Raw genomic sequence first — 57,364 nt, 5'->3', positions numbered from 1 at the left:
GTGCATCGCTTCGCGCCGCCACCCGGCGCGCGCGGCACGGGTGCGTTCGCGCAGGCGGTCGAAGAGCGCGCGCTCGTCGCCGAGCATCCGCTCGTGCGCGTGCATCCCGAGACGGGCGAGCGCGCGCTGTACGTAAGCCCCGGCTTCCTGAAACACATCGCGGACGTGACGCCGCGCGAAAGTCAGGTGCTGCTCGAATTGCTGTGGGAGCACGTGACGCGGCCGGAATTCACCGTCCGGTTCAAATGGGAGGCGGGCAGCGTCGCGTTCTGGGACAACCGTTCCACCGCGCATCTTGCACCAACCGATATCTTCGATCTCGACTTCGATCGCCAGCTCTATCGCACGACGCTCGTGGGCGACGTGCCCGTCGGGCCGGATGGACGCCCTTCGGTTGCGATCGAAGGATCGCCGGTTGGGGCTGCTGCGGCGATCGCGCTGAACTGAACAGAACAGAACTGAACAGAACTGAACTGAACTGCGCCGGCGAGCATCAACGCTTCTCGACTTCGAGCGCCTTCGCGTAGCCGGTGAGTTCGAGATAGCCGCGTCCGCTCTTGTCGGTGGCATCGGCTGCGCCTGAAAGGGTGACCGCGCCTTCCCAATAGAGCGCGCCGGTCGAGTCGCGCGAGTCGAGTTCCTGATCGTCGATGAGCGGCGTGAGACGCCAATGCAACGCGCCGACGCGTACGTTCATCGCGACCGGATACGTCGTGTCCGTGCGCGGCGAGCGCCACTGGCGCTCGGGCGTGAAGTCCACTTCGCCAGGGCCGTATTGCGTCGTGCGTCCGTCGCGATCTCGCAGCGCGGCGTGCGCCCACACCGCGCGGCCATCGCGGGCGCGCACCTTGAAGGCCATCAGCGCGGAGCCGTCGTCGAGATTCGCGCCGAGCCAGTCCCAGCCAGCGGCATCGGCGGAAAGCAGCGTGCTCGACCATTCGTGATCGAGCCACGCGCTCCCCGTGACCGGGACGCTTTTGCCTGAAGGCCGCGTGACGCTGCCGCTTACTTTCAGTTGCGGCTCGCTGTAGTAGTAGCTCGCCTGCTGCGGCAGCGGTCCTTTGCGTGAGTAGCCGAGTTCGCCTTGCAGCATCGGCGTTTGCGTTGGCGTGAAGGTCAGGTGCAGCGCGAAGCCGGCGGCATCGGCGGTCACTTCGTAGCGGCCGTCCGCGTTGCGCACCATTCGCCACGCGTCGAGCCTGACGTCGGTGTTGCCGGCCTTCGAGTAAGCAAGCCCGAAACCCTGCCGCGCGATACGCTGATCGTGGACGAGCCGTCCATACGCCGGATCGCTCAACGCCGCATGCGCGATGATCAGTTGCGCGGGCGTGAACTCGCTGGGGTTCGCGCCGCCTTTGCCCGTATTCGATCGAAAGAACGTGATCTGAAAACCGAGCGGCTTCTTGTCCGGCGTCTCCAGCCAGCCGGTTGCGTACCACCACTCGGTGCGATAGTCCGGATGCGCGCCGGTGTCTTGTGGCAGGACCACCGCGCGATTCGGCACGACCTCGGCAAAATCGGCGGCAAGCGTTGTCATCGAGAAAAACGCGATCGACAGCACTAAAAAAGCCCGCATCACCAGTCCTCCCTCACGGCGCGCACGGCATCGACCGATACGGCGCGCCGCCCCGCCATCACGGCCGTCGCGCACGATGAAGCCAGCATTACGCAGCCGATCACCGCGATCAGCCTCCACGGCACATGCAGCGACATGCTCCAGTGAAACGACTGCGGATTGACGACGAACACGAGGATCAGGCTGATCGCGAAGCCGAGCACGCAGCCCATCGCGATGCCGACCACCGTTAGCAAGCCGCCCTCGGCAGCGAGCAGCGCCAGGACCTGCCGCCGCGTCACGCCGACATGCCGCAGCATCCCGAACTCGCGCGATCGCGCAAGTGTCTGCACGGAAAACGTCGCGGCGACGCCGAACAGGCCGATGACGATCGCGACCGCTTCCAGCAGGTACGTCACGGCGAAACTGCGATCGAAGATGGTCAGCGTGCGCGCGCGGATGTCGCCGGGCTGCGCGAATTCGAGGGCATCGCCGAAGGGGAGTTTTTTCATCGCGTCGATGACCTGCGATGCGGACGCACCCGCGTTGAGCGTCACGCCCGCATCGGTCGCGCTCGTGTCGTGTGTGAGACGACGGTAGTCGACAAGGCGAATCTGCAGCGCGCCCGTCTGCCGCACGTAGTCGCGCCAGATGCCGGCGACGACGAAGCGCTCGCCCGCGCCGCCGATCGGCAACGAAAGCCGCTGTCCGGCGCGATACCCGTACAGATCGACCATCGCCTCCGATGCCCACACCGGCGTCTCGCCCGCCTGCCACGCCGACGGCGGCAACACCGCGCCGGTGAGTTGCAGATGCGCGCCGGGATCGGCGGCATCGATTTCGCGCGCGAGCAGCGCGACGGGGGGCTTGGACGCATCGAGCGTCAGTTGCGACGTGCGCGCGAACGCTGCGTGCGCGACGCCGCCTGCGGATGCAAGCAGCGTCTGCTGGTCGGGACGCAGCCCGCCTGTGTCGCCGCTCGATGCCATGCGCACGTACAGGTCGGCGGAGAGCAGATGCGCTAGCCAGTCCTCGACCGAGACGCGAAAGCTCGCCACCATGATCGCCATCGCGACGATCAGCGTAAAGCTCGAGAGCACGCCGCCCATCGCGATCGATGCTTGTCCGGGCGCGTTCGCGAGCCGCGCGAGCGCGAGCGTGACGACCGCGCTAGTACGCCGCCTCGCATACCACAAGCTCAACGTTCGAAACACGATCGCGGTCAGGCGCGGCATCAGCGCGATCCCACCGACGAGCAGTAGCGCAACGGCCAGATAGCCGCCGATAGGCGCGTCGAAGACCGGCGGCGCCTGCGTCAGCGCCGCGCCGAGCGCGAGACATGCCAAAGCGGGCCACGGTGCCGAGAGCGGCGCGAGCGCGGCCTCCTCGCTGCCCGCTTTCAGCGCGGGCGCGGGCCGGGCGCGCGCCGCTTCGAGCGCGGGAACGAGCGTCCCGAGCAACGCCACGCCGATGCCAAGCGCAAGAAACACAGCGCTCGCCACCGGTTCGAAACCGACGCGCGGCTGCACGCCAGGGAAATAGCCGCCGCCCAGATCGCTGCCGAAATAGCGCAGCGCGAGCGCCGCCACCGCGTACCCGAGCGCGATGCCAAGCACGGCCCCCGCGACGCCGAGCAGCGCGCCTTCGAACATGATCTGCCGCACGAGCAGCGCGCGCGTCATGCCGAGCACGCGCAACATCGCGAACTGCGCGCGGCGCCGCACGACGCCCGACGCCTGCGTCGAAAACACGAGGAACGCGCCGGTGAAGAGCGCCACGAGCGCGAGCACGTTCATGTTGATCCGGTAAGCGCGAGAGAGCCGGTCGGTGCGGCTTTCGACATCGCGCGTCTCGGTCACGACGAAGCGGCCGCCGAGTTCCTGCTGCAACGCGCGGCGGAACGCTTCGCGATCGACGCCGCGTGCGAGTTGCAGATCGACGCGCGAGAGCTTGCCTGTCATACCGAAGCGCCATTGCAGGGCGGCGATGTCCATCACCGCGATGCGCTGCCCCGGCAATGCGCGCACGATGCCGCCCGCCACGCGCAGCCGCACGGGCGACGTGCCGCTCAGCAGCGTAACGTTCCCGCCGATGCCTGCGCCGAGCCATTGCTGCGCGGCGGGCGAAAGGAAGAGGGCGTCGTCGGCGAGGGCATCGAAGGGCGCTTGCGGCGACGGCACGCCGGTCAGGTCGGGCGCGATTTGCTTCGCGCGGAACACGTCGACGCCGAGCACTTTCAGCGGCGCATTGTGCTTCGGCACGGAGGCATCGACTTCGAGCACGGGGCTCGCGAGCGCGACGCCCGCGCGCGTCGCGAGGCGGGGATAAACGATTTCGTCGATGAAGGGCTGCGCGCCGCGCACCTGCAAGTCCGCTTGTCCCGAGAGGCTCCGCGCCGCCGCGGAAAACTCGTTGAACGCAGCGCTGTTGATGAGTTGCACCGCATAGCCGAGCCCGACGCCGAGCGCGATCGTCGCGATGGCGACGAGCGCGCGTCCCCGATGACTGCGCCATTGCGCGCGCAACAGCCAGCGGGTGAGCGTGCGATGCGCGGCGGCGAGTGGCGTCATCGGTCGCGCGACGCGTTGAACGACGCGAGCGATTCCGCCGCGTGCAGCGCGCCGTCGCTCAGGATCAGCACGCGGTCCGCGAACGCCGCCGCCGCTTCGGAATGCGTGACCATCATCGTTGCGGCGCCTGTTGCCTTCGTTTCTTCTCTGAGGAGCGCAAGGACTTCGTGGGCGGTATGCGGGTCGAGGTTGCCGGTGGGTTCATCGGCCAGCAAAAGGCGCGGACGGTGCACGAGCGCCCGCGCAATCGCCACGCGCTGCAACTCGCCGCCGGAAAGCTGGCGCGGCAGGTCGTCGCCGCGCCCGTCCAAGCCGACTGCGGCGAGCATCGCGAGCGCGGAGGCGGGCGGCATGCCGTTCAAGAGCAGCGGTACCGCTACGTTCTGTGCGAGCGTCAGATGTGGAAGGACGTGGAACGCCTGGAACACGAAGCCGAGTTTTTGACGGCGCAGGCGTGTAGCGGCGTCGTCGTTCAGGCGCGAGATCGGTGCGCCGTCGATCAGCACTTCGCCGCTGTCGGCGCTTTCGAGGCCGGCGATCAGGTTCAGCAGCGTTGATTTGCCAACGCCCGAGTCGCCCATGATCGCGACGAATTCGCCCGCACCGAGTGCGAAGTCGAGGCCGTCAAGCACGACGCGTCCGCTGCCGTAGGCCTTGCTCAGGCGGCGGCATTCGAGGGCGGGGAAGGCGTCGGTATCGGCAGGGCGCATGGGTTTTTAAGCCTGGACAGTGGCAAGGAAGGGCGCAAGCATTGTGCCCAATATCATGCGCGCGCCGCCCGCTCGACCAGATGCTCGACCATCCGCTGCGCGGCCGGCTGCAATGCGTCGAAGTTCTTGAAGCACACGATAAAACGGCGCAACGCCCACGCATCGTCGAGCGGAATCACGCGGATGCCGAGCACCGGCCGATACGTCTCGGCCACTTCCACCGGCACGACGCTGATCCCCAAGCCCGCCGCGACCACGCGAAACGCCGCGTCGAAGCTCGACACGATCACGCGATACGACACCGTCCGCCCCGCGCTCGCGGCGGCGCGCTGGAGCATCGTGTGCACGGCGGTCGCGGGCGGCAAACCGACGTGCTCGTGCTCGAGCGTCTGGTCGAAACGCAGCGACGCCTCGCCCGCGAGCGGATGATCGCGATGCACCGCGAGCGCGAGCCGGTCCTGCCGGTACGGGCGGTGCTGCAACCCTTGCAGATCGACGTTGTCCCAGCACACGCCGACCGTCGCCGCGCCTTCGCGCAGCTGCCGCACGAGTTCGTGCGACAAACGCTCCTCCACTTCGACGCGAATGTTCTGGTACGCGGGTTCGCGCATGAACGAAGCGATGTCGTCGAGCAGCGCCTCCGCAATCGCCGATGCCGACGCGCACACGCTAACGCGCCCCTTCAGCCCGGCGCCGAACGCGGCGACGTCGCTTGCGATGCGCTCCATCGTGAAGAGCACGTTGCGCGCGTGTTCGAGCAGCGCGATGCCAGCGGCGGTGGGCTCGACGCCGCGACGCGAGCGCGACAGGATCGGCAGGCCCAAATCGCTTTCGAGTTGCGCGATGCGCTTGCTGATCGCGGAAGGCTCGATGTGCGCTTCCTCCGCCGCCCGCGCGATGTTGCGGTGATCGCACACGGCGACGAGCAGCCGCAGCGTTTTCAGGTCGATGTCGCGCATGGCCGTCTCCGGGGCTCTGACATTCCGAACGGGAACGTTAGCGCTTCCAAAATACCGCTTTAAGGTTTGGCTGGAATGTCTAAAGTTAGCACAACGCCGGCACATTGACGACCGGAGAAGATGAATCAATTTATGGGGCCCGGGTACGGCGTGGGGCCGGAGTAAGCGCTAAAGCGCTAACTCCGGCCGACAGCGCCAACTCTGGTCCGACAGGAGACAAGACACATGCCCTCGTTCCCCGCGAACGTCGCCATCCGCGAAGTCGGTTTGCGCGACGGCCTGCAAAGCATCCCGAGCATTCTTCCGACCGAACGCAAGATCGAATGGATCGGCGACGCTTACGCCGCCGGTCAGCGCGAATTCGAAGTCGGCTCGTACGTTCCCGCGCGCCTTCTGCCGCAAATGGCCGACACCGCCGAACTCGTCGCCTACGCGACGACGCTGCCGGGCCTCGTCGTCTCGGTGCTCGTGCCGAACCTGAAAGGCGCCGAGCGCGCCATCGAAACACGCGCCGACCTGCTGCTCGTGCCGCTCTCCGCGAGCCACGAACATAGCCTCGCGAACTTGCGCAAGACGCCCGATGAAGTCGTCGCCGAAGTGGCGCGCATCCGTGCCGCGCGCGATGCGTCCGGCTCGAAGACGCTGATCGAAGGCGGCATCGGCACGGCGTTCGGCTGCACGATCCAGGGCCGCGTCGAACAGAGCGAAGTGCTGCGCTGCATGCAGGCGCTGCTCGATGCGGGCGCGGATCGCGTCAGCATCGCCGATACGGTCGGCTACGCCGGCCCCGCCACCGTGCGCGAACTGTTCGAGAAGGCGCGCAAGATCGCCGGCGAGCGCTTCTGGTGCGGCCACTTCCATGACACGCGCGGCCTCGCGCTCGCCAACGTCTACGCCGCGCTCGAAACCGGCGTCGCGCGCTTCGACGCGACGCTCGCCGGCATCGGCGGCTGTCCGCATGCGCCGGGCGCGAGCGGCAACGCGTCGAGCGAGGACCTGGCGTTCATGCTCGCCGACATGGGCATCGAAACCGGTATCGACATTCCCGCCTTGCTGGCCCTGCGCGCGAAAGTCGCGGGCTGGCTCGAAGGCGAATCGCTGCACGGCGCGCTGTGGCTCGCGGGTCTCCCCAAAACCTTCGCTGCTCCGGCCGCGCTCAACGCTTGAGGTCATCATCATGAGCACCCCCGCAAGACTTCCCCTCGACGGCGTGCGCGTCATCGAATTCACCCACATGGTCATGGGGCCGACGTGCGGCATGATCCTCGCCGACCTTGGCGCCGAAGTCATCAAGATCGAGCCGCCCGGCGGCGACAAGACCCGCAAGCTGCCGGGCCTCGGCATCGGCTTCTTTCGCTCATTCAATCGCAACAAGAAGAGCGTCGTGCTCGACATCAACACGCCCGAGGGCAAGGAAGCCGCGATCGAATTGATCGGCACCTGCGACGCGATGCTCGAAAACTTCCGCCCGGGACTGATGACGAAGCTCGGCCTCGATTACGACACGCTCTCGAAGCGCTATCCCGGTTTGATTTACGTGTCGCACAAGGGCTTCCTGCCGGGGCCGTACGAAAAGCGCCTCGCACTCGATGAAGTCGTGCAGATGATGGGCGGCCTCTCGTACATGACGGGTCCGGTCGGCCGGCCGCTGCGCGCGGGAACGTCGGTCAACGACATCATGGGCGGCATGTTCGGCGCGATCGGCGTGCTGGCCGCGCTGCGCGAACGCGAGCACACCGGGCGTGGCCAGGAAGTGCAGAGCGCGCTGTTTGAAAACTGCGTGTTCCTCTCCGGCCAGCACATGCAGCAATACGCGATGACGCGCGAAGCGCCGCCGCCGATGCCCTCGCGCGTCTCGGCGTGGAGCGTCTACGACGTCTTCACGCTCGCCGACGGCGAACAGCTTTTCATCGGCGCGGTCAGCGACAAGCAGTTCATCACGCTGTGCGACGTGCTGAATCGTCCGGACCTGCCGGCCGAGCCGCGCTTCGAGACGAACGCGCTGCGCGTCGCGATCCGCCCCGAGCTGCTTGAAGTGCTCGGCGCGATCCTGAAGGAGCATCGCATCGAAGAGCTTTCGCCGAAGCTCGAAGCGGCCGGCATTCCGTATGCGCCGATCGTGCGTCCCGAGCAATTGCTCGACGACCCGCATCTGAAGGCGAGCGGCGGCCTCGTGCCGATGGAAACCGACGACGGCAGCATGACCGAAGTCGTGCTCCTGCCGCTGACGATGGGCGGACGGCGTCCCGGTGTGAGGCAGGCACTGGCGCGAGTCGGCGAACATACGCAGGAAGTGCTCGCGCGCCTGAAGAGCCGGGTGGTCGCATGAGTCTTTCCGCTGAAAGCGCATCGAATCACGGAGCAAATCAAATGGCAGATCTCTTCGATAACCCGATGGGCCTGATGGGATTCGAATTCGTCGAATTCGCGTCGCCGACGCCCGATACGCTGGAGCCCGTCTTCGAGAAGCTCGGCTTCACGCTTGTCGCGCATCATCGATCGAAGGACGTCGTGCTGTACCGGCAGGGTGGGATCAATTTCGTCGTGAATCGCGAGCCGAAAAGCCCGGCCGCTTACTTCGCTGTGGAGCACGGCCCGTCGGCGTGCGGTCTCGCGTTTCGCGTGAAGGACGCACACGCGGCGTACGCACGCGCGCTTGAACTCGGCGCGCAGCCGCTCGAGATGCCCACCGGCCCGATGGAACTGCGCCTGCCCGCGATCAAGGGCATCGGCGGCGCGCCGCTGTATCTGATCGACCGCTTCGAAGATGGCGAGTCTATCTATGACATCGACTTCAGGTTCGTCGAAGGCGTGGACCGGCGTCCGGAGGGTTATGGACTGAAGCTCGTCGATCACCTGACGCACAACGTCTATCGCGGACGCATGGCGTTCTGGGCCGGCTACTACGAGAAGCTCTTCAACTTCCGCGAGATCCGCTACTTCGATATTTCCGGCGAATACACTGGCCTGACCTCGAAAGCGATGACCGCGCCCGACGGCAAGATCCGCATTCCGCTTAACGAGGAATCGTCGAAGGGCGCGGGGCAGATCGAAGAGTTTCTGATGAAGTTCAACGGCGAGGGCATCCAGCACGTGGCCTTGCTCTCCGACGACCTGCCCGCCACCATCGACAAGCTCGCGATGGCCGGCGTCCCGCTGATGACCGCGCCGAGCGAGACGTACTACGAGATGCTCGAAGAGCGTCTACCGGGTCATGGACAGCCGGTCTCCGAGTTGCGCACGCGCGGGATTCTGCTCGATGGCAACACGAGCGGTGGTAACCCGCGGCTGTTGTTGCAGATCTTCTCCGATACGCTGCTCGGCCCTGTCTTCTTCGAGTTCATTCAACGCAAGGGCGACGACGGCTTCGGTGAAGGGAATTTCAAGGCGCTGTTCCAGTCGATCGAGCGCGATCAGATTCGGCGAGGTGTCGTCGGACAGCAATAGGTTCGAAAAGCCGATCATCACTTCCATACCGGCAGGCGCGCAACGATAAGCACGCCGCCGGTACAAAGAAACAGCAACCTTGCATGGACCAGAGTAAGGCGCATGGGATCAGAGTAAGCGCTGAAGCGCTAACTCTGACCGACTGTGCCAACTCTGTTCAACAGGAGACAAAGACATGCAGCAAACCGTTACCGCGGGCAGCCCCCCGCTCGTCGCGCCGAACGTTCACGTCGGCATCAATCCGGGCGCGGAAATCTCCGCGCGCATGGACCGCTTGCCGATCACGCGGCATCTCTGGATGCTCGTGTTCCTCATCTCGCTCGGCGGCTTCTTCGAGGTCTACGACCTGATCTTCACCGGCTACATCGCGCCGGGCATGGCCAAAAGCGGCCTCCTGCAGACCACCACGCATTCGTTCTTCGGCTTCAACGGCATCGCGGGCTTCATCGCGGCGACGTTCGCCGGCCTCTTCGTTGGCACGTTCGGCTTCGGCTGGATGCCGGACCGCTACGGACGCCGCACGGTCTTCACGTTCTCGCTGCTGTGGTACTCGGTCGGCTCGGCGATCATGGCCTTCCAGACGACGCCCGAAGGCGTGATCCTGTGGCGCTTCATCACGGGCATCGGCGTGGGCATCGAGATCATCACGATCGACAGCTACGTCACCGAGCTCGTACCGCAGCACATGCGCGGCCGTGCGATGGCGTTCAACCAGATGGTGATGTTCGCCGCTGCCCCGGTCGCTGCGATCCTTTCGTACTGGCTCGTGCCGACGACGCTATTCGGTATCGATGGATGGCGCATCGTGGTGCTCGCGGGATCGGTGGGCGCGGTGTTCGTGTGGTTCATCCGCCGCGCGGTACCGGAAAGCCCGCGCTGGCTCGCGACGCACGGCCACGTGGAGAAGGGCGAGCGGGTCGTCGCGAAGATCGAGGCGATCGTCACGCGCCAGACCGGCAAGCCGCTGCCGCCGCCGCTGCCGGTGATCGAGCAGCCGGCGCATCGCCGCGCATCGTTTGCGGAACTGCTGCAGCCGCCGTACCGCTCGCGCCTCATCATGCTGATCATCTTCAACTTCTGCCAGGCGATCGGCTACTACGGCTTCGCCAACTGGGTGCCGACGCTCCTGATCGGGCAGGGCATCACCGTGACGAAGAGCCTGCTGTATTCGTTCATCATCGCGTTCGCGCTGCCGGTCGGACCGATGCTCGCGATGTTCTACGCCGACAGGATCCAGCGCAAATGGCTGATCGTCGCCGGGGCGCTTGCGGTGATCGTGTGCGGCATCGCGTTCGGGCAGGTGAGGTCGGTCGCGCCGCTGATCGTGCTCGGCGTGCTGATCAGCCTTGCCGGACAGACCATCTCCGTGTGCTATCACGCGTACCAGGCCGAGCTCTTTCCGACGGCCGTGCGTTGCCGCGCGAACGGCATCGTGTATTCGGCGAGCCGCGTCGGCGCGATGATGTCAGGGTTCTTCATCGCGTTCCTCCTGCGCGACTTCGGCGTGGCGGGCGTGTTCACGGGGATCACTGCGTGCATGCTGGTCGTGGTCGTATCGATCGGCGTGTTCGGGCCGAAGACCAACGGCAAGCGGCTCGAAGAGCTGTGTCATTGATGCGGGGTTGACGGCGTCTCGACAAAAGGTTGCAATGCATGAGCGGCGCCCCGGGTTCTTCTGGGCGCCGCTCGTTGCATCGACCCGTCACTTCGAGGCCCGACCATGCTGCGTGCGCTCGCTACGCTCCTGCTGTTTCAGTGCTTCGGCGAAGGCCTCTCCTACGTATTCCGGCTGCCCGTGCCGGGGCCGGTCGTCGGCATGCTGCTGCTCTTCGCGCTTCTCGCGTGGCGTCCGCAAGTGGCCGATGCCATCGAGCCGACCGCGCTCGAACTCCTGCGTCACCTCTCGCTGCTGTTCGTACCCGCGGGCGTCGGCATCATGGTGTCCGCGACTGCGCTGCGGGGCAATACGCTCGCGGTAATCGTGGCGGTCGCGGTCAGCACGACGCTCGCGATCGCCGTGACCGCGCTCGTGACGCGCGCGCTCCTGCGCATGCAGACCGTCAACGCGATCGATCCCGAGGACGAACCATGACCGCGCTTCCGAAGATCGGCGAGATCTGGGTCTATCTCGCTGCCTCGCCGCTGCTCGGACTTACGATCACGCTGATCGCCTATCTCGTCGCGCAATCGATCTACGCCCGCGCGCGCTTCAATCCGCTCGCGAATCCGGTGCTGATTTCGGTGGCGCTGCTGGTCGTCGTGCTGCGCGTGTCGGGTACGCCGTACTCGACGTATTTCGAAGGCGCGCAGTTCGTCCACTTCCTGCTCGGACCGGCGACTGTCGCGCTCGCGATTCCGCTCTATCGACAGTGGCCGAAACTGCGGCGCGCGGCGCTGCCGCTCATCGGCGGGCTGGTGTGCGGGTCGCTGACGGCGATCGTGTCGGCCGTGGGCGTGGCGTCACTCCTGGGCGCGCCGCATCAGACGGTGGCATCGCTCGCGCCAAAGTCGGCGACGACGCCGATCGCGATGGCCGTCGCCGAGAAGATCGGCGGGATTCCGTCGCTGACCGCGGTGCTCGTCATCTCGACGGGCGTGTTCGGCGCGGTCTTCGCGCGCTCGATCCTGAACGTGCTGCGCGTCGAAGAAGCGGCGGTGCGCGGCTTCGCGCTCGGCGTGGCGTCGCATGGCATCGGCACGGCGCGCGCGCTTCAGGTCAGCGAGGAAATGGGCGCGTTCGCCGCGCTCGGCATGGGGCTCAACGGCGTGTTGACCGCGTTCCTCGTTCCTTTGGGCGGAGCGCTCTTCGGGCATCTTTAGGACGCGGACGCGAGCCCGCAACCGGTGCAATGAACCGGCAACGTGGCGAGCACCTTGCGCGATATCGCGAAGCGTCAATCTTACGTCTGCGTAATCGCATTGCCCGCGACTCATTAGCGTTTATCCCTATCTCGTGCGGGTTGACTGTCGTCGATGCACGCACCAAACTTCGCTTCAGCATCTGTGATCACAGGTCACAAGAACCGCAAGGAGAAGTGAAGTGGCATCACGTTCAGCTTCCAACGACCTGCCCGCGCTCGAACTCGTGGCGCGCGAAACGATGGCCGGCCGCGTCTATGCGCAGTTGCGCGAGGCGATCATGACCGGCCGCTTCGCTCCAGGCCAGTTGCTGAGCCTGCGCGGCGTCGCGGAGGCGGTGGGTTCGTCGACGATGCCGGTGCGCGCCGCCCTCACGCGCCTGCAAGCCGAAGGCGCTTTGATCGACGGCCCAGGCCGCGCGCTGATGGTCCCGCCGATGACGCTCGACCTCCTCGAAGAATTGCGCGACGTGCGCATCGCGCTCGAAGGCTGTGTGGCGAAGCGCGCTGCATCGCGCATGAGGAAGGACCATCTCGACGCGCTGCAATCGATTTTCGACACGATGGACGTGCACGTCGAAGCCGGCAACGTCGCCGCGTACCTGCGCAGCAACTTCGAGTTCCACATCGCGATCTACACACACGGCGCAAGCGACCTCACGCTCGCGACGATCCAGAACCTGTGGATGCGCATCGGTCCGTTCCTCAACCTCGTCGCACCCGACATCCCGCACATGCGCCGTTCGATGGCGGCGCACCGCAATATCGTCGATGCGCTCTGGCGCGGCGACGGCGAAGGCGCGCGCGCGGGCATCGAGCAGGACATCGGCGATGCCGCCGCCGATCTGCAGGAGCGCCTGCAAGGCAGGGAAGCGGCAAGCGCCTGACACAGCACCGTTTCAAGAACAAAAAACGGAGACGAGCATGACGGTTCTACAGATGTTGAAACCGCACGCGGGTTTGCGCGTGCTCGTAACGGGCGGCGCATCGGGCATCGGGCTCGTGATCGCGCGCGCTTTCGTCGATGCCGGGTCGCGCGTGCATGTCTGCGATGCGAGCCAGCAAGCCGTCGACGCCCTCATCGAAGCCGAGAGCCAGACGGAGTGCAACGCGATCACCGCGACGCTCGCGGACGTCTCGGACCGCGAGGCGGTGGACCGCGTCTTCGCCGATGTCGATGCGCAACTCGGCGGCCTTGACGTGCTGATCAACAACGCGGGCATCGCGGGGCCGACAGGCGGTATCGACGAACTCGATGTGAGCGAGTGGGAACAGACCGTCGACGTGAATCTCAACGCGCAGTTCTACTTCGCGCGCCGCGCAGTGCCGCTGCTTCGCCACGCGAAGGACGGCGGCGCGATCATCGCGTTGTCGTCGGTGGCGGGGCGGCTCGGCTATGCGTTCCGCACGCCGTATTCCGCGACCAAGTGGGCCGTTGTGGGACTCACAAAGAGCCTTGCCATCGAGCTCGGGCCGTCGGGCATCCGTGTGAATGCGATCCAGCCGGGCATCGTGAAAGGTCCGCGCATCGAGCGTGTGATCGCGGCGCGCGCGCAGCAGCTCGGCCTCTCCTACGAGGAGATGGAGAAGGACTATCTGGAGAAGATTTCGCTGCGGCGCATGACGACGCCCGAAGAAGTCGCAGCCACCGCGCTCTTTCTGTGCTCACCTGGCGGCAGCGGCATCTCGGGGCAGGCGATCTCGGTCTGCGGCAACGTCGAAGTGCTCTAACGTCATCGTCACGAGGACTCTCATGGCAACGAAACGCAAGGTCATCATCACCTGCGCGCCGACCGGCGCGATCCATACACCATCGATGTCGCCGCATCTGCCGGTCACGCCCGACCAGATCGCGGACGCCGCGCTCGCCGCCGCCAAGGAAGGCGCCGCAATTCTGCACCTGCACGCACGCGATCCCGAGGACGGCCGCCCGACGCAGGACCCCGCCGTGTTCCAGCAGTTTTTGCCGCGCATCAAGGCGCAGACCGATGCGGTGATCAATATCACGAGCGGCGGCAGTCCGCACATGACGGTCGCCGAGCGGCTGAAGCCCGCGCATCATTTCAAGCCGGAAGTGGCGTCGCTGAACATGGGGTCGATGAACTTCGGCCTTTATCCGATGCTCGACCGCTTCAAGGAGTTCAAGCACGACTGGGAGCGCAAGCACCTCGAAAACAGCCGCGATCTCGTCTTCAAGAACACCTTCGCCGACATCGAATACATCCTGACGTCGTGCGGCGCGAACGGCACGCGCTTCGAATACGAGTGCTACGACATCTCGCATCTGTACAACCTCGCGCATTTCGTCGACCGCGGGCTCGCCAAGCCGCCGTTCTTCGTGCAGAGCGTGTTCGGCTTGCTCGGCGGTATCGGCGCGCATCCCGAAGACCTTGCGCACATGAAGCGCACCGCCGATCGCCTGTTCGGCAGCGACTACGTCTGGTCGATCCTCGGAGCCGGACGCAACCAGATTCCGCTCGGCACGATGGGTGTCGCGCAAGGGTCGAACGTGCGCGTCGGGCTCGAAGACTCGCTGTGGATCGCGCCGGGCCAGCTCGCCGAATCGAGCGCCGCGCAGGTCGTGAAGATCCGTCAGGTGATCGAGGGGCTGTCGCTCGACATCGCGACGCCGGCCGAAGCGCGCGCGATGCTCGGATTGAAGGGCGCGAGCGAGACGAACTTCTGACACGGAGGCCGCCTTGAACAAGCTGAAAGTTGTCGCGATGCCGACCGGCTGGCTCACCGTCGATCGATCATCGCAGGTCTATGGCCGCTACTTCGGCCAGCCGTGGAAGGTGCCGGTGTGGTCCACGGCGATCGTCGGCGGCGACAAGAAAATCGTCGTCGATACCGGCATCCACGATCCCGCGTGGGTGTCGAGCTTCGTGTGTCCGTGCGAGCAGGCACCCGAAGAGCGGCTCGAACGGGCGCTGAAGGAATACGTGGGCTGGAGCGCGGACGAGGTCGATATCGTCATCAACACGCACCTGCATTACGACCACTCCGGCGGCAACACGCTCTTTCGCAACGCGCGCTTCGTGATCCAGGCCGCGGAATGGGAATACGCGGGACGTCCGCTGCCGACGCAGGCCACGTACTACCAGGAGTTCCTGATCGGCCGCGAACCGCTCAAGTATTTCCGCTGGCGGTTCGTGAACGGCGTCGCGGACATCGCGCCCGGCGTGCGCGTCGTGCCGACGCCGGGTCATACGCCGGGGCATCAGTCGGTCGCGGTCGATACGGACGAAGGCGTCGTAGTGATCGCCGGCGACTGCGCGAACTGCATGGAGAACATCGTCGATCTCGTGCCGGTCGGCATCGTTCACGAGACGGCTGCCGAGCTGGCATCGCTCAGGCGTATCCGGCAGATCGCCGACTTCGTGATTCCCGGACACGACCCGAACGTCGTGGCCGGATCGTCGGGCATCGCCTTGCCCGCGAGCGCACGTTTGCAACACGTCGAAAGCTAGAACACAAACAATCGAAGCATCGGAGGATGACATGAAAGCATTGACGCACACGATTCGTCAGGCGGGCCGGCTCGCGCTCGGCGCCGCATTGCTGGCGGGGCTCGCCGTATCCGGGCCCGCGGCGGCCGCGGAGAAGTACAAGATTTTCCTGTCGATGAGCTACGTCGGCAACGACTGGCAGACCGAGGCCGCGAACATGGTCAAGGCGATGGCCGGCACGCCCGCGCTGAAGGACAAGGTCGATCTCGAAGTGCAGGTGGCAGGCACCGATGCGCAGAAGCAGATCCAGCAGATCAACTCGATGGTGCAGGCGGGCGCGAAGGCCATCGTCATCTATCCGATCTCGCCGACCGCGCTCAACCGCGCGATCAAGAACGCGTGCTCGAAGGGCGTCGTGGTCGCGGCGTACGACGGCGAAGTGACCGAGCCGTGCGCGCACAACGTGACGATCGACCAGAAGCAGGCGGGCACGGTGACGGCGGAATGGCTCGCGAAAACGCTCAACGGCAAGGGCAATATCGTGATGATCAACGGCGTGCCGGGCACGTCGGTGGATCGCGCGCGCACCGAGGCCGCGAAGGAAGTGTTCGCGAAGCATCCGGGCATCAAGATCGTCGCGGAGGGCACAGGCATGTGGAGCCAGGCCACCGCGAAGACCGAGCTTTCGAAGATTCTCGCGACCAACTCGTGGGACAAGATCGACGGCCTGTGGATGCAGGTTGGCTGCTTCACGGCGGCGTCGATGCAGCTCGAAGCCGGTGTACCAGACGACAAGGTAAAGCCGTGCGCGGGCGAATCGTCGAACGGGCATCGCGTGCAGATGCTACCGCCGGGCACGGTGAAAGGCGAAGGCTCGTATCGCTCGATCGGCTATCGCTCGATCTCGTACGGCGCGCCGCCGTACTCGGGCGCGATGGCGCTCAAGCTGGCCGTGCAGAAGCTCGAAGGCAAGGAGTTTCCGCAACGCGTGACGCTCAAGCTGCCGCTTGTCCTGACGAATGAGTCGAAGCTCTGCAAGACCGGTTCGATCGACGAACTCAAGGCAGGCTGCACCGCGTTCATGCCGGACAAGGTGCCCCCGGGCTGGTTCGCGGACATCTATTCCGACGACACACGCGAGGTCGGCTTCAACGCGGCGCTCACGGGCACGCAGGACTGAACCGCCGCTGGCGCTATAGGAGAGACGAGATGACGAGCGCATGGGCCATCGATCTGTCGAACGTCACGAAGCGCTTCGGCGCGACCGTCGCGCTCGACGGCGCATCGTTTCGCGTCAGGCAGGGCGCCGTTCACGCGCTGCTCGGCGAGAACGGTGCGGGCAAGTCGACCACAGTCAAGCTGCTGTCGGGACTCATGCAGCCCGACGCGGGCAGCATTGCCGTGATGGGCCGCGACGTGACGATGCGCGGTCCGAAGGACGCGCACCGTGCGGGTGTGCAGACCGCGTTCCAGGAGATGACGCTCGTGCGCGATCTCACGGTCGCGCAGAACCTCTTGATGTCGTATGAACCGACGGGCTGGTTTGGCCGCATCAAGCGGCGCGAAGCGCAGCGCGTGGCGGCCGAGTGGCTCGACCGGCTCGAGCTTACCGACGTGCGGCCCGGCGCATACATCCGCGATCTTGCGCTGCCGGTGCGGCAAAAGATCGAGATCGCGAAGGCGATCGTGCGCGCGCCGCAAGTGCTGCTGCTCGACGAGCCGACCTCCGCGCTCTCGGGCCGCGACGTCGCGTGGCTGTCACGCCGTATCGACGAGATGAAGGCGCGTGGCGTCACGTTCGTGTTCATCTCGCACCGCATGCAGGAAGTGCGCGAGTTCTGCGACAGCCTGACCGTGTATCGCAACGGCCGCGACGTAGGCGCATTCGAGACCGCCGACATCTCCGACGACGACGTGATCCGCCTCGTGATCGGCCGCTCGATGGAGGCCAAGTATCCGCCGAAGGTGCCGGCGCCCGCCGAAGCGCGCAGCGAAACGCCCGCGATGGAAGCGCGCGGCATTCGCGTGGACGGCGTGGTGACTGACTTCAATCTGACGCTCAAGCCCGGCGAAGTACATGGCATCGCTGCGTTGCAGGGCATGGGTCAGCGCGAGCTTTTCGAGGCGCTCTTCGGCGCGGAGTTCATCGACGAAGGCCAGATCCTGATCGACGGCAAGCCGGTCACGTTGACCTCGACCGCCGATTCGCTGAAGGCCGGCGTCTCGACGAGCTTCCTGCCCGAGGACCGCAAGACCGAAGGGCTTTTTCTGCGGCTTCCGGGTGGCGAGAACGTATCGCTGCCGGTCATCAAGCGCTTTTCGCGCTTCGGCCTGATCGATCGCAAGCGCGAGCAGGCCGCGATCAAGCGCGCGCTCGCGCAGATGGAAGTCAATCCGCGCGCGGTCTACAAGCCGTGTCTGTCGTTCTCGGGCGGAAACCAGCAGAAGATCGCGATGGCGAAGTGGCTGCTCACGCAAAGCCGCGTCTGGCTGATGTTCGATCCGACGCGCGGCATCGATGTCGGCACCAAGCATCAGATCTTCGTGCTGATGCGCGCGTTCGCGGCGGCGGGCGGCTCGGTGCTGTTCTACTCGACCGATGTGCCGGAGCTCGTCAACGTCTGCGACCGGGTGTCGGTGGTGTATCGCGGGCGCAATGTCGCGGAACTCGAAGGCGACGCGCTCAACGAAGAAAACGTCATGCGCAAGATGCTGTCCAGCTAGGACCGCAAACAGGCAATGAGAGGCTCTCATGAACAACGCAATTGCGTCGCCCGACAGCGAGATCGTGCGGCCTGGGGCGCGCGTCGGCTTCGGCGCGCGCGTCGATCACTATCGCGGACTGATCATCGCCATCGGCGCACTGCTCGCGATGCTGGTCGCGTGGGTATCGCTGTCGGCCACACCGGTCGGCATGTACGACATCGGCTCGGTGATATCGAGCAGCACGACGCTCGCGCTCGCCGGCATCGGGCAGACCATCGTCGTGCTCTCGGGCGGCTTCGATCTCTCCGCGTCGGCGGTGGTGTCGCTGTCGAACGTGCTGGCCGTGCGCTTCGTGCAGGGCACGCCGCTCGAACAGTGGGGCGGTGTCGCGCTGATCCTCGCGATCGGCGGCGGCATCGGGCTCGTCAACGGCGCGGTGATCGCGTGGTTCCGCTTGCAATCGATCGTCGTCACGCTCGCGACGATGTTCATGGTGCAGGGCCTCACGCTCCTGATCCAGAACAAGCCGGGCGGCAGCATCGGCGAACAGTTCGGCGCGTTCGTCACCTCGGACCTGATCCCCGACAAGATGCCGATGTCGGCGGCCGTGCTGGTGGTGGCGTTGCTGGTGTGGTCGTTCGTGAAGCGTACGCGCTTCGGCGTGGGCCTGTACGCGCTCGGCAGCGACCCGGACGGTGCGTATGCGAACGGCATGCCGGTCACGCGCTATCGCATCGCGACTTACGCGCTCGCCGGGATGTTCTACGCGGCAGCGGGCCTGTATGTGTCGGCGCAGACGGGTTCCGCCGATCCGCTCGTCGGCCGGCCGCTGTTGCTGTCGATGTTCACGGCGGTCGTGCTTGGCGGAACGTGGCTCGGCGGCGGGCGCGGCGGCTGTGTCGGCACGGTGTTCGCCGCGATGACGCTGATGATCACCGTCAACATCTTGCTCGTGCTGAACGTGTCGGCGTTTTTCACGACGATCGCCGAGGCGGTGATCCTGATTCTCGCGGTGCTCGGCTCGTCGATCGGCAAGCAATCGGCTGCGCATCACTGCGCGCGCTATGCGTCGCAATGGATGAAGGCGGTGCGCACCGGAACGCGCGCGAAGGACGACCCGCGTGCGCGGCGCGTGTCGTTCGAAGTGGAGAATTTCCGTCCGCTGGAGAACACCGAGCTGAAAGGGCGGTTTCTCAGCGACTGGATCGAGCGCAATCGCGAGTGGGTGAAGTATGTGGTGCCGGCGTATCTGCTGTTCTTCGCGGTGGTCGTGATCACCGGGATCGTCTACGGCCCGGGCGTGCTTGTAAGCGCCAATTTCTACAGCAGTCTGCTCACGCTGACGCTCTTCCTCGCGATCCTCGGGCTCGGTCAGGGCGCGGTGATCCTGACAGGCGGCCTCGACTTGTCGATGCCGTGGCTCATCACCTTGTCCGGCGTGCTGCTCACGGGCCTCACGCACGGCGTGAACGGCGCGGCCGCGTGGGCGGTGCCGCTCGTGCTTGGCGCCGGGTTGCTGGTCGGCGTGTTCAACGGCATCGGCGTAGTGATGCTCGGCCTGCCGCCGATCGTCGTCACGCTCGCGGCGAATGGCCTGCTGCAAGGTCTCACGCTGATCTATTGCAACGGCTCGCCGCAAGGCTGGGCGCCATCGACGATCAGCGAATTCACCAACGGCCGCTTCGGTCCGCTGTCGCTCGCGGCGTGGAGCGTGCCGTTCTTTCTCGCGATCGCGCTGGTGCTGCTGCATCGCACGCCGTTCGGACGGCGCGTCTACGCCGTCGGCAATTCGCAGATCGCGGCGAAGCTCTCGGGTGTGCGCGTCGGCGCTACGCTGATCGCCGTGTACTGTCTCTCGGGGCTGTGCTCCACGATCGTCGGATTGCTGCTCGCGGGCTTCAGCAGCCAGGCGTTCCTCGGCATGGGCGACCCGTACCTGCTGCCGTCGATTGCGGTCGTCGTCGTGGGCGGCGCGCTGATCACGGGCGGGCGCGGCCATTACCTCGGCGTGTTCGGCGGCGCGTTGCTGCTAACCGCGCTAGGCACGCTGCTCGCGGGCACGACGGTGCCGCCGGCCGTGCGCGACATCATCAACGGGCTCGTCGTGCTGGCTGCGGTCATCACGTTGCGTGACAAGAAGGCTTAATAAGCGCAACTTCGTTGCATGGGACGGGAGTAAGCGCTAAAGCGCTAGCTCCCATCGATATGGAATAAAAAATGACGAATCGACGTGTGGCTGTGATCGGATCGGGACGGATCGGCAGGGCGTGGGCGATCGTGTTCGCACGCGCGGGCTTCGACGTGATCCTGCACGACGCAGACCTCAAGATGCTGGACGGCGCACTCCCCGCGATCGAAGAAAGCGTGCGGGACCTCGACGACTTCGGCCTGATCGACGAACCCGCCGCACAGATCGTCGCGCGCATCACGCCGTGCGCGAGTCTCGCCGATGCCGTGCGCGACGTCGAACTGGTGCAGGAGAACATCGCGGAGATCGTCGAGGCGAAGCGCGCGCTCTTCACCGAACTTGATCGGCTGACGAAGCCCGACACACTGCTCGCCAGTTCGACGTCGGGCCTGCCCGCGTCGACGTTCACCGAGGGCCTGCACGGCCGCGCGCGGTGTCTCGTCGGGCATCCGGTGAATCCGCCGTCGCTCGTGCCGCTGGTCGAGTTGTGCGGCGCGCCGTGGACATCACCCGAGACGCTCGAGCGCGCGCGTGCCATCTACGACGAAGCGGGGCAGAAGGCGGTGACGGTGAATCGCGAGATCGCGGGCTTCCTCCTGAACCGTTTGCAAGGCGCCGTGCTCGACGAAGCACTGAGCCTCTACGCACAAGGCTACGCGAGCGCTGCCGACCTCGACACCGTGATGCGCGACGGCCTCGCGATGCGCTGGTCGTTCATGGGTCCGTTCGAGACGATCGATTTGAACGCGCCCGGCGGCGTCGCGGATTACGCGGATCGCTACGGCGGCACGTACCGGTCGATTGCGACGGAGCGCGTGCCGTTCGACTGGTCGCCGGAAACGATTGCGAAGCTCGACGCCGAACGGCGCGCAGTGCTGGATCGCGACGATATCGAGAAGCGCAGCCGCTGGCGCGATCGCCGGCTGATGGCGCTGCTTGCGCACCGGCGCGCGCTCGCGAAGAAAGAGGAAAGCTGAACCGCCGACATAACGAACCCGGAGACAACGATGATCGAAACGCGCTTGCTGGTCGATGCGAACAATCACCTCGGCGAAGGGCCGCTGTGGGACGTGAAGGAAGAGCGGCTCTACTGGATCGACAGTACCGCGGCCGAGATCTACCGTTGCCGTGCGGACGGGAGCGACGTCGAGCGGTTTTTCGTGCCGCGCCACATCGGGTCGATGGCGTTGCGCGAGAAGGGCGGCGCCGTGGTCGCGCTCGCGAACGGCCTGCATTTCTACGACTTCGCGAAGCAGACGGTGCAACTGATCGCAGACCCCGAAGCCGACGATCCCGAGACGCGTTTCAACGACGGCAAGGTGGACCGCAAGGGCCGCTTCATCGCGGGCACGATGGCCTACGACTTCGATCGCTACGACGCCGACCGCGGCCAGCGCTCGTCGCGCAGCGGCGGCCTCTACCGGCTCGATACGAACGGCACGGTCACGCGGCTGGACGGCGGCATCAGTTGCTCGAACGGGCCGTGCTGGAGCCCGGACAACCGCACGCTCTATTTCACCGATACGTACGACAAGCAGATGTACGCGTACGACTACGACATCGAGACGGGCGCGGCATCGAACCGGCGCGTGTTCGCGTCGGCGCGCGACATGGCGGGAACGTTCGATGGCGCGACCGTCGATGCGGAGGGTTACATCTGGTCGGCGCTGGTGTTCGGCGGGCGCATCCTGCGCTATGCGCCGGACGGCACGCTGGATCGTATCGTGCCGTTTCCAGTGCGCAACCTGACGAGCGTGATGTTCGGCGGCCCGAACCTCGATACCCTCTACGTCACGTCGATGGGCCGCCCGATGTGGGGCATCCCGCAGAAGGAGCGCGACAAGGGCGGGCTCTTTGCCGTGACCGGTCTCGGCGTGAGAGGGTTGCCCGAGCCGCGCTTTGCCGGTTAGCAGCGCTCAGGGGCCATGCAAATGAGCCGCGGCCTCAAACCCCATTCGCGTCGCGCCGGCATGCCGCGACGGCCAAAACATTTGCAGAAGCCCTCTACTCAAGTTTCGGCCATCAAGGCCGAAAACTGGGGCATGGAACAACAAGACGAAGACCTCCCGCTCGGTCGCATGCATCCTCTGCGCGGAGAAGCGTTCGCGCTCGCATTGAGTATCGAAACCATCCGCAGGGCGCGCGGCCGGGGCAATCCGCGCGACTTTCCGCTCGACTCGAAGGAATGGGAAGCGGCGAGCATCGACTTCGCCCGCGATCTGCGCTGGGCGCTCGGCATGGCCGACGACGAAGACGAAGACTGAAGTTGTAACAACTATCAGCCAAAAATACTGATTCAGCGTGATGATCGGCAAGATGTATTCGCAATATTTACCCGGAAACATTTGCGTTGCCGAAAAAATGCCGCGAAAACCCATTGCTAATCGTTTGCGGCGACCTTAGACTCCAATCCAGCCTGTTACGAAATGTAACGAATTTTACCGGGCCGGTTGCAAAGACCGCCGGCAAGTGAGAACGGAGTAATCGCCATGCAAACCGCCGAAACTTCAGACGCGATTCGCGAGATCAACCTGTCCTACATCATGCTTGCCCAGCGTCTGCTGCGCGAGGATCGGGCGGTTGGGATGTTCCGCCTGGGCTTGTCGCGCGAAATCGCCGACATCCTCGCGAATCTGACGCTCGCCCAGGTCGTGAAGCTGGCCGCTTCCGACCAACTCCTGTGCTTCTTCCGCTTCAACGATCACGCGATGCTCGGCGCGCTCACGCAGCCGGCGAAGAATTCGAACATCGCCCCGACGCACGCCGCGATCATCATGGCAGGCCTTCCCGCCGCGCAGTTTGCATAAGGCTTACGCCAACCCGCAGTCCCGCAAGTCAATGGAACACGACGAGAAGCTCCCTTTCGGTGTCGACGCTTCTCTCTTTGACGCGGCGAGTTCGCTCGCCGCGCGCGTGACGGCGGCGCGCAAGGCGCAGGGCAAGGCCATTCCGAGCGATTTCGCGGAAGGCTCGCCCGAAGCCGATGCCGTCGCACTCGACTTCGTGCGCGACATCGAATCGGCGCTCCACGGCGGCCCGAAGGCGCTGACCGAAGGCCACTGACGCTACTTCGCCTTTCCCCACAACGTGCGTCCGAAGAACGTCAACGTCCGGTCCCACGCCATGCGCGACCACACCGGATCGAACTGAGTCCTCGGGATGCGTCCCGGCCCCACGGCGGTTTCGTTAGCGAACGCGTGGTGCGCCAGATAGCGGTGAAACTCCACGTCGACATTGGCCTCGGTCAGCTTGGCCTCCAGCTTGTCGACGATATCGGCGGTAAAGAATTCGTCCTGCGTCGCCCAGTGGCCCTGCACCGGAACCTTGATCTTGCTGGCATCGACGTAATCGAGCGGCGGAAATCCGTACCACGTCACCCCCGCCGACACCTCCGGAATATTGCACAGCGCGAGCAGCGTCAGCGCGCCGCCCATGCAGTAGCCCGTCACGCCGACGCGCGCGGCCTGCTCCTTCAGACACAGCACGGCGCCGCGCACGTCCTCTGCGGTGGCATCGGCGAAATCGAGGCCGCCCAGCAGATGGCTCGCTTCTTCCTCCTCGAGCGTCGTCTTGCCGCGGAACAGGTCCGGCACGAGCGCGAGATAGCCGGCTTGCGCAAAACGGTCGGCGACGCCCTTGATCTGGTCGTTCACGCCCCACCATTCCTGAATCACGACGATCGCGGGCGCGCCTTCCAGTTTCTCCGGCTTGGCCAGGTAACCCTGAACGTCCTGCCCGTCGGGGCGGCGGTAAGTAATCATGGAACCTGCTTCCTGTTTCATGAGACGGTCTCCTTGATCGTATGTAACGAGGACATGCGGTAAAAAAACAACAGCGGGAGCTTCGATTACTGCGCGGCTTGCGTCGACTTCCTCAGCTTGGCGACATCCGCCGCCGTTACCGCCGGCGCACCGTTGTTCCACCCCGCGCGGATGAACGTGAGCACGTCGGCGATCTGTTTGTCGTTCAGCACCGGCGAGTACTTCGGCATCGGATACGGGGCCGGCACGCCCTGGATCACGAGATCCTGCGTGCCGTTCAGCGTGACGTTGATGAGCGACGACGCGTCCTTTTCCATCACGTTCGGATTGCCCGCGAGCGGCGCCAGGATCGGCGCGAAGCCCGCGCCGTCGGCGCCGTGGCAATGCATGCAGTATGCCGTGTAGACCTTCGCGCCGGCATCGCCAGCGGGGCGCGTCAGCGACACCTTCGTCGTCTTCGGATCGTACGCGTAACGCGGCGCGTTCGTGCCGCCCCCCGCCGGCAGCGACTTCAGATAGCGCGACATTGCCGTGATGTCGTCGTCGTTCAGCGCCTGCGTGCTGTGGTTGATCACGTCCGTCATCGCGCCGAACGCCGCGGCGTGCCTGTTCGCGCCGGTCTTCATGAACTGCGAAACCTCCGCTTCCGACCATCGGCCGAGACCGACGTTGTATTCACCTGTCAGGTTCGATGCGAACCAGCCGTCGAGCAGGCCGCCCGCGAGAAACGCGCTGCCGCTTTCGTCGAGCTCCTTCTCCTGGAACGCGATGCCGCGCGCCGTATGGCACGAGCCGCAATGCCCGAGCCCCTGGATCAGGTAAGCGCCGCGATTCCACGCGACGTCCTTGCCGCTTTTGTCCTGATACACGGCCTTGTCGAGAAAGACCAGGTTCCAGAGCTTGAGCGGCCAGCGCATGTTGAGCGGAAACGGAATGTCGGACGCGCGGTTCGGCTGGTTCACCGGCTCGACGCCCTTCATGAAATAGGCGTAGAGCGCCTTCACATCGTCGTCGCGGACCTTCGCGTACGACGGATACGGCATCGCCGGATACAGGTTGTGGCCGTCCTTCGCGACACCCCGGCGCAGCGCACGGTCGAAGTCTTCCTCGCTCCAGTTGCCGATGCCGGTCGACGGATCGGGCGTGATGTTGGTCGTGTAGATGCGGCCCATCGGCGTGTTCATCGGCAGGCCGCCCGCGAACGGCTTGCCCTTCGGCGCCGAATGGCACGCGACGCAATCGCCCGCTTTCGCGAGATACGCGCCGCGCGTGACCAGGGCGTCGTCGGTGGTGGCGGCTTGCGCGAATGTCGACGCCGTCAGCGTGAAAGCGAAGCCGAGGCCTGCAACGATTCTTCGTGTCATGTCGGTTCCCCTCACGCTTTCAGCAGTTGACGGCCGACGGGCAATTGCCTCACGCGTTTGCTCGTCGCCGCGAAGATCGCGTTGGTGAGCGCGGGCGCAAGCGCCGCCGTCCCCGGTTCGCCGATTCCGCCGGGCGCTTCCGCGCTCTTGACGATGTGCACGTCGATCGGCGGAGTCTGCGAGAGACGCAACATGCGATAGTCGGTGAAATTGCTCTGCTCGACTCGGCCGTCCTTGATCGTCACCTCGCCGTAGAGCGCCGCCGTGATCGCGAAGATGATGCCGCCCTGGATCTGCGCCTCCACCGTGTTCGGGTTCACTACCATGCCGCAATCGACCGCGCAGACGACGCGGTTCACGGCGACTTCGCCGTTGTCGTCCACCGTCACGTCCGTGACGATCGAGAAGAAGCTGCCGAAAGCGTGCATCACGGAGAGCCCGCGTCCCTGGCCCTTCGGCAGCGCGGTGTTCCAGCCGGCGGCTTTCGTCGCGACGTCGAGCACGTTGCGCGCACGCGGCGACTTGCCGAGCAGGTCCCGCCGGTACGCGGCCGGATCGGCTTTCGCCTGCGCGGCGAGTTCGTCGATGAAGCTCTCCACTACGAAGGTCCCGCGCGTCGGACCGACCCCGCGCCAGAACGCCGTCGGGATGTCGCGCGGTTCCTGCCGCACGTAGTCGACGAGCTGGTTCGGCAGGTCGTAGGGCAAATCGGCGGCAACTTCGACGGCGTCCGGATCGACGCCGTTCTTGATCGCGGGCGGCGCGAAGCGCGCCAGCACCGACGACCCCACGATCCGGTGCTTCCACGCGATCGGCTTGCCGTTCGCATCGAGCCCGGCCGAGATGACGTCGTAGTAATACGGACGGTACATGTCGTGCTGGATGTCCTCCTCGCGCGTGAACGTGACCTTGACCGGCGCATCGACCTGCTTGCCGATCTTCAGCGCCTGCGCGATGAAATCCGTCTCCAGCCGGCGCCCGAAACCGCCGCCGAGCAGGTGGTTGTGGATCGTGATCTTGTCGGCGGGGAGGCCGGTGATTTGCTTCGCCGTATCGACGGCGCGTGTCGGTACCTGCGTGCCCACCCAGATGTCGCACGCATCCGCGCGCACGTGCACCGTGCAGTTGACCGGCTCCATCGTCGCGTGCGCGAGGAACGGCTGCTGGTAGACGGCATCGACGCGCGTCTTCGCATCGCCGAACGCCTTGCTGATGTCACCGTCCTTGCGCGCCACGGCGCCGTCGCGCTTCGAGGCGTTCGCGAGATCGTCGACGATGTGCTGCATCTGCAGCCCCGCGCCCTTGCCCTCGTTCCATGTCACAACGAGCGCCGACGCGCCGCGCTTCGCGGCCCACGTGTGGTCGCCGATGACGGCCACCGCGTTGTCGGCTTTCACGATCTGGGTGACGCCGGGAATTTTCTTCGCGGCGGTATCGTCGACGGAGGCGAGCGTGCCGCCGAACACCGGGCAGTTGACGATCGCCGCGTACTTCATGCCGGGCAGGCGCACGTCGAGGCCGAACACCGCGGTGCCGTCGATTTTTTCCGGCGAATCGATGCGCTTCGCCGCCGTGCCGACCAGCCCGAAGTCCTTCGGGTCCTTGAGCGGCACGTTCTGCGGCGCGGGCAGTTTCGCGGCGGCATCGACGAGTTCACCGTAGCCGATCGAGCGATTGCTCGCCGCGTGCTTCACCTGTCCGCGCTCGGCGTGGCAGCTCGCCGGATCGACCTGCCATTGCTGCGCTGCCGCTGATACGAGCAGCACACGCGCGGTGGCTCCGGCCTTGCGCATCGGCTCCCAGGCATAGCGGATGGACGTCGATCCGCCGGTCAGTTGTCCGCCGAGCAGCGGGTCCTTGAAGAGCTCCTCGTTCGGCGGCGCGTGCGCGACCACGATGCTTTCGAGCGGCACTTCGAGCTCTTCGGCGATCAGCATCGGGATCGACGTGTAGACGCCTTGTCCCATTTCGACCTTCGGGATCACGAGCGTGACCTTGCCCGTGCGGTCGATCTGCACGAACGCGCTCGGCTGAAACACCCCGTCCTGCGGCGTTTCGACGCCGTCGCCGCTAACGACCGACTTCGCCGTTTGCCCCTGGCCGGAAGCGTTGAAGCTGAAGCCGAGCAACAGGCCGCCGCCCGCAGCGGCGCCCACTGTCACACCGAATTTGAGGAATGAGCGGCGAGAGAATCCGCCTGCCGCCGCCTTGCCGTTTTGCGCATCGAGCAATCCCTGCGACATCTCACGCTCCCTTCGCGGCGTGCTTGATCGCCGCGCGGATCCGGTTGTACGTGCCGCAGCGGCAGACGTTGCCGTCCATCGCGGCGTCGATGTCGGCATCGCTCGGGTTCGGATTCGACGCGATCAGCGACGCCGCCGACATCACCTGTCCCGACTGGCAGTAGCCGCACTGGACGACGTCGAGCGCCTTCCACGCGTCCTGGACTTTTTTGCCGGCAGGCGTGTTGCCGACGGCTTCGATCGTCGTCACCTTGCGCTCGCCGATGGCCGCGACCGGCAGCACGCACGAGCGCGCTGCCTCGCCGTCGAGATGGACCGTGCACGCGCCGCACTGCGCGATGCCGCAGCCGAACTTGGTGCCCGTCAGGCCGACGATGTCGCGGAGTGCCCAGAGAAGGGGCATGTCGGGAGGGGCGTCGATGTCGTGGGTTTCGCCATTGACGTTGAGCTTGATCGTCATGTTCAGCTCCGATGTGGGGATTGTTTTTGTGATGTGTGCACGCTGCGCGTCGGCCCTGGCTTGCAAGCCGAAAGGCTTGCAAGCGCTGGCGCGCGGGGCCGCTTCGCGGTCATGAACTCATGCGCGAGGAGACGAACATTTGTACCAGAAGGTGGATTTTTTCGCTTCGACGAGGCGGGGAAGGGCGGCGGGTGTGGGTTGGGGGTGAATCCCTGTTGCGCTAATTCATACCGCAACATCGCCTCGTACGGCGATCCGCCATGGCTGATTGCGACGGGCAGTTTGGCGTCTACGCGTCACGCCGGATCGCGCCCCGCAACGCCCGCGCGCGGCGCGTCGTCCAGATGCGGCGCCGCTTCTTCCTCGGCGCGCCAGCGTTGTCTCGACCGATACATCGTGCGCAGCGCCATGCGCGCCATCTTGACCCAGCCGGACGGCCGCGGGTCCGCGAGCATGCTGAGCGCGCGCGCGTAATCGAGCGTGAGGCCGGGCGTCCAGGCCATCGTCGCGGCGCGCTTTCGGACCTGCGCCGCGACCCACAGTTCGGGCGTCGTGAGAATACGCAGGAACGGCTTCCAGCCCCCGCCCTTGCCCCACACGCGCGCCGACGCGCCTTCGATCGCCGCCTCCAGCGCCCGCGCGACCGTGCTCGAACAGTTCCGGTACGTCAGGTTGTAGGTGGTATCGCGCTGGTAGTTGCGCCAGAAGCGCTCCAGCCGCTGCGGATCGTAGTTGCGGATGCGCACCTGGCGCGTCGACGGACACCATGCCTTCGATTCGGTCGCGTAGTCCGGCTGGAAGATGCCGGGGACGTCGTTATCGCGGGTCGCGCGGAGGATGCGCGAGAACTCCTCGGGCGAGCGCTCGATCTCGACCGCCGGATACAGGCTGATGTAGATGCCCTCGGCCGATTCCAGCGCGGCGTGCCCGGTGGAGATCGCGCCGTGCTTGTCGACAGCGGCGATATAGCGATCGACGATCAACTGGCGGCGCGGCTCCATCTTCGACGTGCCGACCGGTGTCCACACGTGCACCGTCAGCGCGGGCTCGTGCGGCCCGGGCGGCCCGTCCCATTCGGTGGGCGTCGGGGCGTCGGAGGAAGCAGCGGAGGAAGAGATGCCGTCGACCGCCGGATTGGCCGCCATGCGCCGCACGCGCAGCGCGAGCAGGATCATGTTCCAGCCGCCGAAGAAAAGCCCGAAGGCGACGCAATACGCGACGGTTCCCGCATAGTGGTCCGGATACGGCTGATAGAAGAAGATCGCGATGGCGATTTCGAGCGCGCCGCCAGCGATCGCGAGCCGCCAAGTGCGGTAGCGGACCACTTTCGCGGAGATGATCTGGAGCGTGCCATCGGCGAGAAAGAGCGTGCCGAAGATCAGCGAAAGCACGAAGTTGCCATGCTCGCCGCCGACGAGCACGAGCCCCGCCGACAGGCAAAACGTGATGCCTTTCACGTAGCGCAGCGTACGCTGCCCGCCCATGCCGGTCCACGCGACAGCGAGCGTCGCGAGTCCTTCGAGGAGCAGCAGCAGGGCGAACGGCATGATCGGAAAGAAGAGGGCGCCGTCGAGCGCATCGGAAAAGATCACGGCGCCTAGCCCGATGCTGAGGAAGCCGACCGCCATGAGCCCGCGCCAGCGGGTTCGCAGATAATCCACGCCGAGGAGAATCATCATCAAGCGAACCATCGCGCCTCCGTATCGAATCGGCACTGTGTGCGTCGCCAAGCCTGGCGCGGCCTTGCTTTTGCCTGAACAAATGCGCCCGGCTCACTGACTGATCGCTGGGAGTTTAACGCCTAACGCTCCTCGCGGGCCTGCCGCTTCGACGAGCGGGATACAATGCGCGGCGCCGATATCCACCTCACACAAGCCATGACCGATCAAGCCCGGCCGTATCTTCTCGGCCCGCTGTTGAAGAGCGTTTCGCGCTCCTTCTACCTGACGCTGCGCATCCTGCCCGCAGGCATGCGCGACCCGATCGGTCTCGCGTATCTGCTCGCCCGCGCCGCCGATACGATCGCCGACACCTCGCTCGTCGCGCCCGGCCGGCGGCTCGAACTGCTGCTGTCGTTGCGCGCGCGCGTGAACGGCGCCCCGGACGATGCCGCGCTCGACACCGCGATGAACGACGTCGCGCGCCAGCAGACGCAGCCTGACGAAAAGGTCCTGCTCGAATCGCTGCCAGCGGCGCTCGCGGTGCTGTCGAGCTTCGAAGATGCGGATCGGCAAGCGGTACGCGAGATCGTCACCACGCTCACACAAGGCATGGAGTTCGACCTGCGCACGTTCCCCGACGAAACCTCGGGACAGGTCGTCGCGCTGCGCGAATTCGACGAAATGGATCGCTACACGTATCTGGTTGCGGGCTGCGTCGGCGAGTTCTGGACGAAGATGACCTACGCGCACATGCCGGGCACGCTTACGGCCGACCCCGCGACGATGGCGGCGCGCGGCATCCGCTTCGGCAAGGCGCTGCAGATGGTCAATATCCTGCGCGATTGCGGCAAGGATCTGCGCATCGGGCGCTGCTATCTGCCGGACGCGCTGCTCGGGCGATACGGTCTCACCGTACACGATCTGCTCGCACCCGATGCTTCCGAGCGTGCTCGCGGCGTGCTCCTCGATGCGACGCGCATGACGCTCGTCTACTTTCGCGACGCGATCGCCTACACGCTCGCGATTCCCGCGTTTTCAATGCGGCTGCGGCTCGCGTGCCTCTGGCCGATCATGATCGGCATGGAGACGCTTGCGCTCCTCGTCGACAACGAACATTGGCTCGATCCGCAGTGCGTCTCGAAGGTCAAGCGGGGGGACGTGTACCGCGTCATGGCGCTTTCGATGCCGATGGTGGCGTCGGACGCTTTGGTGAAGCGCTGGTTCGAACGGATGCTTGCCAGGATCGAAGCGCGCCTTTGAAAGCAAAAACGTCGAGGCCCGCTTTGCAGCGGGCCTCGACGTCAAAGTAAAGCGGGAAGTGACTTTAAGCCGCCATCACCGAGACGGCCTTGGTCACGAGATACGCTTCCATCGCTTCCGGACCGCCTTCCGAGCCGTAGCCCGAATCCTTCACGCCGCCGAAAGGCATTTCCGGGGACGGCGTCGCGGGCTGGTTGATCCACAGCATGCCGACTTCCATCTGCTGCGAAAGCAGGTGCACGTTGCGGAACGACTTCGTAAACGCGTAGCCCGCAAGACCATACGGCAGACGATTCGCCTCGGCGATCGCTTCTTCCAGCGTATCGAAGCCGCGCACGGCCGCGACCGGGCCGAACGGCTCGTTGTTGAACACATCGGCTTCGAGCGAGACGTTCGTCAGCACGGTCGGCGCGAAGAAGTTGCCCTCCGATCCAACGCGCTCGCCGCCCGTCGCCACCGTCGCGCCGGTCGCGCGCGCGTTGTCGAGCACCTTGCCCATCGCGGCGAGACGGCGCGAGTTGGCGAGCGGCCCGAGCGTCGTGCCTTCGGTCAGGCCGTCACCGACCTTCAGGCTCTCGGCATGCTTGACGAGCGCCTGCACGAACTCCTCGCGGATGCTGTTGTGCACGAGAAAGCGCGTAGGCGAGATGCAGACCTGCCCCGCGTTGCGGAACTTCGCGCCGCCCGATGCCTTCACGGCGAGCGCCACGTCGGCATCTTCGGCGACGATCACCGGCGCGTGACCGCCCAGTTCCATCGTCGCGCGCTTCATGTGCGCGCCCGCGAGCGCGGCGAGCTGCTTGCCGACCGGCGTCGAACCCGTGAACGTCACCTTGCGGATCACCGGATGCGGGATCAGGTAGCCGGAAATCTCAGCCGGATCGCCGAACACGAGACCGACCGTGCCCGCTGGCACGCCCGCTTCGACGAACGCCTGCAACAGCGCCGCCGGCGACGCCGGGGTTTCCTCCGGCGCCTTCACGAGGAACGAGCAGCCGCTGGCAAGCGCCGCGCTCAGCTTGCGCACGATCTGGTTCACCGGAAAATTCCACGGCGTGAAAGCGGCGACCGGGCCGATCGGTTCCTTGATCACGAGCTGCTGCGCCGACAGATTGCGCGACGGCACGATCCGGCCGTACACGCGGCGTCCTTCGTCGGCGAACCATTCGATGATATCGGCGGCGGCGAGCACTTCGACGCGCGCTTCGGCGAACGGCTTGCCCTGTTCCTGCGTCATCAGGCGGGCGATGTCGGCGGCACGTTCGCGCACGAGCGAGGCGGCCTTGCGCATCGTCGTGGCGCGTTCGTTCGCGGGAATCTTGCGCCACGCTTCGAAGCCCTTTTGCGCGGCTTCGAGCGCGCGGTCCAGGTCGGGGATGCCCGCGTGCGCGACTCGGCCGATGGCTTGGCCGGTCGCCGGGTTGATCACGTCGAGCGTCTTGCCGCTCTTGGCGTCGGACAATTCGCCGTTGATCAGGAGCCGGGTGTCTGTGTAACCTGAAGTAGCCATGTTCTTTCCTTATACGGGTGTTGGTCGGTCGGCCGCACGCGCCTGAAAGCGGCCATCGTGCGGCCATCGGAATGCGGAAGCCAGACGACGATCTTATCCGATCGAGCGCAAATCATCAGAACGTGCCGGGGTAGGCGCCGCCGTCGAGCAGCAGGTTCTGGCCGGTCAGATAGCCCGCATGCGCGCTGCACACGAAGGCGCACAGTGCGCCGAATTCGTCGGCGCTGCCGAAGCGGCCCGCCGGGATGCCGCCGCGTTTGGCGTCGAGCACGCTCTGGTAGTCGCGGCCGCCCGCGTTCGCTGCGCTCTGTGTCGAGGCGTGCAGGCGGTCGGTGTCGAAGAGGCCCGGCAGCATGTTGTTGATCGTCACGTTGCGCCTCGCGAGGTCCGGCTTGCGAGCCAGCCCCGCGATGAAGCCGGTCAAGCCGCTGCGCGCGCCGTTCGAGAGGCCGAGCACGTCGATCGGCGACTTAACCGCGCCCGACGTGATGTTGACGACGCGCCCGAAGCCGCGCTCGGCCATCGCGTCGACGGTGGCCTTGATCAGCTCGATCGGCGTGAGCATGTTGGCGTCGAGCGCGGCGAGCCACGCGTTGCGGTCCCAGTCGCGGAAATCGCCCGGCGGCGGGCCGCCCGCGTTGTTCACGAGGATATCGACCTGCGGGCAGGCCGCGAGCGCCGCCGCGCGGCCCGCTTCGGTCGTGATGTCGCCCGCGACGCTTTTTACCGTCACCGACGGATTGACCGCGCGCAACTCTGCGGCCGTGGCTTCGAGCGCTTCCTGGCCGCGCGCGGTGATGACGACGTTAACGCCATCGGCGACGAGCGCGCGCGCGCAGCCCTTGCCGAGACCCTTGCTCGCGGCGCAGACTAGCGCCCAGCGTCCTTCGATTCCGAGGTTCATGCCTGCAAACTCCTGATAGGTGTAGTGCCGTAAAGATTGTGCGGACCGATTTCGCCGATGCTGCGCACGCCCGAGAGTCCCATGCTGACGTCGAGTTCGGCGCGCAGGATTTCCAGCATCCTTGTCACGCCCGCTTCGCCCATCGCGCCGAGCGCGTACATGAACGCGCGGCCGACGAGCGTGCCTTTCGCGCCGAGCGCGAGCGCCTTCATCACGTCCTGGCCGCTGCGGATGCCGCCGTCGAACCAGACTTCGAGCGCGTCGCCGACGGCATCGACGATCGGTGGCAGCGCTTCGATCGATGACGCCGCGCCGTCGAGCTGACGCCCGCCGTGATTGCTCACAACGATCGCGTCCGCCCCGATCGATGCCGCGATGCGCGCGTCGTCGGCATCGAGGATGCCCTTCAGGATCAGCTTGCCGCCCCATTGCCGCCTGATCTCGGCGATGTCGTCCCAGTCGAGCGACGGGTCGAACTGCGACGCGACCCACTTGCTGATCGTGATGACGTCGTCGGCGCCCTTGATGTGGCCCGCGAGATTGCCGAAGGTCTTCGCGCCATGCAGCGCGCGCCATGCCCAGGCGGGTTTCGTCGCGATATCGAGCAGGTTCGCGAGCGTCATGCGCGGCGGCACGGACATGCCGTTCTTCAGGTCCTTGTGGCGCTGGCCGTTGATCTGCAAGTCGAGCGTGACGACGAGCGCCGAGCAGCCCGCCGCCTTCGCACGCTCGATCAGCGACGCGTTGAAGCCGCGGTCGCGCATCACGTAAAGCTGGAACCAGAACGGCTTCGTCGTATGGCGCGCGACGTCCTCGATCGAACAGATGCTGACCGTCGAGAGCGTGAACGGCACGCCGAAGCGCTCCGCCGCGCGCGCCCCGAGGATCTCGCCGTTCGCCCACTGCATGCCGGTGAGGCCGGTCGGCGCGATGGCGACCGGCATCGTCACTGGCGCGCCGAGCATCGTGCTCGCGGTCGAGCGTCCTTCGACATCGATCGCGACCCGCTGGCGCAACTTCAGCGCGGCGAGATCGGCGGTATTCGCGCGATACGTGCTCTCGGTGTACGAGCCGCTATCGACGTAATCGTAGAAGGCTTTTGGCACGCGCCGCTTCGCGAGCACGCGCAGGTCTTCGACACAGGTGATCGGTGTCATGGCTTACGGTGCGTTGGTGGTTGCGGCGTCGAAGAGCGGGTCGCTCGGGGTGTCGTCACTCGCCGCGATCGGCGACTTCACGATGAACAGATACGACATCGCGGAGACGCACGCCACGGCGGCGCTCACGATCAGCGCGTTGACGAACGAATGCGTGCGGTCCACGACGATGCCAGTGATGAGCGGCGCCGCCGATCCCGCGAGAAAGCCGCCGAAGTTCTGGATGCTGCCAAGCGATGCGACCACATGCCGGGGCGCCGCCACGCTCACGAGCGACCACGCGCCGCCCGAGGCGAGGTTGATGAAGAGCATCGCGAGCGAAATGTAGACGACTGCCATCACGGTGCTGCCAGTCAGTGCGGCGGGCACGGTGAAGAGCGCCGCGCCGATGAGGCCAGTGCAGATCGGCCACTTGCGGCTGCCGATCGGCGAGAAGCCGTGGCGCAGCAAGCGATCCGCGATGAAGCCGCTCGACACCATGCCGATCGTGCCGAAGAAGTACGGAATCGATACGACCCAGCCGGTGTTCGCGATCGAGAGGCCGCGTTCGTGTTCGAGATACGCGGGCAGCCACGTCAGATACAGCCACACCATGTAGATCACGCCCATGAAGCCGAACAGCATGCCCCACGTCGTGCGCTGGCCGAAGAGCGCGCGCCATTCGGCACCGCTCAAACTGCGCTTCGCGTTCTGCGTTTCGGCGCCTTGATCGAGGTACGCCTCTTCCTCTCGCGTGAGCTTCACTTCGTTGCGGTCGCGATAGGTCGCGTACCAGCCGAGCGCGACGAGAAAGCCGAGCACGCCCGTCAGGATGAACATGTTGCGCCAGCCGAGCGCGAGCATCAGGCCGGTGAGGATCGGCGGTGCGAGTGCGGGGCCGATCGTGCTCGATGCCACGAAGATGCCGGTCGGCGCGCCGCGGTCCTTCATGTTGAACCATTCGCCGATTACCTTTGCGCCCGCCGGAAACTGCGGCGACTCGCCGATGCCAAGGAACACGCGCGCGATAAAAAATTGCTGCAGCGACGTGACGAAGCCGCCGCACAACTGCGCGACCGACCACGCGCACATGCCGACGCCGAGCATCAGCCGCGCGCCGAAGCGATCGAGCATCACGCCGACGGGCAGTTGCGAAAACGCGTAGGCCATCGAGAACGCGGAGAGCAGCATGCCCATCTCGGAGGCCGAGAGGCTCATTTCGCCGCGAATCATGCTGTTGGCGACCGACAGCGCGCTGCGGTCGAGGTAGTTGATGCAGCCTGCGAGTGTCAGCAGGAAGATCGCGACGCGCTGGGTGCGCCGCAAACGTGGGCTTCTGTTCATTGCTGTCTCCGATATGTTTTTTTCGCCGCGCGATATGTGCTGCGTGCGCGTACGGTGTTGCGCATTACATCGACGCTTCGAGCATCGCCAGATAGTCGTCGGGCGAGGCTTCGTGCGGGTTCGTCTTGTGGCTGTGATCCTTCAGCGCGCCCGCGACGATGCGCGGGAACAACTCGCGCGTCACGCCGAGTTCGCCGAGGCCGCGCGGCAGGCCGAGCGTGGCCGTCATCGCGCGGATCGCGGGGCCGACTTCATCGGCGGAAGCGAGGCCCATCGCCTGAGCGATGCGGTCGAGCTTGCTTTCGTCCTGCATCGACGGCGACGCGCGGTTGAACGCGATCACGGCCGGAAGGAAGATCGCGTTGAGCGTGCCGTGATGCAGGCGCGGATCGATGCCGCCGAGCGAATGGCTCAGGCTATGCACGCAGCCGAGGCCCTTCTGGAACGCGAGTGCACCCTGCATCGACGCGCTCATCATGTTCAGGCGCGCGGTGCGGTCGGCGCCGTCGCGCGTCGCGCGCTCGATGTGCCGCCACGCGCGCCAGAGACCGTCGAGCGCGATGCCGTCGGCGGGCGGGTTGAAAGCGGGCGCCATGAAGGTTTCGAGGCAATGCGCGATCGCGTCCATGCCGGTCGCGGCCGTCATGAGCGGCGGCAGGCCGAGCGTGAGATCCGGGTCGCAGATCGCGACGCGCGGCACGACGAACGGCGAGATCACGCCGACTTTGCGGCCGTCGTCGAGAATCAGGATCGCGCCCCGGCCCACTTCGCTGCCGGTGCCGGCGGTGGTCGGAATCGCGATGACGGGTGCCGTCGCCGATGTGATGCGCGCCGCGCCGCCTTCGATCACCGCGAAGCTTTGCAGCGGGCCGTCGTGCGTGGCGCACACGGCGACGCCTTTCGCGAGGTCGATCGACGAGCCGCCGCCCACCGCGATCACGCCGTCGCATTTGTGCGACCGATACATCGCGACGGCATCGCGCACGACGCTCTCGTTCGGATTCGGCGGCGTGCGGTCGAAGACGGGCACGGGCGCAGGGCTTGCGAGCGTCGCGATGACCTTGTCGAGGATGCCGGCCGCGCGGATGCCCGCATCGGTCACGATCAGCGGCCGGCGGATGCCGATGCGCTCGCATTCGCCGGCCAGCAGCCGGATGGCGCCGCACTCGAACTGGATTTGCGTAATGTAGTTGATGAGGGACATGATCGATGACGGAAAGTTATAGGAGGGCTATGCTGTCGGCTCGCCACTGCAGCGGCCTGTTATGAAATGCTTGTGCCCAAGTATAGGGAGCGTCCCGTCTGAGCGATACTGACAACATTTGATAGCGCTATAACTTTCTCTCAACTCTGATTCAAGAATGACGCCTACGCTCAATTCGATCATCTCCCGCCTGCACGTCAAGCAGTTGCGCCTCCTGATCGCGCTCGGCGAGCATGGCACCCTCCTCGGCGCCGCGAAGCAGCTCGCGCTCACGCAGCCCGGCGCGAGCAAGGCGCTGCACGAGATCGAAACCACCTTCGGCACGCCGCTATTCGTGCGCACGAATCGCGGGCTCGAACCCAATGCGGCGGGACATTGCGTGATCCGCTACGCGCGCCTGATCCAGACCGACCTCGCGCATCTGCGCGAGGAGATCGTCGGCATCATGCGGGGTTTCGGGGGGCGCGTGTCGGTCGGCGTGATCATGGGCGCGGTGCCGCTGCTCACGGATGCGATCACGGCCGTGACGGCGCAGCAGCCGGAGATGTCGGTGGAGATCGTCGAGGATACGAGCGCCACGCTGCTCGGCCTGATCGATGCGGGACGGCTCGATCTCGCCATCTGCCGCACGAGCGTGAGCCAGACGCCGTATCTCTACGACAGCGCCTTCGTGCAGGAGGAAACGCTCGCGGTCATCGCGAATACGGGGCATCCGCTGGCGAAGCGCCGGCGCCTTTCGCTCAAGGATCTCGCTGAGTACCGCTGGGTCGTCTATCGCGCGAACATGCCGATGCGTGTGCTGCTCGAACGCGAATTCCACGACGCGCAACTGCGCTTTCCCGCGCACTTGCTGGAGACGACTTCCGCGTTCGCGACGCTTTCGCTCTTGCAGAAGAACGTGGCGCTGGTGGCGCTGGTATCGATCGATGTCGCGCGGTTTTGCACCGAGCACGGGGTCGCGTGCACGTTGCCGCTGCAACTGTCGTCGCGCAGCGAGCCGTATGAACTCGTGACGCGCCGCGATGCGCCGCTATCACCCGGCGCGCGCCTGCTGATGCAGGAGATCGTCGGCTGAGGCGTGGCTCAAGGCACGCGCCGATAGACGACGTTGCAGCCTGACGCATCGGTGATGACGAGGTTGTCGCCATCGAGCGCGTAGCCATAATCGACGACCGCATCGTTCGCGATCGACAGCGCGAGATGGCCGGGCGACGGCACGCGCCACGTGCCGCCGTCCCACCACGTGAAGGCGCCCGGCGGCTCCGCTTCGCCGAAGTACAATCCGTTCGGTTCGATGCGCAGGCGCGCGGCGTGATGGACCGCGCAATCATCCTTGCGCGCCATCTGCCACACGCCCACGAGTCCCGCATCGGCAGTTGCCATTGCCGCTCCCATGAAAATCAGCGCCGCGACCAGTGCAAACGCTCGCAGACGCGGCGCCAGGCGCTCAGAGCGCATCGACTTCCTTCTTCGCCGCGCCTGACAGGCTCATGCCTTTCGCTTTTGACTTGAGCATCTTGGCGAAACCCTTTGCGGCCCCGCCGCCCTTCGCGTCGCTGTGCATGATCGCCGCGAGCTTGCCGAGTTCGACGCCGCTCATCACGCTGTCGTCGTCGATCAGGGCGGCCACTGCCTTCACATCCGGCTTGCGACGGCCGAAGCGCCGCCCGACGCGCTTCGCCTCGACCGCCGCGAAATGCGGCCGCAGCACCGGGCACGCGAGCGCGGTCTGGATCGCCGCGATGCCGTCCGTCAGATGATCGCCACCGAGGGCGAGCACCAGATGCGCATCGGGCGTGGCGAGCACGGCGTGCGCTGCGGCGGCGTGGTTCGCGTCGGCGGCGCCTGTCACCATGACGGTCGCGCGGCCCTCGACGTGCGCGATCATCTCCTCGGTGTCCCAATGTACCTCGACGCGGACCGCGTGCACGCCCGGCACGGCGAAGAGCGCGCCTTCTGCACCGCGCATCAGCGTCATCGATTCCTCCATCGACTCGCCCGGCTGCAGCACCCTGAACGCGTGGTCCTCGATGCAATGCACCACCGTGCGGAACGAGCGCATGCTGCCCGTCGGATCGACGACTTCGCCGCTCACGAATTCGCCCTTGAGCGTGAGATCGGCGGGCACGCGCATTGGCTGCGCGCCGCGGTTCACGAGTTCGATGCCCACGCGCACGGGCGCGCCGATCGGCACCTCGCCGAGCAGTGGCGTGACGACGAGCGCGAGGCCCTCGACCTCGACTTCGAGATCGGTCGGCGTAATCGTGGGCGCGGTGGTCGATGCGCCGCCGAATGCGACCGCGCCGGGACGCACGAAGGGATCGGGATAGTGCCGTAACTGCTTCAGGTTGTCCGTGTGATACGACCACTGGATATTCGCCGGAAACGGACTGGACGGCGTGCCGGCTGCCGCGATCACGTCGCTCGTGCACATGAAGCCGTGGTCGGCGAAGTTGTGGACGAGCCCCATCGCGTGCCCGATCTCGTGGACCGCGGTGCGGAAGTAGGGCGCGGCGGCCGTGCCGAATCGCTGGCCGCCGACGGTGCCCCAGCTCGGATCGATCGTCCAGTGCGACGCGATACCGATGCCCTCGCGCGGCACGTTGTTCGAGTCGGTGCCGGCTGCGTCGTACATGATGCCGCGCGGCGTCGAGTCAATGTTCTTCACCGCGAGCACGTGATAGCGCCATTCGCTGTCGAGGCTCGTGGCGTCACGGCGCGCGAGCATCGCCGCGTGCATCTCCGCATCGGACCAGGAATCGCCGCTCGGCTCGGCGACGTTCGTGTCGCTCAGCTTCACGTCGACTTGCCAGCCGAGCTCGTCCATCACGGTCTGCCAGGTGCGGCTCGCGCCGTCGGTGGTCGGCTGCTCGGAGCCGCTCACGGTATCGATTTCCACCGTGCATCGGCGGTAGTACGGCGTGAGCCAGCCCATCGTGAGACGCCCGGTCACGACGCCGAATGCGTTCTTCACGTCGCCTTCCGCATAGTCCGACGGCGACGGGTAGCCGCTCGGCGCGGCCATGCGGATCATTCGCGCGCTCAGCGTCGATTCGAGCGCCCAGCTATTGGGCGCGGTGAAGCGCCACAACTCGAAGCCGAGCGTGAAGCCCGTGCCGCGATAAAAGAACTCGGGCAGCGTCGTGACGCGCACGTAGTAGCGATAGCGCGAGCGCCGCAGGATCGGGATGCCGTTGGCCGGGTTCGGTCCGCCAAAGAGGAACGGCCGCACACCGGCGAGGTTCTGCGGCGATGCCGCATCGCGTAGTCCCGGAGGGCCAGGCGGGAGAGGCGGGATCGGCACGGGGACGAGCGGCGGCACGGGAAAGAGCGGCGGCACGGTCAAAATGCGCACCGGCCGCTGATAGAGATCGCCGCTCGCGGTACGCCCGGCGCTGTGGCATTCGACGCGCAACGTGCCGTCGTACACGACGAGCGGCGCGCCCGCCGGGCTGTAGTTCAGGAGCCAGCAGCCGCAGCGGATCGTGCGGAATTGCAGTAACGGTGGCTGCAGCCCGCCGCCGGGGGTGATGCCCGTCGATATGCCGGGCGGAATCGTGATGCGCAGATCGCCGGCGGCGTCGGCTTCTTCGGAGGGCGGGATGTAGTCGGGAAGTGGGGGAAACAAGGCGGCCATCGTGGTACTCCGCTTGGGTTGCGGGTCGGCGCAGGTGTCGTTGCGGCTTGGGTGCCGGGCAGCATGCGCACACTCGTATCGCGTGCATCGAATGCGCTTGCGGCGAGTCGCGCCGCGTAAGCTTAAAGATAGTGGGCATTAGCGTGGCGGCAAGTTCTTCTGCGCCGGACTGTGGGTTTCCCAACAGTCATCTGCCGCTCACAGCCACGTGCAAAACGTCTGCTATCGCCTAGATGCGAACCTTTCGGGTGGCTAAAGGATCACCTAAGCTTTCTTTCAGCACGGACGTTGCCGCTATGAGCTGCCGTCCGCGCCGCAGGCCCGCAACGCCGTTATCGACGGCCGCCGCTCATCCGAACGACATCCGCCGCGCCTGCGTCTCACGACGATCGGAGGTCGGCATGGTCAGCAAATCGAACCCGGGGAAGAAAACCGGCGCCCCCGCAACCCGCAAGGCGTCTCGCAAGAAGGCTGACGCGAAGGAAGACACGCAGATTCCTCAGCCCGACGATCCAATGGTGCAAGTGCGCCTCATCTCGGCCAACGCGGATGAACTTAAACGCTTCATCGATTCCACGCCGATGGAGTTCGCCTGCGCCGGTCCGCGCGTGAACAAGGAAGGCATCGCCACCGCGCACGTGCTGATGAAAGACAGCGTCGCGAAGGCGGCGCAGCGCAACGATGCGGTGCGGCTGGAGATCGTCGCGGACGCTTCGGACATGGCCGACGAAGGCCCGCCTCAAGTCGGCAGCGGCAATCGCTTCGAAGACCCGGCCGTGCTGCCGACAGGCCGCGGCGTGCTGTTGAGGAAGCCATCATGAGCTATCTCAACATCGTCGAAGTCGAATCGGCCATTGCAAATCTCGCGGGGGCGTATCCCGCGCTGACAAGCCTCGTCGCGTTGCCGAATCCGTCGATCGAAAGACGCGCGAGCCACGCGCTGCGCATCTCGAACGGCGGCTTCGGCACACGCGACGCCGTCATGATGATCGGCGGCGTTCATGCGAGAGAGTGGGGCAGTTGCGAGATCCTCATCAACTTCGCGACGGACCTGCTCTCGGCCTACACGAACAGCGCGGGCCTGCAGTACGGCGGCAAGACCTTCAGTGCGGCGACGGTTCAAGGCATGGTGAACACGCTCGAGTTCGTCGTCTATCCGCTCGTGAATCCCGATGGCCGTCTCTACAGCCAGCAGCACGATGCCGCGATCCTCAACGGCTGGCGCAAGAATCGCAATACGGCGTCGAGCGGCGGCGATCCGAACCGGATCGGTGTCGATATCAATCGTAACTATGATTTTCTATGGGACTTTGCGAGCAAGATGGCGCCGTCGTCACCGGGCGCATCGTCCGATCCGGCCGACGAGACGTTTCATGGCACGGGCGCCTTCTCCGAGCCCGAGACGCGCAACGTGCAATGGCTCGTCGACGCGGTGCCGCGCACGCGCTGGTTCATCGACGTCCACAGCTATTCGGAGCTGATCCTCTATAACTGGGGCGACGACCAGAACCAGTCGAACGATCCCGCAATGAACTTCCGCAACGTCGCATGGGACGGCAAGCGCGGCGTGAGGAACGACGTCTACGCCGAATACATCCCGAGCGACGACGAAGCCGTGGCCGCCGCGCTCGCCAACCGCATGAAGGCGGCGATCACCGCGGTACGCGGGCGCAGCTACACCGCCGAGCCGTCGTACGGCCTCTATCCGACATCCGGTGCCAGCGACGACTACGTCTACGCGCGCCACTGGCTGAATCCGGCAAAGGCCAAGACCTACGGCTTCGTGATCGAGTGGGGCACGCGCTTTCATCCAGCGTGGAGCGAGATGGAGCTGATCATCGACGACATCTCGGCGGCGCTCATCGACTTCTGCGCGGCGGCGCCGTGCGCGGGCGGCGTCATCGCGGTCGGTCCGCTCAACACGCGGCTCTCGTTCGTCGATATTCCGGCGGGAACCGAAACCGCTCGCGCCCTCGTGTTCTCCGCGCAAAGCTGCCAGCCGCTGACGCTCCAGGTGACCGCCGGTCCGGCTCTCACGTCGGGGCCGGGCACGCTCGGCCTGCCGTTCGGCGGGCTGCTCTCGCTGCCAGCCGTGCCCGATGCCACCACTCGCGAAGTGCGCCTCTGGGTCAGCTACAAGGCCGGCGCGGCCGGTACGAGCGCGGCAGGCAGCGTGACCGTCTCGTGCCCGCAGACGGGCGCGCAGTGGGTCATCCCGATCACGGCGAATGCGATTGTCAAGCCGAATGTAGCGTCGATGCTCGTGCTTGATCGCTCGGGCAGCATGGACGATCCGTCGGGCATTCCGGGCAAGAAGCGCATCGACGTGCTGCACGACGCGGCGCCGACCTTCGTCGAACTGCTCGGCGACACGGACGGCATCGGCGTGGTCGCGTTCGACCAGGACGCGGCGCTGCGGCTCGCCGTAACGCAGGCGGGGCCGGTGGGCTTCGGCACCGGACGCGTGCAGGCGAAGAGCGCAATTTCGAGCCATCTCACGAACCCGCTGGGCAGCACGTCGATCGGTGATGGCGTGGAGCTCGCGCACGACAGCCTCGTGGGCGCGGCGGCCTATGCGAAGAAGGCGGTCGTCGTGTTCACCGATGGCGAGGAGAACACCGCGAAGTTCATCGCCGATATCGCCTCGAAAATCGATGACCGCGTGTTCGCGATCGGGCTCGGCACGGTCGGGCAATTGAACCCGGTTGCGCTGTCGAAGCTCGTGAACAATACCGGCGGCTACCTGATGCTGACAGGGCCGCTTGGCGCATCCGAGCAGTTTCGCGTCGCGAAGTATTACCTGCAGATATTGAGCGGCGTGGTGAACAGCCAGATCGTCGTCGATCCGGAAGGGTATGTGAGCGGGCGCGACGTTGTGCGCATTCCGTTCGATCTCACCGAGGCCGATACGTCGACCGACGTCGTCCTGCTTTCGCCGCTGCGGCGCCTGCTGAACTTTCGCGTCGAGACGCCTATGGGCGACCTGATCGATCCGGCATCGGTGGCGTCGCTCGTCGATTCGTCGTTCGTGCCGGGCACGGGGCTCGATGCGTACCGGCTCTCGCTGCCGGCGATCTGGCCGACGCATTCGGCGCACGCCGGGCGCTGGTACGCACGGCTCGAACTGGGTGGCGGCACAGGTCCGGGTATCGGCGACGTGCAACGCGACCTCGACGTCGATCGTAGCCGCGTGGTGTCGCATGGCGTGCCGTTCAGCGTCACGGTGCAGGCGCGCTCGTCGCTCACGATGACCGCCGAGGCGAGCGCGCGGCGGCCTGTGCCCGCGACCGTCATCGATCATCGCGTGACGTTGCGACAGCTTGATTTGCCGCTGGACCGGCCCGCTTCCGTGATCGTCGAAGCGACGGACCCGGCGGGCGCGATGAGTATCGTGCAGCTCGCCGATGCCGGGCCGGGCGCGTTCATCGCGCAGACGGACGCGCCCGCTGCGGGCGTCTACGTGTTCCGCTACGTCGCGCGTGGCCGGAGTTTCGCGGGCGTGCCGTTCATGCGCGAGCAGGTGCGCACGGTCGGCGTATGGGCGGGCGGCGACGATCCGCCACCGCGTTCGGGTACCGGCGACGATGGCGACAAATGCTGTAGCGGCGTCATTCAATGCCTGCTCGAAGACCGTGGCGTGAGGGAACTGATGAAGCGCTATGGCATCGATGCGCAACGGCTCGCCGAGTGTTTGAAGAAGCAGAAGAAAGGTGGCGGCTGATCCGTGATGTGTGGCCGATACGCGTTCTGGTGATAGGCTCTAGCGAGCGCGAATGACGCCACACAACACGGAGACAAAACATGGCAGTGAGCGAAGGAGTGATCGCATTGCGGGAAGCGCTCGGCGCGCAAGTGGTGATGCTGCCCGAGGAGTTCGGCGATCGCAGGGTCGAGGACTGGAGCGGATTGCCGGGCGCGGTGCCGCTCGCGATCATCCGCCCGCGCGACACGAACGAGGTCGCCGCGGCGCTCGCGATCTGCGCGCGCCATGCGCAACCGGTCGTGACGCAGGGCGGGCTGACGGGCCTCGTCGGCGGCGCGAACCTGCGCGGCGGCGAGGTCGCGCTGAGTCTCGAACGCATGAACCGGATCGTCGAGATCGATACCGTGTCGGGCACGATGACGGTCGAAGCCGGCACGCCGCTTCAGGTGGTCCAGGAAGCGGCGAGCGCTGCAGGCTTCTACTTTCCGCTCGATCTCGGCGCGCGCGGCAGTTGCACCATCGGCGGAAACCTGGCGACGAATGCCGGAGGAAACCGTGTCATCAAGTACGGCATGATGCGCGATCAGGTGCTGGGCGTGGAGGCGGTATCGGCGAATGGCGCGATCGTCGGCGGGCTCAACAAGATGATCAAGAACAATAGCGGCTACGATCTGCGCCACTTGCTGATCGGCAGCGAAGGCACGCTCGCGGTCATTACGCGCGTGGTGCTGCGCTTGCGTCCCAAGCCGACTGCAACCGCGACGGCGTGGTGCGGGCTGCCTGGCTTCGACGCGGTCACCACATTGCTGACGCGCGCGCAGGCAGGGCTCGCGCCGGGCGTGTCGGCGTTCGAGGTGATGTGGGCCGGTTACTACGATGCCGTGCTCGGCAACCTCGCTAACCTGCGTGCGCCCCTTGGCGAACCGCATCCGTTTTACGTGCTGCTCGAAAGCGTTGGCACGGACCCGGTCCGTCATAGCGACGCCTTCGAGGAATTCCTCGGGACGATGCTCGAGGAAGGTGTCGTGAGTGATGCGGCGATCGCTTCGTCGGACGCGCATGCGCAAGCCTTCTGGGCGATCCGCGATGCGCCGGGCGAGTATCAGCGGTTCATCCCGAACCACGCCGCCTATGACGTGAGCTTTTCGATCGCGCAAGTCGGCGAGGCGGCGGCGCAATGCGAGACGCGGCTGCGCGAGCGATGGCCGGAGGCTGCGATCCTCGTCTATGGGCATCTCGGCGATGGCAATATCCACATCGTCGTCGATGTGCCGGGCTTGGGGAAGCACGATCACGATGACATCGACGGGGTCATCTACGACGTGACGCGCGAGTTTCACGGGTCGATTTCGGCGGAGCACGGGATCGGAGTGAAGAAGAAGGAGTACCTGCACCTGAGCCGCTCGGAGACGGACATCGAGTCGATGCGGGCGATCAAGCAGGCGCTCGATCCGCTGGGGATTCTCAATCCCGGGAAGGTTTTTTAGGGGATGCAGCGTTGAATCTGCTGCTGGCGTCGTTCCGTTTCAGGCCGATCAGGTTCGCCGGGGCAGCGCTGCGTGTTGCTATTGCCTGTCTGATCATGTTCGCGGGTATTGCGGTGTTCCAGAATCATCTTCTTTATTTTCCACAGAAGGTTCACGTCGATGACATGCTCTCCGACGGGCTTCGCGCGTGGCCGTCGCCGCAGGATTTTCGCGGGCTCGTGGCGGAGCCGAACGAGCCTGCACGTGCGACGGCGATCGTCTTCCATGGTAACGCGGGGCATGCCGGCCACCGGGAGTTTTACGCGACGGTCCTGACGCGCCTCGGGCTTCGCGTGATTCTCGCGGAGTATCCGGGGTACGGTCCGCGTGACGGGTCCTTGGGCGAAAAGTCTCTGGTCGCCGATGCAGAAGAGACGATAGCGCTGGCTCATCGTCTGCACGGCGCGCCGGTGTTGCTCATCGGTGAATCGCTTGGGAGCGGCGTGGCGGCGGCTGCCGGCGCGCGTCAACGCGACAAGACAGCGGGCATGCTGCTCATCACGCCGTGGGACCGGCTGGAGAATGTCGCGGCTTTCCACTATCCCTGGCTGCCGGTGAAGTGGCTGCTTCAGGATCATTACGACAGCGCGTCTCACCTCACTTCTTACGGCAAGCCGGTGCTCGTCGTTATCGCCGAGCGCGACAGCATCGTTCCGCCGCGCTTCGGCACGGCGCTCTATGATGCCTTGCCAGAGCCGAAGAAGCTGACGGTCGTTAAGGCAGCAGGGCATAACGATTGGGCCGCCCAGGTCGGTGAGGACTGGTGGCGCGACGCGGTTACGTTCCTACTTGTGAAGTCCTAGGAAGAACCTATAGCGGGCAGAGGCAACTCATATTGGCGTTTGCGGCGTTCTCCGATTCCAATGAAGGCTCAGAGGATTTTGGAGAAGGCGATGAAGCTCGTGTACAACAGGCTGAGGGCCGCTCCTTCCGACCTTTAACGATCTGACTACTGCACTTCGCATCACACGGCGCCGACCCACGCATTTAGCCGATCGTCGCATCGCTGTAGCCCAACTCGCGCAGGATAGCGTCGATGTGCTGTCCAAGCGCAGGCACAGCATCCATACGCGGTTCTTCGGACGGCGCCACGTCCGGCGGATAGAGTGCCGGGATGTCACCCTGTGTCGAGGGCGTCAGCCGATGCTCAAGCCCGTTTGATAGAACCCGGGAAAGCGAGCGAATTGACTCTCGGCATCGGCGATATCGAGACCATCTTTCAGAACCGCGCTCGAAAATCCCATGCGTTCCATTTGAAGAAGCTGATCGATCAGTACGTCGCCGGTTGCCCGAAGGTCGCCGGTGAAGCGCAGCCTGCGACGCAGCAGATACGCCTGACTATAGGCGCGGCCATCGGTGAATTGCGGAAAATGCAGGTCGATGCGGGTGATACCTTGCAACTGGTCGCGCAGGGTGAGCGGGTCTGCGTCGTTGGGAAGGGTGATCACATTTTCGTCGAGCGTTGCGATGTTTTCGCTTGCCATGAGAATCTTGAGCCGGGGCGAGGTCGTCGTCATGCCGAGGCTCCCACACTCATGCGAGCCGCGTTCGCCGCCGCCTTGAACGGATCGATGCCCACGCGCCGGACGGTATCGATGAAAGACTCACGTCGGTCCGTCGTGTTTCGAATGTCCCGATACGTCAAGAGAATCGCTTCGATGACATCGGGGACTTCAGACGCAGCAAACGAAGGGCCTATGACCTTACCCGCTTGCGGTGCGCCGCTGCGCACGGTTCCGTCGGAGCCACCGAGCGTGACCTGATACCACTCGCGTCCATCCTTGTCGACGCCGAGAATCCCGATGTGGCCACTATGATGATGCCCGCACGAATTGATGCAGCCGCTGATATGCAGGTTCACTTCGCCGATGTCGTCGAGTTCGTCGAGGTCCTGATAGCGCTCGGTGATCGCTTCGGCAATCGGAATCGAGCGGGCGTTGGCCAGGGCGCAAAAGTCGCCTCCGGGGCATGAAATCAGGTCGGTCAGCAATTGCACGTTCGCGCTTGCGAGGCCCGCATCGCACGCCGCCTGCCAGAGTGCGAACAGATTTTCGGTGCGCACCCACGGCAGTACGATGTTCTGCGTGTGAGTCACGCGTGCCTCGCCAGCCGAGTAAAGTTCGGCCAAGTCGGCCACGATCTCGAGTTGCTCGGCGGAAGCATCGCCGGGCGCTTGATGGAGGCGTTTGAACGAAAGCGTAACGATGCGCATCGACGGGTCTTTGTGAAGCGCGACGTTCCGTTGCACCCATTTGCCGAATCGTGCGTGTTCGCGCGTCAGTGCATCGATTGCAGCGGGCTTTTGACTCGACCCAGTGTCATGCGATACCGGTGGCACGAACGACGCGCGTACCCGATCGAGTTCTTCTTGCGCGATCGTATGCGGACCGCCGTCGTCGTCCACGATCTGGCGAAACTCTTCCTCTACATCGTCGATATACGCTTGTCCTTCCGCCTTGACGAGTATCTTGATACGCGCCTTGTACTTGTTGTCGCGCCGGCCATAGCGGTTATAGACGCGAACCACGGCCTCGATGTAGTTCATGATCTGCGTCCAGGGCAGAAACTCGCGAAGCACGGGAGCGATCATCGGTGTGCGGCCCATGCCTCCACCAACAGATACCTTGAAACCCAACTCGCCTTGATCGTTGTATCGCAGGCTCAGACCGACGTCGTGCCAGCCGGTCGCCGCGCGATCTTCGCTCGCGCCGGTGATCGCGATCTTGAACTTGCGCGGCAGGAACGCGAACTCGGGATGAAGGGTCGTCCATTGGCGCATGAGTTCGGCGAACGGCCTGGGGTCTTCGACCTCGTCGATCGCGACGCCTGCTCGTTCGTCGCACGAGATGTTGCGGATGCAGTTGCCGCTCGTCTGAATGCCGTGCATGTCGACGCTGGCGAGGAGGTCCATCACGTCCGCCGCCTTCGACAAAGGGATCCAGTTGAATTGCACGTTCGTGCGCGTGGTGAAGTGTGCGTAATGCGTCGGCAGCCGTGTGGTGCCCAATAGCCCCTGTGCGTCCATGGCTGCGCGATACACGTCGTCCTCGGGCGAGTCGTATTCGCGGGCGATCCTCGCAAGCACGCGCAGTTGACGGCTTGACAACTCCCCATAAGGGACCGCGACGCGAAGCATCGGCGCATGCCGTTGCACGTACCAGCCGTTTTGCAATCGCAAGGGGCGGAAGTCGTCTTCGCTCAGTTTTCCGGTTTGCCAGCGCTCGAGCTGATCGCGAAACTGGGCAGCGCGGCTGCGCACGAAGGCTTTATCGAACTCGGTGTACTGGTACATGTGGTTTCGCGGGCGAGTAGAGTCGCTGACGATATAGGCGAAGCCCGATCGTGGAAAGCAGCAGATGCAGTCGATTTTTGCGCAGCAGATGGCTGCTGCGCAAAAATCGATGCCGACTGCTGCTTCCGCTCTGTCTTCCCTTGATTCAGCATGTCCATGTGAACGCTAAGGAGAGGAAGCCATGAACCTGTTGAAAATGATGCGGATCGTAGGGTGGAGTTTTTTCGGCGTGCGCAAGCGCGCGTCGCATCAGGCGGATATCGCGGCGGTGAAGCCGTCGCTGTTGCCGCTGGTCGCGGTCGTCCTGGCGGGCGGCTTTGGCGCCGTGCTGTTCACGCTTGCAAGGCTCGCAACGACCATCGCGCATTGAGGCTTGCGCTCAACGCTCCGCGCGCTCGATGAGCGACGCAAGCGTTTCAACAGCCTGCCCGGTCTCCGCGCTCCACGGATGACCGAAGTTCAGCCGGATGCAATCGCCGAACTGATGCGAGGCTGAAAACATGGGCCCCGGCGCAATGCTGATACCGTGTTCGATCGCCAGAAAATGCAGTCGCATGACATCGATCTTGCGCGGCAGCTTCACCCATAGAAAGTAGCCGCCCTTGGGCTGCGACCATGTTGCGCCATCGGGAAGATAGTGCGCGAGTGCGGCATTCATCGCATCGAGTTGAACGCGAAAGGCACCGCGCAGCTTGCGCAAGTGCTTGTCATAGCCGCCGTGTTGCAGATAGTCCGCTATGCCCGCTTGCGCTGGGATGCTTGCGGAAAGCGTCGTCATCAACTTTAGCCTCTGCACTCGCCCGGCGAAGCGGCCTGCCGATACCCATCCGACTCTATAGCCCGGTGCCAGCGTCTTCGAAAACGAACTGCAGTGCATGACGAGTCCCTTTTTGTCGAAAGCCAGCGCAGGCGGCGGATAGTCGGGGTCGTGATGCAACTCTCCATATACGTCGTCTTCGATCAAAGGGACGTCATACTCCGCGAGCAGTGCGACGAGCGCCTGCTTCTTCTCCGGCGTCAGCGTCACCCCCGTGGGATTCTGAAAGTTGGTCATGAACCAGCATGCGCGGATCGGATGCTCTTCGAGCGCTCTTGCGAGTGCTTCGAGATCGAGTCCCGTGCGGGGATCGACGGGAATCTCTACCGCTCGCAGATCGAGCCGCTCGATTGCCTGGAGAGCGGCGTAAAAGCCCGGCGATTCGACAGCGACCACGTCGCCGGGTCGCGTGACGGCCGTCAGACACAGATTGAGCGCTTCGAGCGCGCCATTGGTAATGACGATCTCCTCGATCGATTGCGCAATACCGATGCCGACATAACGCAAGGCAATCTGACGTCGCAATTGCTCATTGCCCGGCGGCAGATCGACGACGGTGCTCCACGGGTTGGTCATCCGCACGGCCTGTGCGAGCGATTTCCCAAGGCGCTGCAAAGGAAAAAGCTTTGGCGACGGAAACGCCGATCCGAGCGGCACGATGCCAGGCTGCTTCGCTGCATCGAGGACCGAGAAGACCAGGTCCGATATTTCGACCTTGGAGGAAGAGGCGGACGAACTGGCCGCGACGCGATCCTGCGTTAAAGCGCCCGGCGCGACAAAGTAGCCGGAGCGCTCGCGTGCCTGAATCAACCCCCAGTCTTCCAGCAGATAGTAGGCGCGAAATACCGTCGATTGACTGACTCCATGTTGCGCCATGACGTGTCGCAACGAGGGCAGTCTGGAGCCTGTCGGCAGGCTGCCGGAGCGTATTTCCTTTGCCATCGTGTCGGCCAGCGACTCGAAGCGCTTCATGCGGGACGGGCGTGTTGCCGCCATGTGGGGTAGGGGTGCAGGGACATAGCCCACGATACTGCCTTGCCTGGCCGAGCAGGGCAAGACAGGCGCGTCACGCTGTATCAGGATTTAAAGAATTTTAGCCAGTCCTCTCTCACGCCACCGTTGTAAATTGGTATAACCATCGATTGCCGCTCTCCGCGGAAAGCAGCGCCCGTCATTGGTTTCCTTCGTCTCGACTCGCAAACCGCCCCTTATTTTTATCCTTCAACGACATTCGAAATTCATCTTAAAAATGAAATTCCCTCTGATACACTGCGCGACAACGGTATTCGATAACTATTAAAGAAATAAACCTCGGGGTATCCGCACACTGGAGTGGCTTATGCGGCAATCCGACTACCGTCTCTCGAGCGCAACTGCGCTCTGTTTTTCCGCTGGTCGCGTCGTGCCTTCGAGGCTGCGGTCGCTGCCGGTCCTGGTTGCACTCAGTGTGGGCATCCATGCAGCAAGCGTGTCCGCCGCGCCACCTTTGCCCGATAACGGCAAGTTCGTAGCGGGCTCGGGCACCATCACGCGCAACGGCGCGAACCTCGACATCACGCAGTCGGGGGATCGCGGCGTCATCAACTGGAACGGCTTCTCGATCGGCGCTGGACGTACCGTGTCGATCAACAACGGCTCCGGCGCAACGCTCAATCGCGTCACCGGCAGCGAGATGTCGACGATCGACGGCAAGCTCACCGCGACCGGCAGCGTGTACCTCATCAATCCGCAAGGCGTGCTTGTCGGACGCACCGGCGTGATCACGACGGGCGGACGCTTCGTCGCTTCCACGCTCGACACCGACAACGATTCCTTCATGGAAGGTTCGTATTACCTGACGCTTGCGGGCAACTCGAACGCGTCCGTGGTCAATCTCGGCAAGATCAGTTCAAGCGGCGGCGATGTGTTCCTCGTGTCGCGCAATCGGGTCGTGAACGTCGGTACCATCGAGGCACCCAACGGCACCGCCGAATTCGCAGCCGGCAGCGAGGTGTATCTCACGGACTCGGCATATGGACAGCAGGTGTCGGTCGCGGCGCCGAGCAACGGCCGGGTCGTGAACGTGGGCATCGTGCATGCGGCGCTGATCAGCCTGCAGGCCGCCGATGGCAACATCTATGCGCTCGCCGGCAGGCACGGCGAGCTGCGCGCGACCGGCACCGAGACGCGCGACGGCCATGTTTATCTCGTCGCGCAAGGCGGCGCGATCGATGCGCACGGCGCGACGATCGCGGCGCATAACGCGGACGGCAGCGGCGGCGCGGTCGATATGTCTGCCGATACGATCAAAGTGAGCGGCGCGAAGGTCAGCACCGCGCAGTGGAACCTCAACGCGCCACAGTTCACGATCGACCAGCCGACAGCGGCCACGCTCGCCAACAATCTTTCGGGCGGCACATCGATCGCAGTGAACGCGTCAGGCGGCGGTATCAACGTGCTATCGGACCTGCGCTGGCAAGGCGCTTCGACGCTTGCGCTGAATGCTTACCGCTCGGTGGCGTTCGCGCGCAACGCGACGATCGCAAACTCGGGCGCGGGCAATCTGTTGCTACGCGCCGACACCAACGCGATCGACAACCACGGCAGCGTCACCAACCTCGGTACGTTCGACTGGTCGCAAAGCACCGGCATCGTATCGTCGCTCTACGACATGAACGGCAGCTACACGCCGGGCACGATCAGGACGAATGCATCGTGGAGCGCAGCGCCTTTCAGCGGACTCGTTACGCAGGTCACGGGCTACCAGCTCGTCAACTCCATCGCGGATCTGAGGGCCGTCAACGGCAACCTCGGCGGCGACTATGCGCTCGGCAACAGCTTCGATCTCGGCGGCACGCAGAACAGCGTGCCCTCGATTGGCAGCTCTGCGCATCCGTTCTCCGGACAGTTCGACGGCATGGGGCATCTGCTTTCGGGCCTGAACGTGTACACCCCGGCGACGGGAAGCTACACGGGGCTCTTCGGCGTGATCGGCAAGACGGGCGTCGTGCGCAACTTTGCGCTTGTCGAAAGCACCGCATCGTCGTCGCGTGCGCCGGTGGGTCTCATCGCCGGCGAGAACGACGGCCGCATCGTCAACATGGGCGCGACAGGCTCCGTCACGATGGGAGCCGCGCCCGGTGCATCGGCAGGCGGACTCGTCGGCGTGAATCGAGGCACGATCCAGCGTTCCTGGAGCGGCGTGGTCGTGACGGGTCAAGGCGATGCGGGCGGCCTCGTCGGCGAGAACGACGGCGCCATCGTGCAGTCGTACTCGCTCGGCGATACGAGCGGCGGGACGCGCAGCCAGGTCGGCGGACTCGTTGGCGTCAATCGCGGCACAATCGGGCAGTCGTATTCGAGCGGCGCTGTCAAAGGCGCGAACTATCATGGCGGCCTGGTTGGCAACAACAGGGGCACGATCAGCCAGTCGTTCACCACGTCGACAATCGAATCGACCGGCGCAAGGCCGCAGCCTTCGGGTGGCATCGCGGGCAACAACACCGGCACGATCGCACGCGACGTCTACTGGAACACCGAGACGTCCGGGGCACTCGCCGGCGTCGGCACGGGAACGGCCGTGCCGCGTTCGAGCGGCATGACGATCGCGCAGATGGGCACGCCCGCACGGTACGGCCCGACCTGGGACTTCAGCGCGACCGGCGTGTGGTCCTTGCCGCCGGGCTATGGCGAGCCGGAACTTCGCTGGCTCTACGGGCAATAAGCTAATCTCTCGAACCGCGCGATGACGAAAACAGAGCGAAGCGCTTAATGCGTTTCGCTCTGTATTCAATATGTGGCTAAATTCAGAAGAAGAAATTCCCACTCGAAACGAATATAAAAATCGTCCGAAACAGGTGGTCAAAATGGTCGTGAACAATGTCCGATTTAGCTGGGGTAGACGAGATGTGCGCTTTTGCGTGGTCTGCTATAACTAATAGGGACTTAAGGCCGATCGTAAGAAGAATCGCTGTCTCCCCTGGAGTAAAGCATGACGCACGCTCGAACCGCACTGATCCCCGTGCGTGACTTTTTCCTTCCACGGCATCGACTATTTGCGCCAGGGTTTCCCCTCCGCGTGATCACATTGATGTTGTTCGCGACACAGTACGCTCATGCGGGTCCATTACCCGATGGTGGCAGCTTCGTTGCAGGCGCCGGCGCGATTCGCGCGAACGGCACTGCCCTCGACATCACGCAAACCACGACGCGCGGCGTCATCGACTGGCGCAGCTTTTCGATCGGCAGCGGCAACAGTGTGACGGTCAATAACGGCACGGGCGCGACGCTCAGCCGCGTGACGGGCATTGATCGTTCGATCATCGACGGCAAGCTGAATGCCACAGGCAGCTTCTACCTCATCAATCCGCAAGGCGTGCTGGTCGGCACGAGCGGTGTCGTGACGACAGGCGGGCGCTTCGTCGCCTCCACGCTCGACGTCACCAACGACGCGTTCATGAACGGCGGCCCGCTCTCGCTGACCGGCGATAGTTGCGGCGTGGTCGTCAACCTCGGCAAGATCGGTTCGAGCCAGGGCGACGTGTTCCTGATCTCGCGCAAGGCTGTAGTGAACGAGGGCACGATATCGGCGCCGCTCGGAACCGTCGAACTCGCGGCGGGCAGCGAAGTGTTGCTCAAGGATTCGACGAGCGGCCAGCAGGTCTTCGTGCAAGTGGGCAGCCAGGGCAACGTGGTCAACAAAGGCACGATCAGCGCCGCGCAGATCAACCTGCAAGCCGCCGATGGCAACATCTACGCGCTCGCGGGCGAGCACGGCGAGTTGCGTGCGACAGGCACCGCAACGCGCGACGGCCATGTGTGGCTCGTCGCCGATAGCGGCACGGTTCAGAGCCACGGTTATATCTCGGCATCGAATTCAAACGGCAGCGGCGGCACCGTCGATACGAGCGCGAATACATTCGACTTCGATCAGGGCGTCGTGGATGCCGCGCAGTGGAATGTGACCGCGCCCGCGTACGTGGCGGGTCCGCGATCCGTCGCCGCGCTCGCGAGCAACCTGTCGCGCGGCACGTCGATCACCGTGAACGCGACGAGCGGCGACATCGAAGTGCAAACGACGTTGCGCTGGAGCAGCGACGCATCGCTCACGCTGAACGCGAGCCACTCGGTGAGCATCGGCTCGCTCGCGACGATCGGCAACACGGGCGCCGGCAATCTTACCTTGCGCGCGGATGCGGGCAGCGTCAACAACAGCGGCAGCGTGACCAACGGCGGCACGATCGACTGGTCGCAGAGCACGGGCACCGTCTCCGCGTTCTATGACATGAACGGCACCTACACCGGCGGCACGATACGCAGCAATCCGGACTGGAGGCCCGCGGACTACAGCGGTCTCAAGACGCAGTTGACGGCCTATAAACTCGTCAACACGGTCGACGATCTCGCCGCCATTTCGAACGATCTCGCAGGGACGTACGCGCTCGGCAAGGACATCGACGCAAGCGCGTCCACCACGAATTTCACTTCGCTCGGCAGCCGTACGCAGACGGCATTCCAGGGCCAGTTCGATGGCATGGATCACGTCATCAAGGGCATCAGAATATCGGGCTACAACGAATCCGATCCTTCGTATCTGGCCTACGTCGGCCTCTTTTCGACGATCGGCAGCGCGGGTGTGGTTCGCAATGTCGGGCTCATCGACTCGACGGCGAATTCGTTCGTCGCGGCGGTCGGCATTCTTGCCGGGATGAACAACGGCCTCATCACGCACGCGTACACGTCGGGCGACGTGTCACCGGTCAACGCGTTCTCCGGCGCAGGCGCGGGCGGTCTCGTCGGTATCAACAACGGCACCATCGAACGTTCGGGCAGCGGCGCCACGGTCAGCGGTTCCGGCGAACTGGGCGGCCTCGTCGCGACGAACAACGGCCTCATCACCCAGTCCTACGCGACGGGTTCGGTCAACGGCGGCGCGCATGCGGGTGCGGGCGGTTTGGTCGGCGTGAACGAAGGCACGATCCAGCAATCGTATGCGTCGGGCTCGGCGGGCGGACTCGGCACGGGCGGCCTCGTCGACTTCAACAACGGGACGATCACCGAATCGTTCGCGTCGACGTCGATTGCGTCGGGCGTGCCGCCTTCGGTCGGCGGCATCACGCGCTACAACACGGGCACGATCGGCAGCGACGTGTACTGGGACACGCAGACAACCGGCCGCACGAACGGCGTGTATGAAGGTACGGCGGTTCCTGACGCGAACGGTCTCACGACGGCGCAAATGAGCTCCGCCGCCAGCTTCGGCCCGACATGGAACTTCGGAGACACCGGCGTCTGGGTGATACCGGCCGGCGGAACGCATCCGGTTCTGAGGTGGCAGACCGAGCATTGACTGCTGTACGCGCGTCGAGGGATCGGCGCGCGTCATCCCTCTTCATGCACTTCGCGTATTTGTGGTCGCCGTGACGTTGCGCGGCGTCTCGCCGTTTCCGCTCGAAAATCACTCAACGAGCGTCTGTTTAAAGCGCCGCTAATCTCGCTTTAAAGAAATCTGCAAATTTCCTCCATCGCGAATTAGGCAAGTTCCTGAACGGGGTCTGACTCGAAACGCCGATTCTGATCGAAATCAAATTCCGCTCAAAGCGCGCCGAAAGTTGGAATCGTAAGGCAATTCGAAAAGAGTGTTGCGCGCTGTCCTCACGGACAATCCACTATGGAAAATTGCAGGCTGGGGGAACCGGGTTTCATTAACCCTTCGATCCACGCTGTAATGGCCGTTTAGCCCCGCTTGAATCCGCCTTCTTAACCGGCGACGGCGGTAAATAACGTAAGCGAATCAACTCATGGTCAGGGTTTATTTCAGATGCGGAGTGGCCCGATTTATTTCGTCAGATTATCCTACGAAACATGTGCGACAGCGCACGTTAATATGGGCGCCGCTTGAAGTAGATTTCCTTATCAACTTCGCGGCCGAGACGACCTTTAGTCTCGCGAACCGTTCAACTCTCGTGTTGCGCGTTTGCGCAATCGTTATCCACCGAGCCAGGCGAAAAACTTCGCTTGCGCCATAGCCAAAAACATCACCACGATCAAAAAACACCGCGTTTTCAGGGTGTTCAGGTGCATTCATTGTTTGACCAGGGCTACTACTGGAGAAATTTCAT

General features: G+C 64.9%; 48 protein-coding genes and 1 pseudogene (2 of these 49 only partly in view). 29 read left to right on the top strand and 20 right to left on the bottom strand.

Going from position 1 to position 57,364, the window contains the following annotated elements:
- Positions 1-447, top strand: the 3' portion of a protein-coding gene (locus AWB67_RS03785) for a TauD/TfdA dioxygenase family protein (RefSeq protein ID WP_235025023.1). 501 nt of this gene lie to the left of the window's left edge; the window shows 447 of its 948 coding nt (coding positions 502-948); its start codon lies off the left edge, out of view; the stop codon is at positions 445-447.
- A gap of 46 nt (positions 448-493) precedes the next feature.
- Here AWB67_RS03785 and AWB67_RS03780 read toward each other — a convergent pair whose 3' ends face one another.
- The 4 genes from AWB67_RS03780 to AWB67_RS03765 are packed head-to-tail and all read right to left on the bottom strand — an operon-like array spanning position 494 to position 5,794.
- Positions 494-1,576, bottom strand: a complete 1,083-nt coding sequence (locus AWB67_RS03780) for a lipocalin-like domain-containing protein (RefSeq protein WP_087654895.1) — start codon at positions 1,574-1,576, stop codon at positions 494-496.
- Positions 1,576-4,125 (bottom strand): FtsX-like permease family protein, encoded by a 2,550-nt coding sequence (locus AWB67_RS03775; protein WP_087654894.1) that lies wholly within the window; start codon positions 4,123-4,125, stop codon positions 1,576-1,578. The genes AWB67_RS03780 and AWB67_RS03775 overlap by 1 nt, the downstream gene beginning before the upstream one ends.
- The gene (locus AWB67_RS03770) at positions 4,122-4,835 is read right to left on the bottom strand and encodes an ABC transporter ATP-binding protein (protein WP_087654893.1); all 714 of its coding nucleotides are present in this window, start codon (positions 4,833-4,835) and stop codon (positions 4,122-4,124) included. The genes AWB67_RS03775 and AWB67_RS03770 overlap by 4 nt, the downstream gene beginning before the upstream one ends.
- Before the next feature lie 53 nt (positions 4,836-4,888).
- A complete protein-coding gene (locus tag AWB67_RS03765) occupies positions 4,889-5,794 on the bottom strand; it encodes a LysR family transcriptional regulator (RefSeq protein ID WP_087654892.1) in 906 nt (301 codons plus the stop codon).
- A 225-nt stretch (positions 5,795-6,019) separates the two neighbouring features.
- Between AWB67_RS03765 and AWB67_RS03760 the strand changes: the two genes are divergently transcribed.
- The 18 genes from AWB67_RS03760 (at position 6,020) to AWB67_RS03675 (ending at position 23,505) form a co-directional block, all read left to right on the top strand.
- Positions 6,020-6,961, top strand: coding sequence for a hydroxymethylglutaryl-CoA lyase (locus AWB67_RS03760; protein ID WP_087654891.1), 942 nt, complete (start codon positions 6,020-6,022; stop codon positions 6,959-6,961).
- A gap of 10 nt (positions 6,962-6,971) precedes the next feature.
- Positions 6,972-8,123, top strand: coding sequence for a CaiB/BaiF CoA transferase family protein (locus AWB67_RS03755; protein WP_087654890.1), 1,152 nt, complete (start codon positions 6,972-6,974; stop codon positions 8,121-8,123).
- Positions 8,124-8,164: 41 nt separating this feature from the next.
- Positions 8,165-9,241 (top strand): 4-hydroxyphenylpyruvate dioxygenase, encoded by a 1,077-nt coding sequence (gene hppD / locus AWB67_RS03750; protein ID WP_087654889.1) that lies wholly within the window; start codon positions 8,165-8,167, stop codon positions 9,239-9,241.
- A gap of 175 nt (positions 9,242-9,416) precedes the next feature.
- Positions 9,417-10,856, top strand: a complete 1,440-nt coding sequence (locus tag AWB67_RS03745; protein ID WP_087654888.1) for an MFS transporter — start codon at positions 9,417-9,419, stop codon at positions 10,854-10,856.
- Positions 10,857-10,961: 105 nt separating this feature from the next.
- The gene (locus tag AWB67_RS03740; protein WP_087654887.1) at positions 10,962-11,333 is read left to right on the top strand and encodes a CidA/LrgA family protein; all 372 of its coding nucleotides are present in this window, start codon (positions 10,962-10,964) and stop codon (positions 11,331-11,333) included.
- The gene (locus tag AWB67_RS03735) at positions 11,330-12,061 is read left to right on the top strand and encodes an LrgB family protein (protein ID WP_087654886.1); all 732 of its coding nucleotides are present in this window, start codon (positions 11,330-11,332) and stop codon (positions 12,059-12,061) included. The genes AWB67_RS03740 and AWB67_RS03735 overlap by 4 nt, the downstream gene beginning before the upstream one ends.
- 280 nt (positions 12,062-12,341) lie before the next feature.
- Complete coding sequence (locus tag AWB67_RS03730; RefSeq protein ID WP_087655049.1) at positions 12,342-12,986, top strand: GntR family transcriptional regulator; 645 nt, start codon at positions 12,342-12,344, stop codon at positions 12,984-12,986.
- Between the two features lie 37 nt (positions 12,987-13,023).
- On the top strand, positions 13,024-13,830 hold the full coding sequence (locus AWB67_RS03725) for an SDR family oxidoreductase (RefSeq protein WP_087654885.1): 807 nt from the start codon (positions 13,024-13,026) through the stop codon (positions 13,828-13,830).
- Positions 13,831-13,852: 22 nt separating this feature from the next.
- A complete protein-coding gene (kce, locus tag AWB67_RS03720; protein ID WP_087654884.1) occupies positions 13,853-14,785 on the top strand; it encodes a 3,5-dioxohexanoate:acetyl-CoA acetone transferase in 933 nt (310 codons plus the stop codon).
- 37 nt (positions 14,786-14,822) lie between these two features.
- Entirely contained in the window at positions 14,823-15,569 is a 747-nt protein-coding gene (locus AWB67_RS03715; protein WP_087655048.1) for an N-acyl homoserine lactonase family protein, read from the top strand.
- Between the two features lie 31 nt (positions 15,570-15,600).
- Positions 15,601-16,728, top strand: a complete 1,128-nt coding sequence (locus AWB67_RS03710) for a sugar ABC transporter substrate-binding protein (protein WP_087654883.1) — start codon at positions 15,601-15,603, stop codon at positions 16,726-16,728.
- A gap of 29 nt (positions 16,729-16,757) precedes the next feature.
- Positions 16,758-18,272 carry a sugar ABC transporter ATP-binding protein gene (locus AWB67_RS03705; RefSeq protein ID WP_087654882.1) on the top strand — a complete coding sequence of 505 codons (1,515 nt, stop codon included), beginning with the start codon at positions 16,758-16,760 and terminating at the stop codon, positions 18,270-18,272.
- 28 nt (positions 18,273-18,300) lie between these two features.
- The gene (locus AWB67_RS03700; protein WP_087654881.1) at positions 18,301-20,400 is read left to right on the top strand and encodes an ABC transporter permease; all 2,100 of its coding nucleotides are present in this window, start codon (positions 18,301-18,303) and stop codon (positions 20,398-20,400) included.
- 71 nt (positions 20,401-20,471) lie between these two features.
- A complete protein-coding gene (locus tag AWB67_RS03695) occupies positions 20,472-21,419 on the top strand; it encodes a 3-hydroxyacyl-CoA dehydrogenase (protein WP_087654880.1) in 948 nt (315 codons plus the stop codon).
- A gap of 30 nt (positions 21,420-21,449) precedes the next feature.
- Complete coding sequence (locus AWB67_RS03690; protein ID WP_087654879.1) at positions 21,450-22,352, top strand: SMP-30/gluconolactonase/LRE family protein; 903 nt, start codon at positions 21,450-21,452, stop codon at positions 22,350-22,352.
- Positions 22,353-22,484: 132 nt separating this feature from the next.
- Positions 22,485-22,706 (top strand): hypothetical protein, encoded by a 222-nt coding sequence (locus tag AWB67_RS03685; protein WP_235025021.1) that lies wholly within the window; start codon positions 22,485-22,487, stop codon positions 22,704-22,706.
- 225 nt (positions 22,707-22,931) lie between these two features.
- Complete coding sequence (gene flhD, locus AWB67_RS03680) at positions 22,932-23,249, top strand: flagellar transcriptional regulator FlhD (protein WP_087654878.1); 318 nt, start codon at positions 22,932-22,934, stop codon at positions 23,247-23,249.
- Positions 23,250-23,280: 31 nt separating this feature from the next.
- Positions 23,281-23,505, top strand: coding sequence for a hypothetical protein (locus AWB67_RS03675; protein ID WP_087654877.1), 225 nt, complete (start codon positions 23,281-23,283; stop codon positions 23,503-23,505).
- Between the two features lie 2 nt (positions 23,506-23,507).
- Here the strand turns inward: AWB67_RS03675 and AWB67_RS03670 are convergent, their stop codons facing one another.
- The 5 genes from AWB67_RS03670 to AWB67_RS03650 all read right to left on the bottom strand — a co-directional run bounded on the left by AWB67_RS03670 (position 23,508) and on the right by AWB67_RS03650 (position 29,961).
- Positions 23,508-24,224 carry a dienelactone hydrolase family protein gene (locus AWB67_RS03670; RefSeq protein ID WP_087654876.1) on the bottom strand — a complete coding sequence of 239 codons (717 nt, stop codon included), beginning with the start codon at positions 24,222-24,224 and terminating at the stop codon, positions 23,508-23,510.
- Positions 24,225-24,289: 65 nt separating this feature from the next.
- Positions 24,290-25,567, bottom strand: a complete 1,278-nt coding sequence (locus AWB67_RS03665; protein WP_087654875.1) for a c-type cytochrome — start codon at positions 25,565-25,567, stop codon at positions 24,290-24,292.
- A gap of 11 nt (positions 25,568-25,578) precedes the next feature.
- A complete protein-coding gene (locus AWB67_RS03660) occupies positions 25,579-27,810 on the bottom strand; it encodes a xanthine dehydrogenase family protein molybdopterin-binding subunit (protein ID WP_087654874.1) in 2,232 nt (743 codons plus the stop codon).
- Between the two features lies 1 nt (position 27,811).
- The gene (locus tag AWB67_RS03655) at positions 27,812-28,270 is read right to left on the bottom strand and encodes a (2Fe-2S)-binding protein (RefSeq protein WP_087654873.1); all 459 of its coding nucleotides are present in this window, start codon (positions 28,268-28,270) and stop codon (positions 27,812-27,814) included.
- Between the two features lie 296 nt (positions 28,271-28,566).
- Positions 28,567-29,961 (bottom strand): HdeD family acid-resistance protein, encoded by a 1,395-nt coding sequence (locus AWB67_RS03650; RefSeq protein ID WP_087654872.1) that lies wholly within the window; start codon positions 29,959-29,961, stop codon positions 28,567-28,569.
- A 186-nt stretch (positions 29,962-30,147) separates the two neighbouring features.
- Here AWB67_RS03650 and AWB67_RS03645 point away from each other — a divergent pair, with 186 nt between their 5' ends.
- Positions 30,148-31,191, top strand: coding sequence for a phytoene/squalene synthase family protein (locus AWB67_RS03645; RefSeq protein WP_087655046.1), 1,044 nt, complete (start codon positions 30,148-30,150; stop codon positions 31,189-31,191).
- A gap of 64 nt (positions 31,192-31,255) precedes the next feature.
- On the opposite strand, the gene AWB67_RS03640 is transcribed toward AWB67_RS03645, so the two are convergent.
- From AWB67_RS03640 to gbd, 5 genes are all read right to left on the bottom strand, one after another.
- The gene (locus AWB67_RS03640; RefSeq protein WP_087654871.1) at positions 31,256-32,701 is read right to left on the bottom strand and encodes an NAD-dependent succinate-semialdehyde dehydrogenase; all 1,446 of its coding nucleotides are present in this window, start codon (positions 32,699-32,701) and stop codon (positions 31,256-31,258) included.
- Between the two features lie 115 nt (positions 32,702-32,816).
- Positions 32,817-33,605 (bottom strand): SDR family oxidoreductase, encoded by a 789-nt coding sequence (locus tag AWB67_RS03635; protein ID WP_087654870.1) that lies wholly within the window; start codon positions 33,603-33,605, stop codon positions 32,817-32,819.
- Positions 33,602-34,762, bottom strand: a complete 1,161-nt coding sequence (locus tag AWB67_RS03630) for an alpha-hydroxy acid oxidase (protein WP_087654869.1) — start codon at positions 34,760-34,762, stop codon at positions 33,602-33,604. The genes AWB67_RS03635 and AWB67_RS03630 overlap by 4 nt, the downstream gene beginning before the upstream one ends.
- 3 nt (positions 34,763-34,765) lie before the next feature.
- A complete protein-coding gene (locus tag AWB67_RS03625) occupies positions 34,766-36,085 on the bottom strand; it encodes an MFS transporter (protein WP_087654868.1) in 1,320 nt (439 codons plus the stop codon).
- Positions 36,086-36,149: 64 nt separating this feature from the next.
- Positions 36,150-37,289 (bottom strand): 4-hydroxybutyrate dehydrogenase, encoded by a 1,140-nt coding sequence (gbd, locus tag AWB67_RS03620; RefSeq protein WP_087654867.1) that lies wholly within the window; start codon positions 37,287-37,289, stop codon positions 36,150-36,152.
- Between the two features lie 157 nt (positions 37,290-37,446).
- On the opposite strand from gbd, the gene AWB67_RS03615 reads away from it, so the two are divergent.
- Positions 37,447-38,364, top strand: coding sequence for a LysR family transcriptional regulator (locus AWB67_RS03615; protein WP_087654866.1), 918 nt, complete (start codon positions 37,447-37,449; stop codon positions 38,362-38,364).
- Between the two features lie 8 nt (positions 38,365-38,372).
- Here AWB67_RS03615 and AWB67_RS03610 read toward each other — a convergent pair whose 3' ends face one another.
- Entirely contained in the window at positions 38,373-38,747 is a 375-nt protein-coding gene (locus tag AWB67_RS03610) for a hypothetical protein (RefSeq protein WP_087654865.1), read from the bottom strand.
- Positions 38,737-40,926 (bottom strand): zinc metalloprotease, encoded by a 2,190-nt coding sequence (locus AWB67_RS03605; RefSeq protein ID WP_235025019.1) that lies wholly within the window; start codon positions 40,924-40,926, stop codon positions 38,737-38,739. Before AWB67_RS03605 ends, AWB67_RS03610 begins: the two co-directional genes overlap by 11 nt.
- 401 nt (positions 40,927-41,327) lie before the next feature.
- Between AWB67_RS03605 and AWB67_RS03600 the strand changes: the two genes are divergently transcribed.
- From AWB67_RS03600 to AWB67_RS03585, 4 genes are all read left to right on the top strand, one after another.
- Complete coding sequence (locus AWB67_RS03600; protein WP_087654864.1) at positions 41,328-41,747, top strand: hypothetical protein; 420 nt, start codon at positions 41,328-41,330, stop codon at positions 41,745-41,747.
- Positions 41,744-44,647, top strand: a complete 2,904-nt coding sequence (locus tag AWB67_RS03595) for a M14 family zinc carboxypeptidase (RefSeq protein ID WP_087654863.1) — start codon at positions 41,744-41,746, stop codon at positions 44,645-44,647. The genes AWB67_RS03600 and AWB67_RS03595 overlap by 4 nt, the downstream gene beginning before the upstream one ends.
- Before the next feature lie 80 nt (positions 44,648-44,727).
- Positions 44,728-46,116: an FAD-binding oxidoreductase gene (locus AWB67_RS03590; RefSeq protein ID WP_087654862.1), complete on the top strand. Its 1,389-nt coding sequence runs from the start codon at positions 44,728-44,730 to the stop codon at positions 46,114-46,116.
- A gap of 95 nt (positions 46,117-46,211) precedes the next feature.
- On the top strand, positions 46,212-46,958 hold the full coding sequence (locus tag AWB67_RS03585; protein ID WP_087655044.1) for an alpha/beta hydrolase: 747 nt from the start codon (positions 46,212-46,214) through the stop codon (positions 46,956-46,958).
- A 184-nt stretch (positions 46,959-47,142) separates the two neighbouring features.
- Here the strand turns inward: AWB67_RS03585 and AWB67_RS41730 are convergent.
- The 3 genes and pseudogenes from AWB67_RS41730 to AWB67_RS03575 all read right to left on the bottom strand — a co-directional run.
- Positions 47,143-47,277, bottom strand: a pseudogene (locus tag AWB67_RS41730) (CoA transferase); the annotation flags it as partial.
- A gap of 14 nt (positions 47,278-47,291) precedes the next feature.
- Positions 47,292-47,672, bottom strand: a complete 381-nt coding sequence (locus AWB67_RS03580; RefSeq protein WP_087654861.1) for a DUF934 domain-containing protein — start codon at positions 47,670-47,672, stop codon at positions 47,292-47,294.
- Positions 47,669-49,447, bottom strand: coding sequence for a nitrite/sulfite reductase (locus AWB67_RS03575; protein ID WP_087654860.1), 1,779 nt, complete (start codon positions 49,445-49,447; stop codon positions 47,669-47,671). Before AWB67_RS03575 ends, AWB67_RS03580 begins: the two co-directional genes overlap by 4 nt.
- A gap of 181 nt (positions 49,448-49,628) precedes the next feature.
- Here AWB67_RS03575 and AWB67_RS03570 point away from each other — a divergent pair, with 181 nt between their 5' ends.
- Entirely contained in the window at positions 49,629-49,817 is a 189-nt protein-coding gene (locus AWB67_RS03570) for a DUF2970 domain-containing protein (RefSeq protein WP_025527841.1), read from the top strand.
- A gap of 9 nt (positions 49,818-49,826) precedes the next feature.
- Here the strand turns inward: AWB67_RS03570 and AWB67_RS03565 are convergent, their stop codons facing one another.
- Positions 49,827-51,236: an aminotransferase-like domain-containing protein gene (locus AWB67_RS03565; RefSeq protein ID WP_087654859.1), complete on the bottom strand. Its 1,410-nt coding sequence runs from the start codon at positions 51,234-51,236 to the stop codon at positions 49,827-49,829.
- A 367-nt stretch (positions 51,237-51,603) separates the two neighbouring features.
- On the opposite strand from AWB67_RS03565, the gene AWB67_RS03560 reads away from it, so the two are divergent.
- From AWB67_RS03560 to AWB67_RS03550, 3 genes are all read left to right on the top strand, one after another.
- Positions 51,604-53,967, top strand: coding sequence for a two-partner secretion domain-containing protein (locus AWB67_RS03560; protein ID WP_087654858.1), 2,364 nt, complete (start codon positions 51,604-51,606; stop codon positions 53,965-53,967).
- A gap of 267 nt (positions 53,968-54,234) precedes the next feature.
- Positions 54,235-56,592, top strand: a complete 2,358-nt coding sequence (locus AWB67_RS03555; RefSeq protein WP_087654857.1) for a two-partner secretion domain-containing protein — start codon at positions 54,235-54,237, stop codon at positions 56,590-56,592.
- A gap of 668 nt (positions 56,593-57,260) precedes the next feature.
- Positions 57,261-57,364: the 5' portion of a tyrosinase family protein gene (locus AWB67_RS03550; protein ID WP_143328399.1), read on the top strand. Its footprint extends 1,576 nt past the window's final position; the window shows 104 of its 1,680 coding nt (coding positions 1-104); it begins with the start codon at positions 57,261-57,263; its stop codon lies beyond the right edge, outside the window.

Source organism: Caballeronia terrestris (genome assembly GCF_001544515.1).
Taxonomy (GTDB): Bacteria; Pseudomonadota; Gammaproteobacteria; order Burkholderiales; family Burkholderiaceae; genus Caballeronia; species Caballeronia terrestris.
This window is presented reverse-complemented; position numbering and strand designations above follow the sequence as displayed.

Excerpts from the sequence above, each read along its gene's own strand:
- AWB67_RS03780 (WP_087654895.1), bottom strand. The coding sequence starts at position 1,576 with ATGCGGGCTTTTTTAGTGCTGTCGATCGCGTTTTTCTCGATGACAACG.
- AWB67_RS03775 (WP_087654894.1), bottom strand. The coding sequence starts at position 4,125 with ATGACGCCACTCGCCGCCGCGCATCGCACGCTCACCCGCTGGCTGTTG.
- AWB67_RS03770 (WP_087654893.1), bottom strand. The coding sequence starts at position 4,835 with ATGCGCCCTGCCGATACCGACGCCTTCCCCGCCCTCGAATGCCGCCGC.
- AWB67_RS03765 (WP_087654892.1), bottom strand. The coding sequence starts at position 5,794 with ATGCGCGACATCGACCTGAAAACGCTGCGGCTGCTCGTCGCCGTGTGC.
- AWB67_RS03760 (WP_087654891.1), top strand. The coding sequence starts at position 6,020 with ATGCCCTCGTTCCCCGCGAACGTCGCCATCCGCGAAGTCGGTTTGCGC.
- AWB67_RS03755 (WP_087654890.1), top strand. The coding sequence starts at position 6,972 with ATGAGCACCCCCGCAAGACTTCCCCTCGACGGCGTGCGCGTCATCGAA.
- hppD (WP_087654889.1), top strand. The coding sequence starts at position 8,165 with ATGGCAGATCTCTTCGATAACCCGATGGGCCTGATGGGATTCGAATTC.
- AWB67_RS03745 (WP_087654888.1), top strand. The coding sequence starts at position 9,417 with ATGCAGCAAACCGTTACCGCGGGCAGCCCCCCGCTCGTCGCGCCGAAC.
- AWB67_RS03740 (WP_087654887.1), top strand. The coding sequence starts at position 10,962 with ATGCTGCGTGCGCTCGCTACGCTCCTGCTGTTTCAGTGCTTCGGCGAA.
- AWB67_RS03735 (WP_087654886.1), top strand. The coding sequence starts at position 11,330 with ATGACCGCGCTTCCGAAGATCGGCGAGATCTGGGTCTATCTCGCTGCC.
- AWB67_RS03730 (WP_087655049.1), top strand. The coding sequence starts at position 12,342 with ATGGCCGGCCGCGTCTATGCGCAGTTGCGCGAGGCGATCATGACCGGC.
- AWB67_RS03725 (WP_087654885.1), top strand. The coding sequence starts at position 13,024 with ATGACGGTTCTACAGATGTTGAAACCGCACGCGGGTTTGCGCGTGCTC.
- kce (WP_087654884.1), top strand. The coding sequence starts at position 13,853 with ATGGCAACGAAACGCAAGGTCATCATCACCTGCGCGCCGACCGGCGCG.
- AWB67_RS03715 (WP_087655048.1), top strand. The coding sequence starts at position 14,823 with ATGCCGACCGGCTGGCTCACCGTCGATCGATCATCGCAGGTCTATGGC.
- AWB67_RS03710 (WP_087654883.1), top strand. The coding sequence starts at position 15,601 with ATGAAAGCATTGACGCACACGATTCGTCAGGCGGGCCGGCTCGCGCTC.
- AWB67_RS03705 (WP_087654882.1), top strand. The coding sequence starts at position 16,758 with ATGACGAGCGCATGGGCCATCGATCTGTCGAACGTCACGAAGCGCTTC.
- AWB67_RS03700 (WP_087654881.1), top strand. The coding sequence starts at position 18,301 with ATGAACAACGCAATTGCGTCGCCCGACAGCGAGATCGTGCGGCCTGGG.
- AWB67_RS03695 (WP_087654880.1), top strand. The coding sequence starts at position 20,472 with ATGACGAATCGACGTGTGGCTGTGATCGGATCGGGACGGATCGGCAGG.
- AWB67_RS03690 (WP_087654879.1), top strand. The coding sequence starts at position 21,450 with ATGATCGAAACGCGCTTGCTGGTCGATGCGAACAATCACCTCGGCGAA.
- AWB67_RS03685 (WP_235025021.1), top strand. The coding sequence starts at position 22,485 with ATGGAACAACAAGACGAAGACCTCCCGCTCGGTCGCATGCATCCTCTG.
- flhD (WP_087654878.1), top strand. The coding sequence starts at position 22,932 with ATGCAAACCGCCGAAACTTCAGACGCGATTCGCGAGATCAACCTGTCC.
- AWB67_RS03675 (WP_087654877.1), top strand. The coding sequence starts at position 23,281 with ATGGAACACGACGAGAAGCTCCCTTTCGGTGTCGACGCTTCTCTCTTT.
- AWB67_RS03670 (WP_087654876.1), bottom strand. The coding sequence starts at position 24,224 with ATGAAACAGGAAGCAGGTTCCATGATTACTTACCGCCGCCCCGACGGG.
- AWB67_RS03665 (WP_087654875.1), bottom strand. The coding sequence starts at position 25,567 with ATGACACGAAGAATCGTTGCAGGCCTCGGCTTCGCTTTCACGCTGACG.
- AWB67_RS03660 (WP_087654874.1), bottom strand. The coding sequence starts at position 27,810 with ATGTCGCAGGGATTGCTCGATGCGCAAAACGGCAAGGCGGCGGCAGGC.
- AWB67_RS03655 (WP_087654873.1), bottom strand. The coding sequence starts at position 28,270 with ATGACGATCAAGCTCAACGTCAATGGCGAAACCCACGACATCGACGCC.
- AWB67_RS03650 (WP_087654872.1), bottom strand. The coding sequence starts at position 29,961 with ATGGTTCGCTTGATGATGATTCTCCTCGGCGTGGATTATCTGCGAACC.
- AWB67_RS03645 (WP_087655046.1), top strand. The coding sequence starts at position 30,148 with ATGACCGATCAAGCCCGGCCGTATCTTCTCGGCCCGCTGTTGAAGAGC.
- AWB67_RS03640 (WP_087654871.1), bottom strand. The coding sequence starts at position 32,701 with ATGGCTACTTCAGGTTACACAGACACCCGGCTCCTGATCAACGGCGAA.
- AWB67_RS03635 (WP_087654870.1), bottom strand. The coding sequence starts at position 33,605 with ATGAACCTCGGAATCGAAGGACGCTGGGCGCTAGTCTGCGCCGCGAGC.
- AWB67_RS03630 (WP_087654869.1), bottom strand. The coding sequence starts at position 34,762 with ATGACACCGATCACCTGTGTCGAAGACCTGCGCGTGCTCGCGAAGCGG.
- AWB67_RS03625 (WP_087654868.1), bottom strand. The coding sequence starts at position 36,085 with ATGAACAGAAGCCCACGTTTGCGGCGCACCCAGCGCGTCGCGATCTTC.
- gbd (WP_087654867.1), bottom strand. The coding sequence starts at position 37,289 with ATGTCCCTCATCAACTACATTACGCAAATCCAGTTCGAGTGCGGCGCC.
- AWB67_RS03615 (WP_087654866.1), top strand. The coding sequence starts at position 37,447 with ATGACGCCTACGCTCAATTCGATCATCTCCCGCCTGCACGTCAAGCAG.
- AWB67_RS03610 (WP_087654865.1), bottom strand. The coding sequence starts at position 38,747 with ATGCGCTCTGAGCGCCTGGCGCCGCGTCTGCGAGCGTTTGCACTGGTC.
- AWB67_RS03605 (WP_235025019.1), bottom strand. The coding sequence starts at position 40,926 with ATGGCCGCCTTGTTTCCCCCACTTCCCGACTACATCCCGCCCTCCGAA.
- AWB67_RS03600 (WP_087654864.1), top strand. The coding sequence starts at position 41,328 with ATGGTCAGCAAATCGAACCCGGGGAAGAAAACCGGCGCCCCCGCAACC.
- AWB67_RS03595 (WP_087654863.1), top strand. The coding sequence starts at position 41,744 with ATGAGCTATCTCAACATCGTCGAAGTCGAATCGGCCATTGCAAATCTC.
- AWB67_RS03590 (WP_087654862.1), top strand. The coding sequence starts at position 44,728 with ATGGCAGTGAGCGAAGGAGTGATCGCATTGCGGGAAGCGCTCGGCGCG.
- AWB67_RS03585 (WP_087655044.1), top strand. The coding sequence starts at position 46,212 with ATGTTCGCGGGTATTGCGGTGTTCCAGAATCATCTTCTTTATTTTCCA.
- AWB67_RS03580 (WP_087654861.1), bottom strand. The coding sequence starts at position 47,672 with ATGACGACGACCTCGCCCCGGCTCAAGATTCTCATGGCAAGCGAAAAC.
- AWB67_RS03575 (WP_087654860.1), bottom strand. The coding sequence starts at position 49,447 with ATGTACCAGTACACCGAGTTCGATAAAGCCTTCGTGCGCAGCCGCGCT.
- AWB67_RS03570 (WP_025527841.1), top strand. The coding sequence starts at position 49,629 with ATGAACCTGTTGAAAATGATGCGGATCGTAGGGTGGAGTTTTTTCGGC.
- AWB67_RS03565 (WP_087654859.1), bottom strand. The coding sequence starts at position 51,236 with ATGAAGCGCTTCGAGTCGCTGGCCGACACGATGGCAAAGGAAATACGC.
- AWB67_RS03560 (WP_087654858.1), top strand. The coding sequence starts at position 51,604 with ATGCGGCAATCCGACTACCGTCTCTCGAGCGCAACTGCGCTCTGTTTT.
- AWB67_RS03555 (WP_087654857.1), top strand. The coding sequence starts at position 54,235 with ATGACGCACGCTCGAACCGCACTGATCCCCGTGCGTGACTTTTTCCTT.